This is a genomic window from Ruminococcus sp. 1001136sp1_2201st1_G3_2201SCRN_220225 (assembly GCF_040924365.1).
Lineage (GTDB): Bacteria > Bacillota > Clostridia > Lachnospirales > Lachnospiraceae > Blautia_A > Blautia_A faecis.
The window spans coordinates 1-57,671 of sequence record NZ_JBCOME010000024.1 but is presented as its reverse complement, the minus strand read 5'-3'; the positions used below and the strand labels follow the sequence as shown (position 1 = coordinate 57,671).

General features: G+C 43.4%; 49 protein-coding genes, 1 tRNA gene and 6 pseudogenes (1 of these 56 running past the window's edge). 10 read left to right on the top strand and 46 right to left on the bottom strand.

Annotated features, from left to right (window positions below; genetic code table 11):
- The 3 genes in view from AB5642_RS09585 to AB5642_RS09575 are tightly spaced (at most 22 nt apart) and all read left to right on the top strand, a layout consistent with a single transcriptional unit that may run on beyond the window.
- On the top strand, nt 1-620 hold the final stretch of the coding sequence (locus tag AB5642_RS09585; protein WP_173718218.1) for an endonuclease MutS2. 1,762 nt of this gene lie to the left of the window's left edge; 620 of the gene's 2,382 nt are visible here — the last part of the coding sequence; the start codon falls outside the window, past its left edge; it ends in the stop codon at nt 618-620.
- Nucleotides 621-642: 22 nt separating this feature from the next.
- Nucleotides 643-1,344, top strand: coding sequence for a response regulator transcription factor (locus tag AB5642_RS09580; RefSeq protein WP_118582333.1), 702 nt, complete (start codon nt 643-645; stop codon nt 1,342-1,344).
- On the top strand, nt 1,341-2,846 hold the full coding sequence (locus AB5642_RS09575) for a HAMP domain-containing sensor histidine kinase (RefSeq protein WP_173716890.1): 1,506 nt from the start codon (nt 1,341-1,343) through the stop codon (nt 2,844-2,846). Before AB5642_RS09580 ends, AB5642_RS09575 begins: the two co-directional genes overlap by 4 nt.
- 70 nt (nt 2,847-2,916) lie before the next feature.
- Here AB5642_RS09575 and AB5642_RS09570 read toward each other — a convergent pair whose 3' ends face one another.
- The 6 genes from AB5642_RS09570 to AB5642_RS09545 form a co-directional block, all read right to left on the bottom strand.
- Nucleotides 2,917-3,417: a tRNA (cytidine(34)-2'-O)-methyltransferase gene (locus AB5642_RS09570; protein WP_173716891.1), complete on the bottom strand. Its 501-nt coding sequence runs from the start codon at nt 3,415-3,417 to the stop codon at nt 2,917-2,919.
- Between the two features lie 43 nt (nt 3,418-3,460).
- The gene (locus tag AB5642_RS09565) at nt 3,461-4,048 is read right to left on the bottom strand and encodes an AIR synthase-related protein (protein WP_173716892.1); all 588 of its coding nucleotides are present in this window, start codon (nt 4,046-4,048) and stop codon (nt 3,461-3,463) included.
- Nucleotides 4,049-4,258: 210 nt separating this feature from the next.
- Nucleotides 4,259-5,998 carry a B12-binding domain-containing radical SAM protein gene (locus AB5642_RS09560; RefSeq protein ID WP_173718215.1) on the bottom strand — a complete coding sequence of 580 codons (1,740 nt, stop codon included), beginning with the start codon at nt 5,996-5,998 and terminating at the stop codon, nt 4,259-4,261.
- A 5-nt stretch (nt 5,999-6,003) separates the two neighbouring features.
- Nucleotides 6,004-6,306: a thioredoxin gene (gene trxA / locus AB5642_RS09555; RefSeq protein ID WP_118582321.1), complete on the bottom strand. Its 303-nt coding sequence runs from the start codon at nt 6,304-6,306 to the stop codon at nt 6,004-6,006.
- Nucleotides 6,307-6,361: 55 nt separating this feature from the next.
- The gene (locus AB5642_RS09550; protein WP_173718214.1) at nt 6,362-7,360 is read right to left on the bottom strand and encodes an NAD(P)/FAD-dependent oxidoreductase; all 999 of its coding nucleotides are present in this window, start codon (nt 7,358-7,360) and stop codon (nt 6,362-6,364) included.
- A 161-nt stretch (nt 7,361-7,521) separates the two neighbouring features.
- Nucleotides 7,522-9,378 (bottom strand): DUF6020 family protein, encoded by a 1,857-nt coding sequence (locus tag AB5642_RS09545; RefSeq protein WP_368371563.1) that lies wholly within the window; start codon nt 9,376-9,378, stop codon nt 7,522-7,524.
- A 175-nt stretch (nt 9,379-9,553) separates the two neighbouring features.
- Between AB5642_RS09545 and AB5642_RS09540 the strand changes: the two genes are divergently transcribed.
- Nucleotides 9,554-9,626 (top strand) — tRNA-Phe (locus AB5642_RS09540).
- A gap of 57 nt (nt 9,627-9,683) precedes the next feature.
- On the opposite strand, the gene AB5642_RS09535 is transcribed toward AB5642_RS09540, so the two are convergent.
- The 13 genes from AB5642_RS09535 to AB5642_RS09475 all read right to left on the bottom strand — a co-directional run bounded on the left by AB5642_RS09535 (nt 9,684) and on the right by AB5642_RS09475 (nt 24,235).
- Nucleotides 9,684-10,292, bottom strand: coding sequence for an HAD family phosphatase (locus AB5642_RS09535; RefSeq protein ID WP_195379426.1), 609 nt, complete (start codon nt 10,290-10,292; stop codon nt 9,684-9,686).
- Nucleotides 10,292-11,308 carry a UDP-glucose 4-epimerase GalE gene (galE, locus tag AB5642_RS09530; RefSeq protein ID WP_118582312.1) on the bottom strand — a complete coding sequence of 339 codons (1,017 nt, stop codon included), beginning with the start codon at nt 11,306-11,308 and terminating at the stop codon, nt 10,292-10,294. Before galE ends, AB5642_RS09535 begins: the two co-directional genes overlap by 1 nt.
- 202 nt (nt 11,309-11,510) lie before the next feature.
- Nucleotides 11,511-12,593 (bottom strand): phosphotransferase enzyme family protein, encoded by a 1,083-nt coding sequence (locus tag AB5642_RS09525; RefSeq protein ID WP_148461808.1) that lies wholly within the window; start codon nt 12,591-12,593, stop codon nt 11,511-11,513.
- Nucleotides 12,594-12,629: 36 nt separating this feature from the next.
- Nucleotides 12,630-13,559, bottom strand: coding sequence for a sugar phosphate nucleotidyltransferase (locus AB5642_RS09520; RefSeq protein WP_148461673.1), 930 nt, complete (start codon nt 13,557-13,559; stop codon nt 12,630-12,632).
- A gap of 147 nt (nt 13,560-13,706) precedes the next feature.
- Nucleotides 13,707-14,534 carry an acyltransferase domain-containing protein gene (locus tag AB5642_RS09515; RefSeq protein WP_118582306.1) on the bottom strand — a complete coding sequence of 276 codons (828 nt, stop codon included), beginning with the start codon at nt 14,532-14,534 and terminating at the stop codon, nt 13,707-13,709.
- Nucleotides 14,521-15,771 carry a Gfo/Idh/MocA family protein gene (locus AB5642_RS09510; RefSeq protein WP_118582303.1) on the bottom strand — a complete coding sequence of 417 codons (1,251 nt, stop codon included), beginning with the start codon at nt 15,769-15,771 and terminating at the stop codon, nt 14,521-14,523. The genes AB5642_RS09515 and AB5642_RS09510 overlap by 14 nt, the downstream gene beginning before the upstream one ends.
- 6 nt (nt 15,772-15,777) lie before the next feature.
- Nucleotides 15,778-17,088 (bottom strand): alpha-L-fucosidase, encoded by a 1,311-nt coding sequence (locus AB5642_RS09505; protein ID WP_173716896.1) that lies wholly within the window; start codon nt 17,086-17,088, stop codon nt 15,778-15,780.
- Nucleotides 17,089-17,170: 82 nt separating this feature from the next.
- Nucleotides 17,171-18,025: a carbohydrate ABC transporter permease gene (locus tag AB5642_RS09500; protein ID WP_148461675.1), complete on the bottom strand. Its 855-nt coding sequence runs from the start codon at nt 18,023-18,025 to the stop codon at nt 17,171-17,173.
- 19 nt (nt 18,026-18,044) lie between these two features.
- On the bottom strand, nt 18,045-18,980 hold the full coding sequence (locus AB5642_RS09495; RefSeq protein ID WP_227199100.1) for a carbohydrate ABC transporter permease: 936 nt from the start codon (nt 18,978-18,980) through the stop codon (nt 18,045-18,047).
- Nucleotides 18,981-19,063: 83 nt separating this feature from the next.
- Nucleotides 19,064-20,341: an ABC transporter substrate-binding protein gene (locus AB5642_RS09490; RefSeq protein WP_195391680.1), complete on the bottom strand. Its 1,278-nt coding sequence runs from the start codon at nt 20,339-20,341 to the stop codon at nt 19,064-19,066.
- A gap of 178 nt (nt 20,342-20,519) precedes the next feature.
- Nucleotides 20,520-21,779, bottom strand: coding sequence for an ABC transporter substrate-binding protein (locus AB5642_RS09485; RefSeq protein ID WP_195391681.1), 1,260 nt, complete (start codon nt 21,777-21,779; stop codon nt 20,520-20,522).
- On the bottom strand, nt 21,763-22,518 hold the full coding sequence (locus AB5642_RS09480) for a response regulator (RefSeq protein ID WP_195391682.1): 756 nt from the start codon (nt 22,516-22,518) through the stop codon (nt 21,763-21,765). The genes AB5642_RS09485 and AB5642_RS09480 overlap by 17 nt, the downstream gene beginning before the upstream one ends.
- Entirely contained in the window at nt 22,493-24,235 is a 1,743-nt protein-coding gene (locus tag AB5642_RS09475) for a sensor histidine kinase (RefSeq protein WP_195391683.1), read from the bottom strand. Before AB5642_RS09475 ends, AB5642_RS09480 begins: the two co-directional genes overlap by 26 nt.
- A gap of 258 nt (nt 24,236-24,493) precedes the next feature.
- On the opposite strand from AB5642_RS09475, the gene nagB reads away from it, so the two are divergent.
- Nucleotides 24,494-25,219, top strand: coding sequence for a glucosamine-6-phosphate deaminase (nagB, locus tag AB5642_RS09470; RefSeq protein ID WP_173718210.1), 726 nt, complete (start codon nt 24,494-24,496; stop codon nt 25,217-25,219).
- A gap of 35 nt (nt 25,220-25,254) precedes the next feature.
- Here the strand turns inward: nagB and AB5642_RS09465 are convergent.
- From AB5642_RS09465 to AB5642_RS09440, 6 genes and pseudogenes are all read right to left on the bottom strand, one after another.
- Nucleotides 25,255-25,305 (bottom strand): annotated as a pseudogene (locus AB5642_RS09465) (DUF6783 domain-containing protein); the annotation flags it as partial.
- A gap of 19 nt (nt 25,306-25,324) precedes the next feature.
- Nucleotides 25,325-26,659: an ATP-binding protein gene (locus AB5642_RS09460; protein ID WP_195391684.1), complete on the bottom strand. Its 1,335-nt coding sequence runs from the start codon at nt 26,657-26,659 to the stop codon at nt 25,325-25,327.
- Nucleotides 26,656-27,342, bottom strand: a complete 687-nt coding sequence (locus tag AB5642_RS09455; protein ID WP_187565460.1) for a response regulator transcription factor — start codon at nt 27,340-27,342, stop codon at nt 26,656-26,658. Before AB5642_RS09455 ends, AB5642_RS09460 begins: the two co-directional genes overlap by 4 nt.
- A gap of 297 nt (nt 27,343-27,639) precedes the next feature.
- Entirely contained in the window at nt 27,640-29,409 is a 1,770-nt protein-coding gene (locus tag AB5642_RS09450) for a Na/Pi cotransporter family protein (protein WP_195391685.1), read from the bottom strand.
- A 358-nt stretch (nt 29,410-29,767) separates the two neighbouring features.
- Nucleotides 29,768-30,268 (bottom strand): transcription elongation factor GreA, encoded by a 501-nt coding sequence (greA, locus tag AB5642_RS09445; protein ID WP_173718207.1) that lies wholly within the window; start codon nt 30,266-30,268, stop codon nt 29,768-29,770.
- A 131-nt stretch (nt 30,269-30,399) separates the two neighbouring features.
- Complete coding sequence (locus AB5642_RS09440; protein ID WP_195391693.1) at nt 30,400-33,279, bottom strand: translation factor GTPase family protein; 2,880 nt, start codon at nt 33,277-33,279, stop codon at nt 30,400-30,402.
- A gap of 526 nt (nt 33,280-33,805) precedes the next feature.
- Between AB5642_RS09440 and AB5642_RS09435 the strand changes: the two genes are divergently transcribed.
- Both AB5642_RS09435 and AB5642_RS09430 read left to right on the top strand, forming a co-directional pair.
- Nucleotides 33,806-35,026, top strand: a complete 1,221-nt coding sequence (locus AB5642_RS09435) for an iron-containing alcohol dehydrogenase (RefSeq protein WP_195391686.1) — start codon at nt 33,806-33,808, stop codon at nt 35,024-35,026.
- A 171-nt stretch (nt 35,027-35,197) separates the two neighbouring features.
- Nucleotides 35,198-36,577: an aldehyde dehydrogenase gene (locus AB5642_RS09430; protein ID WP_368371562.1), complete on the top strand. Its 1,380-nt coding sequence runs from the start codon at nt 35,198-35,200 to the stop codon at nt 36,575-36,577.
- Nucleotides 36,578-36,798: 221 nt separating this feature from the next.
- Here the strand turns inward: AB5642_RS09430 and AB5642_RS09425 are convergent, their stop codons facing one another.
- From AB5642_RS09425 to AB5642_RS09380, 10 genes and pseudogenes are all read right to left on the bottom strand, one after another.
- Complete coding sequence (locus AB5642_RS09425; RefSeq protein ID WP_195391688.1) at nt 36,799-37,098, bottom strand: hypothetical protein; 300 nt, start codon at nt 37,096-37,098, stop codon at nt 36,799-36,801.
- Nucleotides 37,099-37,382: 284 nt separating this feature from the next.
- Complete coding sequence (locus AB5642_RS09420; RefSeq protein ID WP_173718204.1) at nt 37,383-38,594, bottom strand: ATP-binding protein; 1,212 nt, start codon at nt 38,592-38,594, stop codon at nt 37,383-37,385.
- Nucleotides 38,595-39,370: 776 nt separating this feature from the next.
- Complete coding sequence (locus AB5642_RS09415) at nt 39,371-39,796, bottom strand: RNA polymerase sigma factor (protein ID WP_173719582.1); 426 nt, start codon at nt 39,794-39,796, stop codon at nt 39,371-39,373.
- Between the two features lie 303 nt (nt 39,797-40,099).
- Nucleotides 40,100-40,363: pseudogene (locus AB5642_RS09410) on the bottom strand (alanine racemase C-terminal domain-containing protein); the annotation flags it as partial.
- A 3-nt stretch (nt 40,364-40,366) separates the two neighbouring features.
- Nucleotides 40,367-40,486: pseudogene (locus AB5642_RS09405) on the bottom strand (D-alanine--(R)-lactate ligase); the annotation flags it as partial.
- A complete protein-coding gene (locus AB5642_RS09400; protein WP_173719589.1) occupies nt 40,483-41,280 on the bottom strand; it encodes a D-alanyl-D-alanine carboxypeptidase family protein in 798 nt (265 codons plus the stop codon). The pseudogene AB5642_RS09405 and the gene AB5642_RS09400, both read right to left, overlap by 4 nt.
- Nucleotides 41,281-41,433: 153 nt before the next feature.
- The gene (locus tag AB5642_RS09395; protein ID WP_237925538.1) at nt 41,434-41,706 is read right to left on the bottom strand and encodes a VanW family protein; all 273 of its coding nucleotides are present in this window, start codon (nt 41,704-41,706) and stop codon (nt 41,434-41,436) included.
- Nucleotides 41,707-41,799: 93 nt separating this feature from the next.
- On the bottom strand, nt 41,800-42,927 hold the full coding sequence (locus AB5642_RS09390) for a cell wall metabolism sensor histidine kinase WalK (protein WP_202017134.1): 1,128 nt from the start codon (nt 42,925-42,927) through the stop codon (nt 41,800-41,802).
- A complete protein-coding gene (vanR, locus tag AB5642_RS09385) occupies nt 42,917-43,636 on the bottom strand; it encodes a VanR-ABDEGLN family response regulator transcription factor (RefSeq protein WP_118582214.1) in 720 nt (239 codons plus the stop codon). Before vanR ends, AB5642_RS09390 begins: the two co-directional genes overlap by 11 nt.
- Nucleotides 43,637-44,016: 380 nt before the next feature.
- Nucleotides 44,017-44,847 (bottom strand): annotated as a pseudogene (locus AB5642_RS09380) (relaxase/mobilization nuclease domain-containing protein); the annotation flags it as partial.
- 120 nt (nt 44,848-44,967) lie between these two features.
- On the opposite strand from AB5642_RS09380, the pseudogene AB5642_RS09375 reads away from it, so the two are divergent.
- Nucleotides 44,968-46,118 (top strand): annotated as a pseudogene (locus tag AB5642_RS09375) (RNA-binding domain-containing protein).
- A 73-nt stretch (nt 46,119-46,191) separates the two neighbouring features.
- On the opposite strand, the pseudogene AB5642_RS09370 reads toward AB5642_RS09375, so the two are convergent.
- From AB5642_RS09370 to AB5642_RS09350, 5 genes and pseudogenes are all read right to left on the bottom strand, one after another.
- Nucleotides 46,192-46,326, bottom strand: a pseudogene (locus AB5642_RS09370) (CD1845 family protein); the annotation flags it as partial.
- A gap of 240 nt (nt 46,327-46,566) precedes the next feature.
- The gene (locus AB5642_RS09365; protein ID WP_173719585.1) at nt 46,567-49,065 is read right to left on the bottom strand and encodes an ABC transporter permease; all 2,499 of its coding nucleotides are present in this window, start codon (nt 49,063-49,065) and stop codon (nt 46,567-46,569) included.
- Complete coding sequence (locus tag AB5642_RS09360) at nt 49,058-49,759, bottom strand: ABC transporter ATP-binding protein (protein ID WP_173719586.1); 702 nt, start codon at nt 49,757-49,759, stop codon at nt 49,058-49,060. The genes AB5642_RS09365 and AB5642_RS09360 overlap by 8 nt, the downstream gene beginning before the upstream one ends.
- Nucleotides 49,760-49,866: 107 nt before the next feature.
- A complete protein-coding gene (locus AB5642_RS09355) occupies nt 49,867-50,796 on the bottom strand; it encodes a sensor histidine kinase KdpD (RefSeq protein WP_173719587.1) in 930 nt (309 codons plus the stop codon).
- On the bottom strand, nt 50,784-51,452 hold the full coding sequence (locus tag AB5642_RS09350; protein WP_173719588.1) for a response regulator transcription factor: 669 nt from the start codon (nt 51,450-51,452) through the stop codon (nt 50,784-50,786). The genes AB5642_RS09355 and AB5642_RS09350 overlap by 13 nt, the downstream gene beginning before the upstream one ends.
- Before the next feature lie 241 nt (nt 51,453-51,693).
- On the opposite strand from AB5642_RS09350, the gene AB5642_RS09345 reads away from it, so the two are divergent.
- The gene (locus AB5642_RS09345; RefSeq protein ID WP_195391694.1) at nt 51,694-51,984 is read left to right on the top strand and encodes a hypothetical protein; all 291 of its coding nucleotides are present in this window, start codon (nt 51,694-51,696) and stop codon (nt 51,982-51,984) included.
- A gap of 102 nt (nt 51,985-52,086) precedes the next feature.
- On the opposite strand, the gene AB5642_RS09340 is transcribed toward AB5642_RS09345, so the two are convergent.
- From AB5642_RS09340 to rplM, 4 genes are all read right to left on the bottom strand, one after another.
- A complete protein-coding gene (locus tag AB5642_RS09340) occupies nt 52,087-52,254 on the bottom strand; it encodes a DUF6783 domain-containing protein (RefSeq protein WP_368371561.1) in 168 nt (55 codons plus the stop codon).
- Between the two features lie 323 nt (nt 52,255-52,577).
- Nucleotides 52,578-52,841, bottom strand: a complete 264-nt coding sequence (locus tag AB5642_RS09335; RefSeq protein ID WP_173717171.1) for a recombinase family protein — start codon at nt 52,839-52,841, stop codon at nt 52,578-52,580.
- A gap of 304 nt (nt 52,842-53,145) precedes the next feature.
- Nucleotides 53,146-53,538, bottom strand: coding sequence for a 30S ribosomal protein S9 (rpsI, locus tag AB5642_RS09330; RefSeq protein WP_118580486.1), 393 nt, complete (start codon nt 53,536-53,538; stop codon nt 53,146-53,148).
- Between the two features lie 17 nt (nt 53,539-53,555).
- A complete protein-coding gene (gene rplM / locus AB5642_RS09325; protein ID WP_117853326.1) occupies nt 53,556-53,984 on the bottom strand; it encodes a 50S ribosomal protein L13 in 429 nt (142 codons plus the stop codon).
- A 652-nt stretch (nt 53,985-54,636) separates the two neighbouring features.
- Here rplM and AB5642_RS09320 point away from each other — a divergent pair.
- Entirely contained in the window at nt 54,637-55,806 is a 1,170-nt protein-coding gene (locus AB5642_RS09320) for a cation diffusion facilitator family transporter (protein WP_173719576.1), read from the top strand.
- A gap of 106 nt (nt 55,807-55,912) precedes the next feature.
- Here AB5642_RS09320 and AB5642_RS09315 read toward each other — a convergent pair whose 3' ends face one another.
- Together AB5642_RS09315 and AB5642_RS09310 are read right to left on the bottom strand one after the other, a co-directional pair.
- Nucleotides 55,913-56,974, bottom strand: coding sequence for a sugar ABC transporter substrate-binding protein (locus AB5642_RS09315; RefSeq protein ID WP_173719577.1), 1,062 nt, complete (start codon nt 56,972-56,974; stop codon nt 55,913-55,915).
- A partial coding sequence (locus tag AB5642_RS09310; RefSeq protein ID WP_368371560.1) for a helix-turn-helix domain-containing protein occupies nt 56,971-57,671 on the bottom strand: 701 nt, incomplete at its 5' end. The genes AB5642_RS09310 and AB5642_RS09315, both read right to left, overlap by 4 nt.

Genomic DNA, 57,671 nt, shown 5'->3' with positions numbered 1-57,671 from the left:
CCATGAAAATGTTCCACAAATTCCAGAAAGATCACGTGGACACTGCTGCCATTGAAAAAGAACGCCAGAATCTTAGAAACCGCATGAACAAAGCCGAAAAGGGCATGTCCATGAACACCACCGTAAAGAAACCGAAAAAAGAGCTGAAGCCTAAGGATCTTTCCCTTGGAGATACCGTTCAGGTACTGAGCATGAATCTGAAAGGAACTGTCAGCAGTCATCCCGATTCCAAAGGCTTTCTTTTTGTACAGATGGGTATCATCCGTTCCAAGGTTCATATTTCTGACCTGGAGCTTGTTGACGAACCAGTTATCAACACTCCTGGACTTTCCAGAACAGGAGCAGGCAAGATCCGCATGTCCAAGTCTACCAGTGTTTCCACTGAAATTAATCTTCTTGGAAAAACTGTAGATGAGGCTGTGGCAGAACTGGATAAATATCTGGATGACGCTTATCTGGCACACTTAAAGAGCGTGCGTATCGTACATGGTAAAGGTACCGGTGCCCTTCGAAAAGGAGTACACAATTATCTCCGCCGCCAGAAGCATGTGGCAGATTTCCACCTGGCTGAATTTGGCGAAGGAGATGCTGGTGTTACCATTGTAGAATTTAAGAAATAACTATATTTTATAAGGAGAAACTATGGTTGCTAAACAGAAAATCCTCATTGTCGATGATGACAACAATATTGCAGAGCTGATTTCTCTGTATCTTACCAAAGAATGTTTCGAAACAAAAATTGTAAACGATGGCGAGCTGGCTTTAAAAGAATTTCAGACTTTTCGCCCGAACCTGATTCTTCTGGATCTGATGCTTCCAGGTATTGACGGCTATCAGGTCTGCCGTGAGATCCGCCACACCTCAGACGTGCCGATCATTATGCTTTCCGCAAAAGGAGAAACCTTTGACAAGGTACTTGGCCTGGAGCTTGGCGCCGACGACTACATTATCAAGCCTTTTGATTCAAAAGAACTGGTTGCCCGTGTCCGTGCAGTTCTACGCCGTTTCCAGCCCAAACAGGCTGCAGTTGTAAGCGATGAGAAATGTGCCACTTATCCGGATCTTATTGTCAACCTTACCAACTATTCCGTTACTTATATGGGAAAACAGGTAGACATGCCGCCTAAGGAGCTGGAGCTTCTCTATTTCCTTGCTTCCTCACCCAATCAGGTATTCACCAGAGAGCAGCTACTGGACCACATCTGGGGCTACGAATATATTGGCGATACCAGAACTGTAGACGTTCACATTAAACGTCTGCGCGAAAAAATCAAAGATCATCCGAACTGGTCTATTTCTACAGTCTGGGGAATCGGATACAAGTTTGAGGTAAAAAGCGAATGAGAAAAACGGTTCACAGCAAACTGATCTGCAGTTATATTTTCATTGGAATTGTAGGCTTCCTTTTCGCTACAGCAGGTGGCTCTCATTTCGTGGAAACCTATCTGGAAGAAGAAGTTGGCGCAAGGCTGTATGACAGTGCTGTACGATTTGCTTCTGATGCTGTCACTGTACAGCAGGTTGCAGACAATGATAGCAAAGGACTGGAAAAGATTATGGATATTCTGGCTTCCGGAGAGGAAGCCGGGATACTGATCCTGGATAAAAATTTCCATGTGATCGTGCAGTCCTCAAATCTGGAATATAACGTCAGTTCTGCGAAATCCACTGCCGATTCTGAAGTTCAGACTTCAGAAACAGATAAAATCCCAGAGAATGAAGCATCCTCTGAAAAAGTCTCTGCTGCAAACACAATTTCCATACCCTATTCTGATTTGGACTTCTGGCTTAACACCCAATATCAGATCAGTAATTTTTATGGCTATTTTTCCAGTCCCCATCTTAATGTGATGATACCGGTGGAAAATTCCAGTGTAACAGAAGGCTATGTTACCTACCATTATGACATGCAGCAGCTTTATCAGAAACGAAGCGGTCTTCTTGGAATTCTTCAGATGGTTTTTTTTGCCGTGTATGCCTTGTGCGGACTGCTCCTTCTCTGCTATCAGAAATGGATCCATACTCCCATGCAGCAGATCATCAAGGGGGCTTCCGAATATGCCAACGGAGATCTGAGTTATCGCATTCCAGTGAAATCCGAGGACGAAATGGGCTACCTTGCCAAAACTCTGAACTACATGGCAGACAGGATCAACCAGAACGGAGAATACCAGCGCACCTTTATTGCCAATGTTTCCCACGATTTCCGCTCTCCTCTGACTTCCATCAAAGGATATGTGGAGGCAATTCTGGATGGCACCATCCCCCCGGAATTGCAGGACAAATATTTAAATATCATTTCCCATGAAGCTGACCGTCTGGAAAAACTGACGCGGAGCCTTCTGGTGCTGAATGATCTGGATGAGCGGAAACGGATGATGAATATCCGCAAATTTGATATTAATGATGTGATCAAAAATACTGCCAATACGTTTGAGGTAATCTGTTCCAAAAAGAATATTGACCTGGAACTGCTGCTTTCCGGAAGAGAGCTGTTCGTAGAGGCAGATATGGAACAGATCCAGCAGGTACTGTACAATTTATTGGACAATGCAATCAAATTCAGTAATGACAATTCCTCGATCAACATTGAAACATCCGTAAAAAATGATAAGGTTTTCGTTTCTGTGAAGGATCACGGAGTAGGAATCCCCAAGGACAGCCTGTCCAAGGTGTGGGACAGATTTTACAAGACAGATACCTCCCGCGGAAAAGACCGGAAAGGTACAGGACTTGGGCTTTCTATTGTGAAAGAGATCATCAAAGCTCATAATCAGAATATTAATGTGATCAGCACGGAAGGTGTTGGAACAGAATTCATTTTTACTTTAAAGAAAGCAAAATAAATTATTCAGCAATTCTTTTTATAAAAAACGAAGACCTGGAGCGTGTTTGAAAAAAGCTCCAGGTCTTTTACTATTTCCAGTCATACTTGCGCAGATGCCCCTCCAGTTTCAGATGGGCAAAGTCATGCTGACGAAAGGCTTCATAAAGAATAATGGCAACCGAATTACTCAGATTCAGAGATCTTGTTTCTCCCAGCATGGGAATCCTTACGCAGGTCTCCTGATTGTCACGGAGAATCTCCTCCGGGATTCCGGCACTCTCCTTGCCAAACATGATAAAGCAGTCGTCCTCATACTTCACATCCGCATAAGTCTGAGGTGCTTTCGTAGTCGCATAATAAATCTTCGCTCCAGGATTTCTCTCCAGAAAATCTTCATAATCCAGATAAGTAGTTACATCCAGATCTTTCCAGTAGTCCATTCCGGCACGTTTCAGTGCTTTCTCACTTAATGAAAATCCCAACGGCTCGATCAGATGGAGCCTGGTTCCTGTAGCCACACAGGTACGTCCTATATTTCCTGTGTTCGCCGGAATCTCCGGCTCATGAAGTACAATGTTTAATGTTCCCATAGTTTTTATACTCTCCTGTAATTACAGCAGTTTTATTTCGATTTTAAGGCAATATCTTATATATCTCGTCTTTAGCCGGCCGCTCCAGATACCTGCCATTCCCATTGTAGTAAAGCATTCTGTCATTTCCAGCATTCGTCTGTCCAATCACAGCAGCCATCATGCCCATTCTGCGAAGCTCCTGCACCAATGCTTCTCCTGCCGGAATACCGATCAGAACAGCCCCTTCCGAATTCAGCTTATAAGGATTAATGTCAAAGATTTCACAAATTTCAATTGTCTCCTGGCGTATGGGTACCTTGGAAAAATCCATTTCCAGTCCCACCTGGGAAGCCTCCGCCATCTTCCACAGAGCACTCAGAAAACCACCCTCGCCCATTGCATAAAAAGCGGTAGCGCCAGCCTCTTTTATATTTATCTCATCCGCAGTCCCGTAAAGGGTTCTCAGATTCTCTGCCTCCCGTAAAAAACCTTCTGAAAAATGCTCTCTTAAAATCTCATGTTTTTCCCTTGCAATCTGCGCTGTGCCGTAAAGAGCAATGGCTCCAGCCACCACCAGTTCGTTTCCAGGCGTAAGAAGCCCGCTGATTTCAGCCTGCAGTGCTTCCATAGCCGCTTTTCCAAGCCTCATTTTCTCTTTTCCCTACAGAAGAAGAGAGAGGACAGCAGGAACTACCATTGCCAGAACAAGAATAACAGCAATGATCGCAGTTACAAGTTTTCTTTTCTTTGGATCAAACATTCCCATAATTTTTAACCTCTCATAACCATCCGGCACTTTACAGACTACAAATATACGCCATGTCAATACGGCCAGCCGAACAGTTACACCCTTTCTTTATTATATCTGAATTTCCTTCACTGCCGCATTATGAAGCAGTGGATCCCGGTTTTCATAATCAAACAACAATATTTTCCCATCCCGGAACACCTCAATATGCGCTGTCTTGGGCACCTTTTCCTGGCGCCTGTACTCCCAGACTGCTTTCTCATAGGGCTTCTGGTCATACTCAAAGGATGGATGACTTTTCAGGTTTTCGCGGAGATACAGGTCGTAGATCATGCTGTCTGCCACCTTTTCCCAGGTCGCAGTTTCCATTCCTCTGCAATCTTCCGCAGCTTTTCCCGCGGAATTCTCCACCTCAGGATCCTGATTTCCAGATTTTACTGCGGATTGTTCTTCCAGTTCTTCCTTCACAAACTCCAGCAGAATCTCATATCTGCGCATTCTGGAATGGGAAATCTCTGAATAACCTTTTTTCTCATAAAACTGTCCCAGCTTCTCATACAATGTGAAAGCATCCTCAAACAAAGGCTCCACACAGGCGATGGTATTCTGAAACTGTCCACTATTATAGTACAGTTCCACCATACTTTCCACCATTTTCAGCTTCAAAATGTCTTCATATGGCAGCCACCTGGTTCCCAGTACCTCATATGGCTCCAGTTCTTTATGCACAATGCCATATTCCTCTGTCATCTCTTTCATATGAGAGCCCTTCAGAACCTTCAGAAATCCAAGCTGAAGCTGCTGGGGACGAAGTGCATAAACATCATTGAAGGACCGGTGAAAGCTGTCATAATCCTCATAAGGAAGACCAGCGATCAGATCCAGATGCTGGTGAATATTCTTAAAACTGTGGATGCGTTTTACAATCCCTGCCAGCTTCGGAAAATCCATAGTCCTGTGGATAGCACGAATAGTGTCCGGATTTGTGGACTGTACACCGATTTCCAGCTGGATCAGCCCCGGACGCATGGTGCTCATCAGTTCCAGTTCATTTTCCCTCAACAAATCTGCTGAAATCTCAAAGTGGAAATTGGTAATTCCATTATCATGATCTTTTATGTACTGCCAGATGGTCATTGCATGATCGTGCTTGCAATTAAAGGTTCTGTCCACAAATTTCACCTGTGGCACTTTGTGATCCAGGAAAAACTGAAGTTCTTTCTTTACCAGTTCCAGGTCGCGAAAACGCAGTTTCTTGTCCACAGATGACAGACAATAGCTGCATGAAAAAGGACAGCCCCGACTGCTCTCATAATAGATAATACGGTTTTCAAAATCCTTCAGATCTTCATAAGCAAAGGGTACCCTGCTTAAATCCATGATCTGCCGCCATCCGTTATTCTGAATTGTACCGTCTGGTTTACAGTACACAAGTCCGGTGGTTTCCTCCAGAGAAGGACTTCCATTCACATAGTGCTTCACCAGTTCCAGGAAGGTCTCCTCTCCTTCTCCAACCATTACACCATCAAATGCCGGGTTCTTTTTCAGAAATTCCTCTGCATCATACGATACCTCCGGGCCTCCCGCCCAGAAAGGAACATCCGGCAGGATCTTTCTCAGATCCTGCATCAGTTCCCGCACAAAAGTAATGTTCCAGATATAGCAGGATATGCAGATCACATCCGGGTGACATCTGTAAATATCCTTCAGAATGTCATCCTTCTGCTGATTGATGGTGTATTCCCGAAGTACAACATTGCTGTCATATTCTTTTGCGCAGGCTTTCAGGTTAAAGACAGCCAGATTGGAATGTATATATTTTGCATTACATGCTGCAAGTAATATCTTCATCGTTCTTACTCGTCCAGAAGTTTCTTTAACTCTTCTTTATCTGTAAGACCAACCAGACGGTGTGCTTCTGCTCCGTTCTTGAAAATGATCAGGGTAGGGATGCTCATAACCCGGAACTGCTGTGCAAGCTCCATGTTCTGGTCTACATCAAGCTTTCCTACTGCATAGCCTTCCTCTCCCAGTTCCTCCACGATTGGCCCCTGACGCATGCATGGTCCGCACCAGGTTGCCCAGAAATCAAGAAGAAACGGTTTCTCAGATTTTAATACTTCCTCTTCGAAATTCTGTGTTGTGATTACTTTTGCCATAATTGATCCATCCTTTCTATCGGTCTATTCTTCTCTCTGATTTCACGCCGCAATTCTACTTTTTTTGTCTGTTTCTCACATACTGGTTTGCACTGAGTCCTGCCTGAGCGCCATCGTAAACTGCCTTTGCCACCTGCAAAAGACCGCCGGTACAATCACCTGCTGCAAAAAGCCCCGGAATGGTGCTCTCCATCTTTTCGTTTACCTTGATGTTGCCTTTCTCAGTAAGTGCCGCGCCCATCTGTCTTGCCATCTCTGCACTTCCTGCAGTTCCAAGAGCTACAAAAACGCCGTCTGCCGGGACAAATGTCTCCGTGGAATCCCTTACCGGACTCTCCGGGTTATGGAGCTCTGAAGCTTCCATTTCAGCTTCCTTTCCTTCTGGCAAAAGCTGAAAGTTCTTCTCTCCGTCAGTATCTGATTTTGCATCCGTCTCAGACTGAGAGATCAGACGCAGTCCGGACACCTTCTCGTCTCCCTCTACAGACTGAATTTTCATTGTATTCACCGCAAAAGAAGATTTCCTGGAAAACTCCGGTTCTTTCCCATCTGTGTAAATGGTAACAGAACCAGCCATAGGTGCCAGTTCTTCTGCCTCATGAAGAGCAAAGTCGCTGTTTCCAAGCACTGCAACATCCTTTCCCCTGTAGAAAAATGCGTCGCACACAGCACAGTAGCTGACACCTCTTCCCTCAAGTTCCTTAATCCCCGGAATTGCAGGAGCCTTTCGTTTGCTTCCTGTGGCAAGAATCACGCTGATGGTGTCAAAATCACCTGCTGTTGTCTTTACTGTAAAAGTATCAAACCCGCCAATCCCCAGCACCTGTGCCTCCAGGATCCGCACGCCTAATGCTTTCGCCTGTGCAAGTCCTGTCTCAAATAATTCTTTCCCGGAAACAGGATGTTCCATACCATAATAATTCTCTATTTTTTCTGCTTTTTCCAAAGCACCAATGCCGTTATTGATCACCAGTGGATCCATATTTGCCCGGGCAGCATACAAAGCTGCGGAAATTCCTGCCGGTCCGGCACCGATAATGATTATTTTTTCCATATACTTCAGAATCACCTGCCTTTCTTATGATTCCAATCATTTCCACATATTGTTATTTACCATGTAACTGTTCCGTATCTTCACAGTTACCCCATTCCCTGAAGGGTACCTGCTAAATAGTTACCTGACAATATACTTTCTATAAAAGAAATTCAGACTTTTCATTTTTCGTCGGTTCTTTTATCGTCTATAGCCTTCTCTGCATAAGCCAGTCCCCAGAATATCACAGCTGGCATACACGCCATCAACGGAAACGCATAACGCAGAAGACCGTTTACCGGAGAAGCTATACAGATTGCCACATTCAGCGCCGGGGCAGCCAATACCAGGATTCCTTTCCATCGCTTCCTGTAGATCAGATATCCAAGGAGCAGAATCACGATCCATGTGTAGGTTCCCGCATTGCAGATCTGCGCAAGACCTGGAATCTGACTCCACAGATCGGCATAACGTTTCAGCTGATTCCTTGTCTCTGCGGAAAAGATCTGATGATAATCTGACTCTTCAATCAGCGGCTCATTTACTGTATAGAAGCGGTAGGAGCTCTGCGCGGTGCAATTATGAAATGGGTAATAATATCCATAGCTGTTATGAAGTGTGGCTTCTATATACACCCCCGGATGCCTCAGAAACATGCTGAACCAGGCATTAAAGTAGCGTTTCAGCTTCGCCATGGTAATATGTCCGCCGCGATAAGTTGCCTTTACCGGATCAGACAGTTCCGGATTATACAAATCCGCAATCTCATCATACTTCATCACCCCGTCAATTGCTTTAGCTTCTTCCTTTGTCACATCATCCGGATATTCCTTCAGATATCTGGCTGTCTGCTGCATTGGAATTGAGAAAAATACTCTGGATGGGAAATTACCAATGTATAGTCTCGGTGCCACTTCTTTCTGAAGCCCCATGTAGCCCACTGTCACAAGGATCACCATTCCAACTGCATACAGTCTGCGTTTTTTTCCAAGGAAAAAGAATAACAGGATAAATGCAGGAAGCACCATGTAAAGTCCATTATTTCTGGTAATGCACATGCCAAAGCCAACCAGAAACAGCACTGTCAGCTGCTGTCTTAAAGACTGACCGCTTTTTTCCCGAAGGGTGGGAATGCAACATTCCACATAGATTACCATGAAAAGGGAAAACAGAGCGCTGAAACTTCCATCCTTAATGATCGTCTGGGAATAAGCTCCAAATACAGGCACAAGACTGAAAAATGCAATACAGCAGATATTGAACCATCTTGGTGCTCCCCATGATTTCAGTTTATAACAAACAGTGGCATAACATACCGCATAAATCAGTGCCAGCACGCCAACCACCATGAAAATGCCCCAGTTATCACTGATCACATTTCCAATTGTCATCAAGGCTCCCATTATAAGGCTTAATTCCCATGGATGCTTGTTTGTAAATCTCTGATTTCCGGCAAACATATTCAGCTGCCGGAAGCCATCATAGGGAACACTTCCTGGCCAGAAGATCAGGATATAGGGAAGCCATCCTGCCAAAATCAGCAAAAATGCTACCAGAAGGTAGTGTTTTTCCATAAATTCCGGAAATTTCTTTATATTCCTGCTGTGCAGAAAAGGATGCTTCTCTCCATATGCATATAAAAGACTGATCACTATATCAAACAGAAAAAAGAATCCTGCCCATGTAAGCAATGCAATCAGAATCTGATTTCTCCCAGCTGTAAAGAAGGACCAGTTTCCCTGCACGGAAAAGGACATTCCGATCAGCATAAAAACAGAAAACATGGCGGCGATCAGATGCGTGATCCATTTACAGCTTCTGCAAAAATTCCTCCAGCATTTCATGTACAATGCAATGATCGCAATGAGAACCACCAGTTTGTCGATTCCGATTCCTGTCATCTCTTTCTTGCATAAAGAAAGAAATGTTTCTCCCGGATTATCTGCCGAACCAGCATACAAGCCCGTCATGGAAAGAGCAAACACTGTTAAAATGGCGGCAATAACCGGCAAAGTATATTTTTTTAATTTTTTTTCCACCAATAAATCCTCCCGATTTTTATCACACTGCCATTCTAACATTACTATATATGAAAAGCAAGGCGTGGTTTTTACAAGGTAAATTTTGGGAATTTACAGATTTTTTGAAATTTTTGTTGCGCCAGAGCAGTTTCTGTGCTATTATATGCACTGTAAGTTCAGAGAACTTATAAATGCCCAGATAGCTCAGTTGGTAGAGCAGAGGACTGAAAATCCTCGTGTCGCTGGTTCGATTCCGGCTCTGGGCATTTTTTTATTTTTCGGACACGCTCTGGAAAAAGCCGCCCCCGAAGGGGCGGCCTCATTTATTTTGTAAGCATTTCATCTAATGTTTCGTTCAGCATCTCTCTGGATGTCACCTGTATCGCCTGAATTCCTGCCTTCTTCGCTCCTTCCACATTATCCATGCGGTCATCGAAAAACAGACACTCTTCTGCTTTCAGGCTATATTTCTCCAGAAGGATTTCATAAATTTCCCTGTCTGGCTTCAGGGCGTGAACCTGATAGGAAACAACTCCCCCATCAAGCACATCCAGGAATTTCGCTCCCTTGGTGTGCACATGGAACAGTTCTTCTGAGTAGTTGGAAAGCAGGTAAATCTTATAACCATTTTCCTTTAGCGCTGCAACCTTGTCCCAGACCTCCGGACGCTTTACAGCCATCTGCTCTCCGTTTCGAAGGAACCAGCCCATCACATCCACATCGTCCGGGTACTTCAGTTCATACTGATGAATGGCTTCCTCAAGGCTCAGCCTTCCTCCGTCAAGTCCCTGTACCCAGATCTCATTGTCAAACATTTCCTCGCCAATTCTCTTCGCCTCAGCTTCAGAAAGGCCGTAGTCCCTGGTCAGCATCTCAAACCAGCGATACTCCACCAGTACATCTCCAACATCAAAAATTAAATTCCGAATCATTAGTCTTCATAACCATTCGGGTTATTACTCTGCCATCTCCAGGAATCCTCGCACATCTCACGGATGCCATTCTCAGCTGTCCAGCCAAGCTCTTTCGCTGCCTTGGAAGCATCGCAGTAGCAGGTAGCAATATCGCCTGCACGACGTGGTTTGATCGCATATGGGATCTTAACGCCTGTTGCAGCTTCGAAATTCTTCACAATATCAAGAACACTGTAGCCTTTTCCTGTGCCAAGGTTATAGATTGCAAGTCCAGGATTCTCCTCGATCTTTTTAAGCGCTTTTACATGACCTTTGGCAAGATCTACTACATGGATATAATCTCTCACGCCGGTTCCATCCGGAGTGTCATAGTCATTACCGAATACGCCAAGCTCTTTCAGCTTGCCAACAGCAACCTGTGTGATGTATGGCATAAGGTTGTTCGGGATACCATTTGGGTTTTCGCCGATGGTTCCGCTCTTGTGGGCACCGATCGGATTAAAATAACGAAGCAGCATTACGTTCCACTCCGGATCTGCTTTCTGGATGTCTGTAAGAACCTGCTCCAGCATGGATTTGGTCCAGCCATATGGGTTGGTACACTGTCCTTTCGGGCATTCTTCTGTGATCGGGATCTGTGCCGGATCTCCATATACAGTTGCAGAGGAAGAGAAAATAATATTCTTAACACCATGTTTTCTCATTACATCTACAAGAGTCAGGGTTCCTGCAATATTATTCTCATAATATTCCCAAGGCTTTACAACGGACTCTCCAACAGCCTTCAGTCCGGCAAAATGAATACAGGAGTCAATGTCTTCTTTGTCAAAAATCTGGTCAAGGGCTTCCCTGTCCAGGATATCTGCTTTATAAAATTTAACCGGCTTGCCTGTGATCTTGGAAACTCTGTCAAGGGCCTTCTCGCTGGAATTAGACAGATTATCCAGAACTACTACGTCATAACCGGAATTCTGAAGTTCTACAACTGTATGGCTTCCAATGTATCCTGCACCGCCTGTTACTAAAATTGCCATGATATTTTCCTCCTCGTTTGCTGCAAAGTTCCCACCATTCATCACAATCAATAAACAAATAACCTTCTGCTGTTTTCTCTTTTCACAGCACTCCACGGAATGTTATCCGCAAACAGCAACTGTGATGGTTTATGTCCATTCTTTGCAATCCTTATTAGTAACCTGGAAGGCATTTTTTATGCCTGCCAAGTTTAGAATACCACTATTTATATTTTTCTACAATAGCTTTCATCTCAGATAATTTCTGTTCCATATCCCACACCAACTTGAACTGGGTTCTTGCACGATCCAGATTCTGATTCTCTCGATGGATGCGGAAATAATGATCTCCCTCCAGATGGTCTGCCAGGAAACGCATTCCACACTCAAAGGTCATCAAGATTGCACCCATCGGAAGCATTTCCACCTCCAAATCTGTGAGGGCACCGCCGCAGCCTTCCAGAAATCCTTTTACATACACCTCAAACAGATGAAGGTCACAGGACACTTTGGAAATATCCTGCTCATCCTCTGCTGCCGTGCTTGCGCCAAAACGGATGGAATCACCAAAATCATTCAGAGAAAGTCCCGGCATTACCGTGTCCAGATCGATCACACAGATTCCCTTATGGGTAGCATTGTCGATCATGATATTATTCAGCTTTGTGTCATTGTGCGTTACACGAAGAGGCAGCTTACCTGCATCCTGTAAATCCACAAGTGTATGGGCCAGCTGCTCTCTTTCCAGGACAAACTGTATCTCCTTCTGAACATCAGCCGCCCGTCCGCATGCATCCTCTTCCACAGCCTTTTTAAAATTGGCAAATCGCTTCACTGTATTATGAAAATCCGGGATTGTCTCATGAAGAGTATCTGCCGGATAATCAGCAAGAAGGCGCTGGAAATTACCAAATGCAAGAGCACTCTGGTAAAAATCCTCGTCATTTTCCACCTGATCAAAGCAGGTTGCATCTTCTATAAACAGATACGCTCTCCAGTATTCTCCCTCTTTATCTACAAAATAAGGAGCTCCAGCACGGTCATTTACGATATTCAGGGTTTCGCGCTCTGCATCCCCGCCATTTTCCAGGATTTTCTTCTTCAGCCAGGAGGTGACACCACTGATATTCTCCATAAGACCAACAGGATCTTTGAAAATCTGCTTGTTCATTTTCTGGAGAATATAGCGCTTCTGTCCGGCTTCTGTGGAAAATACAGCACAGTAAGTCTCATTAATGTGGCCATTTCCAAATATGCCAACCTCTTCAAGTTTACCGCCAAAATCAAAGCTGTTGATTACTTCCATCAGTTCCTGATGGCTTACATCTTTTGTTTTTCCCACTTATTTTTCCTCCCAAAGCTTCTGAGGATAAAGACCGTCATCTTTCAGCTTCTGAATTGCAGCAACTACTACCGGCTTATCTTCTTTATAGGTAACTCCGTACCATTTGTCCATAGATTTCAGAACTTTGACAGTTGCTTTCTTCTCGCCAAGAAGCTCATCTACAACAAATGGAAGGAAATATTCGCATTTCAGAGGATTCTTTTCCACATTTTCTTTCAGGAATAATGGGAATCTGTCCTTCAGTTCTCTCAGAATGCTTGCAGAAAATCCCCACATATTCATAGACACCGTAGCATCCATAGGAAGCTCTGTCCATGTAGCACCATCATCCTCGGTATAAGCAGCACCGCCATCTCTCTTCTCAATATGGGTGCGCTCATTAATATCCTTCAGAAATCCCTCTTCGTCTGTCACACAAACACCACGAGCCACATGTCCATTATCTGTCAATGTGTTCTCAAGCTTGTAGCCTACCATCATGTACTGATAAATGCCGTCTTTATCCTGATTCTCTGTAAGGAAATCATATGCCATCTTAAATGCATGACGTCCATAATAATCATCCGCATTAATAACGGCAAAAGGTCCATCAATCACATTGATACAGCTCATGATTGCATGTCCGGTTCCCCATGGCTTCACACGTCCTTCCGGAACTGTAAAGCCTTCCGGAAGATTATGCAGATCCTGGAATACAAATTCTACCTGGATATGCTTACTCATACGATCTCCGATAGCAGCACGGAAATCAGCCTCATTCTCCTTCTTTATAATAAATACAATTTTTTCAAACCCTGCCTGAATAGCATCATAGATAGAAAAATCAATGATAATGTCCCCGTCCTTATCAATAGGATCGATCTGCTTCAGGCCACCATATCTGCTTCCCATACCTGCTGCCATTACTACCAATACCGGCTTTTTCATGTTATTGCTGCCTCCCATTTTTTATTTGTCAAAACGGATATTCCTGATCCGCTTTGTTGCTTATTCATAACGATACCAGGGACAAACAATTGCCCCTGGTTCGATGGTAACAGACAAATCTCTTCTTGTCAATTTCTATCAATTATTTCACAGGAAATACTCCGGTTTTAATATTCCCAGACCGCTCCCCAGCACTTTTCCTGACTTCAGATATTTCTTTGCAGCTCTCTGAAGAGATGTGTTCTCGGAATATACATTCAGGTTCCGCTGTACCTTTCCCCAAATACGCCATTCAGCCTCACGCTCATCCCAATCTGTTTCTACAATCTGAAATTGATTCTGAAACATAATGATATTGCTTTTCTCCGGCAAAATGTCTTTAAGCCCCGGATAGAGCAGCCAGGAATGACACAGATACGGCATCTCTTTTCCCCAGAAAGCCATTCCCTGAATAATGGATTCCCTCACACTCTCCAGTGTGAGCTTTTCGCCCTGTGGAATATGAATACTGATGATCGGATCTCCTTTTTTTACCATTCTTTCTCCTGCTGTAAAATTCCAGCGGGAATCCATGATTTCAAATTGCATTCTTCCAAGCCTGAAAATGGTAAGCTTCATATGGCGGAAAAACCAGTCGTATTCATCAATTCCATACTCTCCATATTCCAGAAAACAGTTTTCACACCAAAAGGTCAGATCGTAAAAAGTGTCCCTGAAAATTTCCCGGCTGATTCCCCGCTTTTCATAAGCATCATAGGTTTCGGCGCCCATGCGGCATAAATAATACAGAAACACAAGCCGATAATCCTTTTCCAAAAGAATTTTTTCATAAAACAAAGCTCTGTCTTTCTCATACAAAAGCTTATTTTCCTGATATTCTTCCTCCCCAATGCGTCCGGATTCCTGAAGCTCATTAAGCAGATGCACAGCCTCCGGCAGCATGTTGATTTCAGCTAAAAATTCATTTATTTTCATTGGCAAATCCTCTGAGATTTACAACCTGTCCCGTTATTCTTGCTTCCTCTGCTGCCAGTGCCATCAGATGACTCTCCACGGAAACAGCAGCGTCTGTTTTACCCTTTCTTCCTTCTCCTACCATACGGACAAAATCATGCATCATACTCATATCACTTCCGTTATGTCCGTTTGCAGGTGTGTGAAGCTCTATTGTCTCCAGATTCCCACTGACAAAATCTCTGATCTCAATAGTACCTGCATCCATATCGCCTTTGATCTCACCTTTTGTTCCCATAAGACGGATCCGTCTAGCACACTGGTCTGTAAAGGCTGTCATAAGGAAGGACGCTGTTACCTGATTTTCAAACTTTATGTCAACGGACTGGTGATCTACTACTGTATTATCACAGTGGAATACACATCTTCCGTAAGGTCCTTTTTTCAAAGCCTCCAATACATGCTCCGGATCTGTCTGATCGGTCACTGCACGTACCAGATAGCCATCTAAATTCTCCAGATAAAAGCGTGGTGCATAGAAAGCACATTCATCTCTATGTGGGCATCCATCCAGACAATAAGCAGGAGCTCCTTCCGGTGCATTTTCCTCTGTAAAATAAGACAGTTCGCCAAAGGAACTAAGGCTTTCGCATTTACTGTCTGCCAGCCACAGCATGATATCCATATCATGACAGCATTTCTGCAGGATCATAGGACTGGATTCCTCTGCATTTCTCCAGTTTCCTCTTACAAAGCTATGTGCCTGATGCCAGTAACCTACCTCTTCCATATGCTGGATAGTCATAAGTCTTCCTATTTTGCCTTCTTCCAGAAGTTCTTTTAATTTGGAAAAGAACGGAGAATACCGAAGTACGTGGCACACGGACAGAATACGGTCGTATTTCTTCGCCATCTCTCCCATTTCAATGATTTCTTTCTTGTCGGGAGACATGGGCTTTTCACAAAGTACATGATATCCCTTTTTCAGAGCCATGATCGTAGGCTCATAATGCATCCTGTCCATGGTGCAGATCATGGCACAATCTGCCAGCTTTTCTTTTCCAAGAAGCTCTTCATAGCTTTCGAAGCAAAGCTCTTCCGGAATATTGTGTCTTTTTGCAAAGCTCTCTCTGCGCTCTTTATCCGGCTCTGCAACTGCCACCACCTGAAATTCATCTGGATGGTCCAGTGCATACTGAGAATAAACATGACCTCCTCTAAGGCCTGCTCCAATTACAATACTCGTTACCTTTTTCATACTCTTTTACTCCTGTCGCAAACGTATTTTTAAAACCGTATCTTTTTCATCTGGCAATGGATAGGTAAATACCGGATCATCTCCGAAGGAAACAAAGGCCACATCCGGATACAGCACCGTATTCCATGCTTCCCCTCTGTTCACCTCACTGCCGTCTGCAAGATATGTAACAGATTCCAGCTTATCCGGGCCGATTCCATACAGCGGAAGTGCTCCAAGCGGTGTCTCATAAACATGAGCATAAATGATGTCACCTTTCTGGGTATATCTTCCCCAATCCGGCTTTTCCAATTTGGAAATTCCGCATCCGTAAATGCTCTCCCCATTTTTTTTCATCCATTTTCCAACTTCTGTGAGAATCTGAACACTCTCCTCCGGAATATTTCCACGGGCATCTGGTCCCACGTTCAGGATCATATTTCCACCCTTGCTGGCACATTCCACCAGCTTTCTTACAAGCATCTGAGGGGTCTTATACTGATGGTCGAAATTGCAATATCCCCAATGATTATTCATAGTGGCACAAAGTTCCCATGGAATGGGTTCTCCCTTGTCATCACATACTCCTTTTGGAGGAATGATCTGCTCCGGACTTGCAAAATCACCGCTGTAAATCAGTGGTTTCTCTGTTGTAATGCTGCCATGGTTATCCCCCGCACCTTCCAGACGGTTGTCAATGATCACATCCGGCTGATACTTTCGAACCATTTTGATCAGCTCTGTGGCTTTCCATTTTTCTCCGGTCATATCGTCATAGGAAAAATCGAACCATAGAAGATCCAGCTTGCCATACCCTGTTACAAGTTCCTTTATCTGGCCATGCATATACGCAAGATATCTGTCAAAATCAATTTTTTCATCTTTATATGCCGGATTGTTTCGCATAGGATGCTGCCTGTCTCCATATTTAGGAAAATCCGGATGATGCCAGTCGATAATGGAAAAATAAAGACCAACCTTTAATCCTTCCTCTCGGCATGCATCTACAAATTCTCTTACCAGGTCTCTGCCTGCTTTTGTGTTTGTTGACTTGTAGTCTGTCAGTTTAGAGTCAAACAGACAAAATCCGTCATGGTGCTTTGCTGTAAGTACCACGTACTTCATGCCTGCTTTTTTTGCCAGACAAACCCATTTCTTCGGATCATAATCCACAGGATCAAACTGATCAAAATACTTACTGTATTCCTCAATTGTCATTTCTTTCTGTGACATCATCCATTCACCGCATGCTGGAATGGAGTATAATCCCCAATGAATAAACATACCGAATCTGTCTTCCATAAACCATTTGGTGCGCTGTCTTATTTCCTCATTCATGTTTCTATTCTCCTGTCTTCTTCATTATATCAGAAAATTTTGTATATTCAGCATTTTTATCAAAAAACTTTCATTTCACCTGTCAACCTTTCACGGCTCCGCCAGACAGTGCCTCAATAAAGAATCTGCTGAAAATACAGTACAGAAGCACAGGCGGAAGAATGATAATCACCATAGCGGAAAAAAGTCCGTTATAATTGGTGTTAAAGGCTGTTGTGAAAGTAGACAAAAGCGCCGGTACTGTCAGCTTTTCCCTTGTGATCAGCACAAGAGAGGCCCAGTAATACTCATTCCAATTATTCAAAAACGCAAGCACAGCTGCTGTCATAATTCCCGGACGTGCAATTGGAAAAATTACTTTCATCCAGGTCTGTACATACCCACATCCGTCAATTCTCGCCGCCTCTTCCAGCTCTCTTGGGATATTGTCGTAATAGTTTTTGATCACAAAAAAACTCACTGCAATTCCACTGCAGGAATAAATCAGGATCAGCGCAGATCTTGTATCATATAAATGCAGGCGGTTTACCAGATTATATACCGGATAAGTAAGGGCTGTGGCTGGGATAAACATGGTGGAATACAAAAGTACATTTACCAGTGCTTTTCCTTTGAATTCCATTCGCGCTACCACATATGCAGACATGGAAATCATCACCACACTGATCACCACGGAAACACCTGCGACAAAAAGACTGTTTCCAAAATATCTCATCACATGTAAATCTTTAAATGTGGAAATATAACCATCCAGACAAATGGATTCCGGAAGCTGAAAGCCAGGTCTCGCCATAGGATCTTTTTTCAGGCTGGATAAAACCAGCCAGCCAATGGGAAGCAACGACACGATCAGCGCCCACGCAAGACAAATGTAAGTCACGATCCTGGTTCCCGCCGGCATACTATTTACACCTTTCAGGGTATTTGTTTTTTTCATATTCATCCTCTTTTCCTTCTTATTCTTTCTCTTTCCTGAAAGAAATGCTGTATACAAAATTAATCACCAGAATGATCACCATCCCAGCCAGGATCTGGATCATTGCCACTGCATTGGCTCGTCCAAACTGGGTTCTCGGACTGGTAATGGCAAGCTCGCGGATAATGTAACTGATACTGTAGGTTCCTGCAGCTCCTTTTGTCAGGAAATAAACCTCGTTATAAAGAAGGAAGCCGGAGGTTGCAGCAAGAACGGATACTGTTTTTAAAGTTCCTTTGATCATAGGGATTGTAATATACCAGTCCTGTCTCAGACCGCTTGCCCCATCCAGCATAGCTGCTTCTCTTACCTCTTCCGGCACTGCCATAATATTCCCCAAAATCATTAAAGTTGTAGTTCCTGTAAAGAAAATATAGGCACAGGTCATGGCCACAAAAGCCGGTCCTTTCAGAAGTAGGATATTATCCCTGAATTCTTTGTTGAAAAGACGAATGATCGGGTTGATAATTCCATAAGAAGGGTTGTACAATTGTAAAAATACAATGCCCATAGCGGCAGTTGAGATCATATTCGGAATAATATAGACATTTCGTACAAATTTAATACCTTTTACCTTTCTGGACAGGGCCAGAGCGATCAAAGCAGCAATGGGAATCTGTACCACTGTTCCAAGAATGGCCCAGGTGGTTGAATTTTTCAGTGCTTCCCAGAAAAATGGATACTTGTTAAAAATATAATCATAATTATCCCACAAATTGCTCCAGCCGAAAAACTCCGGACTAGTAATATTGGTATAATCCCATTTGCAGAAAGAAGTGATAAACACCGTAATAATGGGATACAGATAAAATACGCAAAATGCGATCAGGGTAGGCGCAAGAAACGCTATAATAAATCCTTTTCTCCGCGTACCCAGCTTATTCTTTCTTTTTTTCGCAGCATTCTGATTTTCCAAATTCATACCTCCAAAAAGGGAAGAGATTTCTCCCCTCCCTCTTCTATTTCATTCATAGTTTCTGTTCATCACAGCTGTGTGCTTTAAGCAACCAACGCGATCAGCTCTGTCTGAAGTGCTGCAAATCTTGCATCAATATCTGTTCCTGATACCGCACACTCCATCAATGCATTGATGATAGCTTTGTCCACGTCAGATCCCCAGGTATAGTTCATGTCAATCACTACAGTATCAGCTTCATTTACCTGAGAACAAGCCTGTGCAAGCTTTCTTGTAGCTGCATCATCACTCTCTTCTGCAAGTGCGTTCAAATCAACTGTTGTGTTACATGGATTTGCCTGTACGCCAGTGAAGATTTTTTCTTGAACCTCAGCACTTGTCATATATTTGATAAACTCAAGTGCCAGCTCTGTTTTCTCATCACTCATGTTATTTGCCACAGCAAGTCCGCCGCCTGCAGAAGCGATTGCAATATTTCCAGGGAATAAAGCAGGCTCAATGGCATCTGTTAAAGACGCATCAATTCCACTTGCATTCCATACACCATTGAAAAGAACACCAGCCTTACCATTTGTATTAAATTCTGCCATAAGATTTCCGTTATCATCTGTAGTATGCTCAGAACCATTTGCCTGATCCAGGTTTGCAGCAGTCTTAAATGCAGCTGCAAATTCCTCTGAATTGATGGTGTCCTCTGTCAGCTCAGATTCCAGCATTTTCTTGCCTGCATCTGTGGAAGCCATAACCGTGTTTACAATATAGCTGGAGCCCTGTCCTGCAATGTATCCGTACACATCCTCGTCCAAAGCACGGATTTTTTCCATTGCTTCTCCAAAAGAATCCCAGTCTGCAAACGCCTCCTCTGTAATTCCGGCTTTTTCAAAAATATCGGAATTATACCATAAGCCACGGCTCTCAATCTGATCATGCACTGCATAAATATGACCATCCATATCATGCTGTGTATAGTTAAGACCAACTGCATCCTGCAGACCATTTTCATCGATATACGGTTTCAGATCGTATACCAGATCCTGGGAAAGTGCTGCCTGCGGAACTCCGCCACCGCCTACATCTACCAGATCCGGGAAGGAACCGCCAGCAACCTGTGCACTTACAATGTCATCTCTGTTTTCTACAGCGATTGGTTTGAATGTAACTGATCCATCAGCATGTTCCTTTGCGAACTCATCATAGATATCCCTCATAACCTGAGCTGCAGCCCACTCGCTCTCATCCTGGTAATATCCATGGTAAAATTCCAGAACATCATCATCTGCATAAGCAGTCGTTCCAAATCCAACCAGTGCAGTAGTCCCCATTGCTGCTGCCAGTAAAACACTTACCATTTTTTTCTTCATTACAAAAATCCTCCTTCATAAATTATACGTCTTTGCTTTAACTGTCCTTATTTTACCCTTGTTTTTAGTATTTTTGAATGAATCCCATTTGCAATTTACAGGTATTTATTGACATTTTCACAATAAAAATAAGGAAAATATTTACCTGACGGCAATATTTTCCTTATCTTTATTTTCCCTATTTATCTATTTTCATTTCACCCAGCTGCCGGGTAAAAGCTTCCGGTGAAATTTTACCGGTAAGCTCTCTGAAAATGTTTTCTGTAAAATAGGCTTTCTGTTCATAAGTCCACAGATTATCCGGAACTTCAATTTTATCCTCTGCACTTAGAACCAGAGAAGCAGCCTGAAACAGCCGCGGCATTTCCTTCTCGTAAGAATCCAGAACTACCTGCTTATTCGCCGGAATCTGCTCTGTTTCCTCCAAAATCCGCGTCTGCACCTTCTTGCTTAGCATATATTTCAGGAACCGGATGGAAGCCTCCTCTTTCTGTTCGTTTCCACTTTTTCCAAGCACATAACCAAAACAGGCAGATTCGCAAGACAGATTTTTCCCGGATGTAGTTGGAAGCAGTGCATACTTGGCATTAATGTTTTCGGAAATCAAGGAAGCGCCCCATACGCCATTCACATATATGGCAAGCTTTCCTTCATTGAACAATCTGGTCTCATCCAAATAACTGTATTCTGCATTTTCGGAGGTGGAATATACATAAATTTCCTGCAGCCGTTTCAACACCTCTGAAATTGTACCGATATCGTTTCTGTCCTTTTCTGTACCTTCTTCCAGAAGCATATGGTCCATAAAATAAAGATAGCCCTCCGGAGATGTCTGAAGCGAAGCAATTTCATTATTCTCACGCTCCGACCATTTCCAGATCTTGTAGCACATACCGCGAAAAGCATCCCAGGTCCTGGGAATTTCCCTTACGCCAGCTGCATGCAGAATATCTTCATTATACCAATAACCACCACTTAAGGACAAAACATCTGACACTGTAAACAGCTCCCCTTCTTCTGTGGTCCAATAGTTCAGATTGGTCTGGGAAATATTGGAGGCAAACTCTTCATCTTTTTTCACATAGGGCATAATATCCAGCGCCATATCATTTTCTACAATAAAATCATAGGTTGTATTCTGTCCCATACCGCTGAAGGTAATCACATCCGGCATATCTCCCACCATGATCATGTCCTCCACCTTACGCAGCATTTCCTTTCTTCCTGGCATGGAGATCAGCTGCACCTCAATGTCCGGATTCTCCTTCTGAAATCCATCGTAAATATCCCGCATAGCCACATGGTCTTCACCGGTTCCACCCCATGCATGAATCATCGTGATGGTTACAGGCTCTTTTTCTTCTTTTCCGCAGCCTCCAAGGAGCAGGCTTCCAGCTATTCCGATGCGAAAGAAAAGGGCTCTAATTTTTCTCTTCATTTTGTTCTCTTTTCCTGAATTCTTTCGGTGATACCCCAGTTATCTTTTTAAACATTTTAGAGAAATAACCGGCATCCTCCACTCCTACCGCTTCTGAAATCTCATAGGTCTTCATCTCTGTACTCTGCAAATATTCTTTCGCCTTTTCCACCCTTTTTATTAGAATCTCATCAAACAGATTCACACCTGTTTTATTCTTATAATAACGGCTGAGATAGCTGCGGTTCACATGCAGAGTATCTGCAATATCATCCAGCGTGATCTTTTTGCGAAAATTTTCTTCCAGATACTGTTCGATCTGGTCAAGCAATGATTCCGGTTCTTCTGCCTTCGTATGCTCCTGGATTTCAAGCTCTTTTTTCAGTCTGGACAGCTTTCCGATTGCTTTTTCCACTGCCTGGGGAAGTTCGTCTATAATGGAAATCTTAAGCACATACTCACATACACTGTATTTAATGGCACGTTTGGCATACTCAAAATCCGAATATGCGGTAAGGATGATCACCTGGGTTTCCGGGCAGGTTTCGTATATATATTTACATACTTCTAACCCGTCAGCACCAGGCATCTGTATATCTGTGATCACAATGTCCGGCATTTCTTCCCCGATTTCTTCCAACAGCTCCTGTCCATCACTGACTACTTTCTCCAGAGAGCAGTTCATTTTTCCCCAGTTTATCAGCTTCTGCAAAGCCTCTCTGATGTATCCTTCATCATCGGCTGCTATCACTTTCCACATAATTTCCACCTCTTTCAATTGGAACTGCAATTTCTATTTCCGTTCCCTTTCCCGGTTCGCTCCAGACCTGGAACTTGTAATGATCCCCATACAGGATCCGGAGCATTTTCTTTGTATTTTCCCATCCCACATGGGTATGGGGAATGTTTTCTTTATTTTCCTCTGCCTTCATCTGATTCTGACCAACGCCTACTCCATCATCTTTTACCCAGATATAAAGCATTTCCCTTTCATATAAAAGGACCTGCAGATTTCCTTTTTCCCGCTTTGGTTCCAGACCGTGTGAAACTGCATTTTCCACCAAAGGCTCAATAAGAAGACGAGGAATCAGATCTTCGCCGATTTTTTCATCCTCAAGCTTCACCTCATACGACAGTTTGGCCTGATAACGGCTCTTCTGCAGATATAAATAGAACTGAACGATTTCCAGTTCCTCTTTTACCTTTATCTTAATCTCTTTTTCCCGGAATATCTTGCCCTGCATCAGTCTGGAAAAAGCATTCAGCCCATCGTAAACTTCTTCATTTCCTGCCATTTTCGCTTTCAGACTCAGCATGGCCAGAATATTAAACTGGAAATGGGGATTTATCTGGGACTGGAGATATTTTACCTGGGATCTGGCTGCCACAATTTCTTTTTCATAAACCTGGGTGATCAGATATTCGATTCTGTCTGCCATCTCATTAAACACGATCCCCATGTCATGAAACTCCAGAATAGAAGAATCTTCCATTCTGACATTCAGATCCGGTTTTCCAAAGGCCTGTATGCTTTGGATCATCCTGGTGACCGGTTTTGTAAAGCGGTAGCTGATAGCATATGAAACCAGAAATGCAATTCCCAGTACCACAACAAAACCCACAAGAACAATAAAAAGAGTGGGCTTCAAAATAGAAAAAATATTCCCATATCCCACTGTGATCACCGTGCGTACTCCAAATCCGCAGGGATTTCCATAGCCGATCACTTTCGCACCCTCCAGGTCTTTTGTTCCACTCCATGAATTCTCAGAGGTCTGCAGCTTTTTCACCAGCTCCGGGGCGCCTTCTGAGACAAGCAACTGATCATTTTTGTCCAGGACTGCCCATCCTCCATTATGATACAGCTGTACCGTTTCCAGAACTTTCGCTACTGCACTCTGGCTGATCTGCACGATTCCGGTTCCTTTTTCTGCCATATTCTCATCATAAATACGAAAAAAAATATTCAATTCATCTTCATCGGACAAACAGGCATACTGGTCACTGGTGCCTTTGAACTCCTGCTGTAGTTTTTCGTATTTTCGCTTCTGTTCTCTCCCTGCTGCCAGGGTAGTTGCATAATAGTGCTCATAAATACATTCATTTCCATTATTAAACAAATAAATTCCAGTGACAAAAGGCAGCTGACGTTCTACCATATTCCGCTCTGAAAAAAGTTCCATGCTGTAGGAAAGCTGTGGTTCTATTTCCTCCAGGTCGTATTCTTCCTTCTGAAAAAATTCATCCAGTACCGTATTATGACGTATGGCGATCACGCTATCCTCAATAAACTGCATATGCGCCTCATACTGCTGACTGGTATAGCGAAGTACATATTCAATATCTTCCTGTGTTTTCTGGAAAAAGAAAGAAAAAAAGACATAGAAAACAGCTGCGCATACAGACAGCAGGGTGCATACAGAGGTCACTATCATCAGAAGAGTAAGTTCCCTTTTCAGGGTGTACGTTTTTTTCATTTTATTTATCCCCAGGGTAAATTTCTATGTTATAAATTCATTATAGGAAAAGCTTTCGAAACTTGCAATCAGTTTTCACCAAAAAAAGCAAAAAAAAGCAGAAATATTTATGGCATTTCGCCCAAATATAGGGTATACTGATATTGTCTTAGGAACAAGGGCAGGGTTTTTATATGACAGCATTCTGATAATGCCGTCATTTTTTTGCACCTTGTTAAAGTGATCATACTCACTTATTGACAAAGAAGGAGAGGTAAAATGAAAGTAATTAAAGTTAAGAATTATGAAGAGCTGAGCCGTACTGCAGCTACCATTATCGCCGGTGTTATTTTGTCCAAACCGGATTGTATCCTTGGTCTTGCTACCGGTTCTTCCCCGGTAGGTACCTACGATCAGCTGGCTGCTATGTATGAAGAGGGAATACTGGATTTTTCCCATGTAAAGTCTGTGAACCTGGACGAATATGTCGGACTGGACGGATCCAATGACCAGAGCTACCGTTACTTCATGAACAAGAACCTGTTCAGCAGAGTCAATATAGATATTAAGAATACCTATGTTCCGGACGGAACCAATCCGGATACAGAGGCCTGCTGCGAAGCTTACAATACGCTGCTTAAGAATATGGGAGCTGCAGACCTTCAGCTTCTTGGAATAGGACCTAATGGCCACATCGGATTTAATGAACCAGACGACCATTTCCAGGCTGGCACACACTGTGTAGATCTTACAGAGGCTACCATCCAGGCGAATAAGCGTTTTTTTGCAAGCGAGGAGGATGTGCCACGCAAGGCTATTTCTATGGGAACCGGCAATATTATGAGCGCAAAGACCATTCTTCTTGTAGCTAACGGCAAGAATAAAGCTAAGGCTCTCGCTGCTGCGATCAAAGGACCTGTTACCCCACAGTGCCCGGCTTCCATCCTTCAGTTCCATCCCAATGCAATTATTGTGGCAGATGAGGATGCACTGAGCGAACTGTAATTTTTTTATTTATGCTTATATAAAAAGGAGCTGCCTCAGTATGTTCCAAAAAGGCTTTCTGCAAGCTGTACGTCACAATTTGCAGAAAGCCTTTTTCAACACGCTCTAAAAAAGCAGCTCCATTTTTGTACCTTTTCCAAGATCGCTGTCCACATTGATCTGTGCATGATGTAAGGTTGCCCCATGCTTTACAATGGACAGTCCAAGACCAGTTCCTCCGGTCTGCCGCGAATGGCTTTTGTCCACCCGGTAAAATCTCTCAAATATTCTTTTCTGTTCAGATTTTGGAATTCCGATTCCATCATCCTCAACCCGGTAAAAAGGACGATCCCCTTTTCTGCCTACATAAATATGAATGTGTCCTCCCGGATTGGTGTAACGAACAGCATTGTCCGCAATATTGTACAGCATTTCATATAAAACATGCCGTACTCCCTGAATGTTGATTGGAATACCACAATAATCCAACGAAATATTTTTCTTTTCCGCATGATCCCGGAGATTGTTTACCACATCCTTTGCCAGCTCATCAAGCTCTACACTTTCCATGGAGACCACTGCATCCTGCTGTTCATCCAGACGCGACAACTGGATAATATCTGCCACCAGATTTCCCAGACGATTGGCCTCCTTATAAATTCGTCCTGAAAAATCGGCAATATTCTCCGGTCTCACCATTCCATTCATCATCAGCTCCGCATAACCGGAAATGGACATCAGAGGTGTCTTTAACTCATGGGAAACATTTGCAGAGAATTCCCTTCTCACAGCCTCTGTCTTCTTCAACTCCTCCAGCTGGCTTGCAATTTGCTTATTCTGCTGATCCACCCGCATCAGCAAAGGGCGGAGTTCTTCGTAGCACACATTCGAAAGAGGATGCTCCAGATCCAGATTGTTCACCGGCTCAATCAGATTCTTTGTCTGTTTTTGTACCAGCACGATCTCTACCAGAATGATTAACAGCATCAAAAGTCCCAGCCAGATAAAACTGCTAAGCAACGTATGGAACACACTGTCTGTTGTTTTTGCCAGGCGGAGAATTCTGCCATCATTCAGCTTTACTGCATAATAAAAGGTCTGGTGCGACAGGGTTTCCGAATAACGAACGATTTCTCCCTGTCCATTTTTCATAGCCTGGACAAATTCCGGACGGCTGCTGTGGTTTGGAAGCTTTGAAGCCTCTGCCTCATTATCATAGAGCACATTTCCCTCTGAATCGGTGAGCGTAATACGAGTATCTGTGGTTTTTCCCACATTTCCGCTTAAATATGCTTCTCCAACTTCTTCTATCCCCACTTTTACATATTCTGCTTCATCCCGTACACCCTTTTTCATGGTACTATTATACTTATCATACATCACAAAGCTGGCAGCTATAAAGGTAAGGATAACCGTGAGAATGATCATCACACTGGTATGACTTAGGATTTTCTTTTTCATCCCTGAGTGCCTCCTTTATCTGCCATTCTGTAACCTACGCCGCGGACAGTTTCGATCAGTCTTCCAGTATCCCCAAGCTTCTGCCGCAGGGTCCGCACATGTACATCCACAGTTCTGGTTTCCCCGTCAAAATCATAGCCCCATATATGGCACAAAATCTGGTCACGGGTCATAACGATTCCTCTGTTTTCCATAAGATACAGAAGAAGTTCAAATTCCTTGCGGGTAAGCTCCACAGGCTGATCATCACAGTATACCTGATGACGGCCCGGGAAAATACGAAGTTCCTCACAGCTAAACTCTCTGTCATCTCCGTGACGGCTGCTGCGCCTGAGCACAGCCTTCACCCTGGCTATAAATTCCATCATTCCAAAGGGCTTGGTAATATAATCGTCTGCACCGGCTTCCAGGGCACGGACCTTATCAAATTCTGCTTCCTTGGCAGTTACCATAATGATTGGAATATCTCTTGTTCCAGAGGATTTCTTCAGTTTTTCCAGAATGGAATATCCGTCCTCTCCAGGAAGCATAATATCAAGAAGAATCAGCTCTGGTTCCTCTTCTGCGAGGGCTTTCCACAATTCCTGGGAGTCTTCTAAACCCCTTGCATGAAATCCGGTCGTCTCTAATGTATATACTAAAAGATCACGGATGTTGTTATCATCTTCAACACAAAAAATCATTTTTTAGTATTCTCCTCCCATGTCTTACCTATTTTTTACATTACCTGTAAATCATCATTATTTCTTAGTATACGTACTTTTTTCCCCTTATACAAGTGCACAACTGTAAAGTCACGGTAAAAAGCAGGAAAACAGGTTACCGTTCACGACCTGACCAGTAACACGCTTCGCGATGCACAGAAATCATGCATTTGCATGTTTTCGCGCCGCAAAAATTATATTACCAGTCGCTGCCTCCGGAAATGATTCTCACAGGAATTTTTCCAGAGCAGCAACTGGCAACATCTACTCTCCCGGTTACGGAAGCATATAGTTCACACGGGCAACCTCCAGTTCGTGATGGAAATGTTCTCCCGGTGCATTTTTTACAGTGTCAAGGTGACTGTGGGTATCATAAAGATCCTCATGTACCTGAGTCACACAGACTCCGATATTGGAACAATGATCTGCGATTCTCTCCAGGCTGGTTGTAATGTCAGAAAGCACAAATCCCATCTCTATTGTACATTCTCCGGCACGAAGACGATTTACATGGCGTCTTTTCAGCTCACGGCTGAGCTCATCGATCACTTCTTCCAAAGGCTCAATTTCTTCGGCTGCTCTCATGTCCTGGTTTGCAAAAACGCTATACGCTTTTTCCACAATATCCGACACGGCTTTTTCCATAATGTGAAGTTCCTGCACTGCCTTGTCTGAAAAGCGGGCATTTTTTTCTGAAATTTCCTTTGCAGATTTCATAATGCTAAGTGCGTGGTCGGAAATACGCTCAAAATCTCCGATACAGTGAAGCATAATGGACAAGCTGTGGCTGTCTTCCAGAGAAAGATCTTTCTGATTCAACTTGAGCAGATAGGTTCCCAGTTCGTCCTCATAGCGGTCAACCTTTGCTTCAATCTTTTCCACACGGAAAGCTGTCTCCTCCTGGAAATCATCCAGCAAACCAAAAGAAAGGTTCAAAGCGGTTTTGGACTGCTCTGCCATTTTCCTGGCAGCTGTTTTGCTCTGCTCAATAGCAATACCAGGATTACTAAGAAAACGGGATTCCAGGATCATAAACTCCTGATCTTCTGCGGAAATAACTTTCTCCTCTTTTGTATCACGGACAGTTGCACATGCCATTTTTACAAGCATATCTCCAAATGGAAGAAGTACAAGTGTTGCAATGATGTTAAAGGCACTGTGGATCACTGCGATGCCGGCAGGACCTGCCACTTCTTCAATGAAAGAGAAATGTAAAAATCCATTCAGCACATAGAATACAACCATAAATGTAACAGTTCCTACAATATTGAAGTACAGATGAACGATTGCTGCGCGTTTTGCATTCTTAGTAGCACCGATTGAAGAAAGCATTGCTGTAATACAGGTTCCAATATTCTGTCCCATGATAATCGGAAGCGCTGCTCCGTAACGGACTGCACCAGTTACACAAAGCGCCTGGAGAATACCAACAGAAGCTGATGAAGACTGAATAACAGCAGTCAGAAGTGCACCGGCCAGCACACCTAAAACAGGGTTGGAGAACTTCAGAAGGATGTTTGTAAATTCCGGTACCTCTGCCAGAGGTTTTACGGCACCGCTCATGGTATTCATACCGAACATCAGCACTGCGAAACCAACCAGAATGTTTCCAATATCTTTCTTCTTTTCATCATGAAGGAAGACAATAAAAACAACTCCGATCAATGCCAGAATCGGTGAAAATGAGTTTAGGTTCAAAAGTCTTACAAAGAAATTGGAGCTTTCAATTCCTGCCAGGCTGAGAATCCATGCGGTAACAGTAGTACCGATATTTGCGCCCATAATAAAGCCAACAGCCTGGGACAGATGCATGATTCCCGAGTTTACGAAGCCGACTACCATAACTGTGGTTGCCGATGAAGACTGAATGATTGCAGTAACTGCTGCACCAACCAAAACTGCTTTCACACGGTTAGATGAAAGGTTTTCCAGAATCTTTTCCAGTTTACCGCCGGAAAGCTTTTCCAGACCGTCTCCCATTACCTGCATTCCATAAAGGAACATCGCCAGTCCGCCGACTAATGTCAGAATGCTAAAAAAATCCATTACGTTTCCTCTCCTTTTTTTATCCTTTTAAAAGTTTATTGGGTTCTTAATTTCTTTTGTTTACAAAACCAATATAAGTGGGCTATGTAAAGTTTCGGGTGAGAAGAATGTTAAATATATGTAAAATACTTTACAATCTTGGATTTTCTTATACAGGAAAAATGTAAAGCCAGGCTGTTGAAAATGTAAAATATTTGTTTGATAGTTGATTTTACTGTATTTTCCAAATTTTACATTCAAAAAATCCCACAGGAAACATGAAGAATAATTTTACAATTATCACTGCATATCTCATGCGGGATTTTTATATAATACGTGTAATGATTCCGTATCTTCACTGTTACACGCTCTAATACTTTTAAAATCCTCGGATTTCCTCTTCCTCTGAATGGGTTTTATCGATGGAGCGGATTTCCAGAAAATAACTGTAATTGTCATTTACCTTTACTTCCACTCTGTCGCCAATCTTATGTCCTTTCAGTGCCATGCCAATCGGAGAGTCAATACTGATTCTGTTCTCCATGGAATTTCCCCTGATGGAAGTAACAAGCTTATATTTCTCAATCTCGTCATCTTCCTCAAAATAAACTTCTACAATGTCATCCATTCCAACCTCGTCACTGCTGGATTTATCAGAAACGATAGTTGCTGTTTTTAACATATTCTCCAGATAGCGGATACGACTCTCATTCTGGTTCTTATGACGCTTGGCAGCGTAGTATTCAAAATTCTCACTTAAATCGCCCTGGGCACGTGCTTCCTTTACTGCCTCAATTGCTTCTTTGCGGACAACTAGCTTACGGTGCTCAATCTCCTGTTCAATTTTCTCTACGTCTTTTTTGGTGAGCTTCTCTCTCATTTTTATACATCTCCTTTATAGCTGCAACACCACTTTGCACACCACCTTAACAGATGGCAAAGAGTTTGTCAAATTGCCAATGGAAAACATTAATTCCAATAATGCTATTGTTCACTCCATGAACAGAAACCCTATAATTTCTTTTTCCCCAGTCGGACTTCTTCCATCAGCTTCGCAGTCTCAGCATCTGCATGATCAAAGAGATAGGTATGACTGGACTGGCGGTGCTGATGCCATTCCTGGCGGAGCTGCTTTCTAGTCTCTTCGATTTCTTCTTTCAGACCTCTTGCGGAAATACGACTGGCGCCCTGCCCCATAATGATAATCTGTTCCAGTCCGTCTGAAGTAGCAACCGTTACCTGATGCTGTCTGCCGATTTTGTGAACTGTTTTTTCAATATATTGATCGGCAGTCTCCGCTTCTTTTGTATAAACCACATGAATATTGTGATAAGTAAGCACTTCCTCCTGGTGTCCCTCCACCTTGTAGGCATCAAATACAAGAATCAAAGTACATTTCTTATATCCCTGATAATTACTTAAAATATCCATCAGCTTCGTCTGTGCTGCACGGACATCCGCATCTGCCAGTTCTTTCAGCTCCGGCCAGGCAAAAATAATGTTATAACCATCCACAAGAAGGTATTCTTCCTGGTCTTTTTTTGCAGAAGAACTGCTGCCAGAATAAGATAGGGCACTTACCACTTTTTTATAAGAAGACACGCGGTCTCTTTTCACCGGACCAAAGGTACGCTCAAAAATGGCCTGAAGTTCTTTGTCATCCTCATAGCTTCCACGGTAGGCAGATTCCGGCGGCTGGTAACCACTTCCCGCACGGCTTCCACTTCCAGATGTATTTCTGGCAGTTCCTGTACTGCCAGCTCCACTGCATGCTGAATTTCTGGCACTTTGAGCAGTATCGTCTCCACTTGCAGGATTTCCAGAACCTGACGCAGCATCCTCCCAGTCTTCCTCGCTGAGATCATCCTCAAACTCTGCCATAATCCCAGTATCCAGGTGCATATACTCTTCCACTTCATACCATGGCACCACAAATCCGGCTCCATGGGCACAAAATACAGACCCGGTAGGATTATCTAGATCCCGCTCAGAATCGTAGCCGATCTGTTCCACGATCTCATCTTGATTTTTACAAGGCTCATATCCTTTTAAACTGCAGAACAGTCTTCCCATTCCCCTTGTATAAGAAACTACTTCTTTCTGGTAATCGCGCATAGTCGAAACAGGCGCTTTTCCCTTCAAAATAGCGGTATTTTCCTCTGTCTCCATAGGAAGAAGAGTTCCCTGCATTTTCTGGATATCATTCATTGCACGGCCAACAACCTCCACCGGCACTTCCAGCCGAAATTCATAGTAAGGCTCCAGCAGAACATTCTGTGCTTTCTTAAGCCCCTGACGGATAGCCCGATAAGTAGCCTGACGGAAATCTCCGCCTTCCGTGTGTTTCTGGTGGGCCCGTCCGGTAAGCAGAGTAATCTGCATATCTGTGATCGGTGCACCAGTCAGCACTCCTCTGTGTTCCTTTTCTTCCAGATGGGTGAGGATCAGTCTCTGCCAGTTCCGGTCCAGCACATCCTCACTGCAGGCGGTAAAAAACTGCATTCCGCTTCCTTGCTCCCCTGGTTCCAGAAGAAGGTGAACTTCCGCATAATGGCGCAAAGGCTCAAAATGTCCCACACCTTCCACAGGTGCCGCAATGGTCTCTTTATATACAATATTTCCCGTTCCAAAATCCACAGCCACATGGAACCGCTCCCAGATCAGCCTTTTCAGGATCTCGATCTGCACGTCTCCCATGAGCATGGCGTGGATTTCTCCCAGCTGCTCGTCCCATACAATATGAAGCTGAGGATCTTCCTCTTCCAGTTCTCTCAGCTTCTTCAGCATCTGGTGCACATCGCAGCCTTCCGACAAAATAATCTGATAGTTCAGTACCGGCTCCAGTACTGGCATATTGGAATTCTCCGTCACGCCAAGTCCCTGTCCTGGAAAAGTATGGGAAAGACCTGTCACTGCGCACACGGTTCCCGCGGGCACTTCTTTCACCAATTCAAATCTGGCGCCGGAGTAAATCCGGATCTGGTCTGCCTTTTCCTCCCATACTTCCTCTCCTGCAGCCACATTTCCCTTGCTGGTAATAAGAAGTTCTTTTACTTTCAGTGTCCCGCCTGTAATCTTCATATAGGAAAGACGGTTTCCCTGATCGTCTCTGGCGATCTTATAAACCTTCGCACCAAAAGCCTCAGGATATACCGGACATCTGGTGTACCTGTCCAGTCCGTGGATCAGCTTCTCTACTCCTTCCATTTTCAAGGCAGAGCCAAAATAGCATGGAAAAACCTTTCGATCTGCGATCAGACCGGTAATCTCTCTCCTGGATACTTCTCCTGTTTCCAGATATTTTTCCAGCAGTTCCTCGTCACACATGGCAAGGCTCTCCAGAAATTCTTCAGAAAATTTATTTTCCATCAAATTCTGCTGTTCTTTTTCACCAGCCAGCACTTCCGGATTCAAGTCTCCATCAGGATTTCCTTTCTCTGAAAAATCCATGCAGTTCTCATTCAGCCTTTTTTTCAATTCAGTCAAAAGAGCATCGTGATCCGTTCCATCTTGATCCATTTTGTTCACAAAAATAAATGTGGGAATCTGGTATCGCTCAAGCAATTTCCATAAAGTCACCGTATGTCCCTGCACACCATCTGCACCGTTAATCAAAAGCACTGCATAGTCCAGAACCTGCAAGGTACGTTCCATCTCTGCAGAAAAATCCACATGTCCAGGCGTATCCAGAATGGTAACTCTTGTTTCCGGGAATTCCAGCACTGCCTGTTTGGAAAAAATCGTGATTCCCCGCTCACGCTCAAGGGGTGAAGTATCCAGATATGCATCCTTGTGATCCACTCTTCCAAGCTTTCGTATCTTTCCGCTTAAATATAAAAGTGCTTCTGACAATGTAGTTTTTCCTGCATCTACATGAGCCAGCAGCCCCATACAAATATTTTTCTTTATTTTCTCTGACTGTTCACCCACGAAAACGCCTCCTGTTGTAAAAATCTCTTGTTTTAGTATATCACAACAGAAGGCGCCAGTCGAGACACAGGTGTTTATTTCATTATTTTCAATAAATCACCAGGTTACTGTTCACTCCGTTCACAGTAACGCGCTTCGCGATGCACAGAAATCATGCAAAGCATGATTTCGCGCCGCAATTCTCGGGTTTTCTGTGAACTTTGTTCACAAAAAACACCTCGCGGAACGTTACCAGTGAACAATAAATCACCAGAGCGTATTTTTTCTATGAAAGTTGAAATTTATTTTATAATAAAATTGTTTTATCTTTACAATATTTGATAACATGATATAATTCATACGTGATAAAAAAAGTACAATAAAGTAAGTATTCCACAAAGCATGTAGCTGTGAAAGTACTAAATAATTACCAAATAGAGCGTGTCTGAAGCAGGCTCTATTACATTGTAGCAACAGAAACCATTTAACAGAAAGTGAGAACTTCCATATGAATCCCTTAAAAAAAATATACTGTCGGATTTTTCAGAACGTATTCAAATTTGCCCTTCCATTCCTGCCATACCGAAATCCTGAGATCATCAGCAGTCTGAAAGCCGTTCCCGACGTGCTGAAAAAGAAAAAATGTAAAAATGTGCTGATTATTACAGATGCAGGAATCCATAAGCTTGGTCTTACAGACTGCCTTGAAAAAGTGTTGACAGACAGCAACATTCCCTATATCCTTTATGACAAAACAGTAGCAAATCCTACCACTGTGAATGTGGCTGAGGCACTTGAACTTTATCATAAAAATAACTGTCAGGCCATTATAGGCTTCGGCGGAGGCTCCAGTATGGACTGCGCCAAGGCAGTAGGTGCCAGAGTCGCCAAACCTCATCAGTCTCTTGCAAAGATGAAAGGAATCCTGAAAGTGCACAAAAAGCTTCCACTTCTTATCGCCGTTCCAACCACTGCAGGAACCGGAAGCGAAACTACACTGGCAGCGGTAATTGTGGACGCCGAAACCCGGCATAAATATGCCATCAATGACTTCCCGCTGATTCCCCGATACGCTGTGCTTGATCCCAAGGTCACATTAAGCCTTCCACCATTCATCACCGCTACTACAGGTATGGACGCACTCACCCACGCAGTGGAAGCTTATATTGGTAATTCCACTACACCAGGCACCCGTAAAAATGCCCGGGATGCAGTGCAGCTGATTTTCGAAAATCTGGACACTGCTTACACCGACGGAAGCAATAAAGAAGCGCGCCGGAATATGCTCCGCGCCTCTTATTTCGCTGGCTGCGCTTTTACAAAATCCTATGTAGGCTATGTACATGCAGTTGCCCATTCTCTGGGAGGACAATACAATGTTCCACATGGACTTGCCAACGCTGTACTTCTTCCTTATGTTCTGGAAGCTTACGGAAAAACAATTTATAAGAAGCTGGCAGCCCTTGCTGTTGCTGCCGGGGTTGCCTCCAAAGAAACACCGGAAGAAGAAGCCGCATTAAACTTTATCCAGGCGGTCAAAGACATGAAGGCCCGCTTCGGAATCGGCGATACCATCCCGGAAATCCAGGAAGAAGACATTCCGAAGCTGTCACACTATGCGGACAAAGAGGCGAATCCGCTGTATCCGGTACCGGTACTGATGGATGCACAGGAGCTGGAGAAATTTTATTATATGCTGATACCGGCTAAAGAAAACACAGTGCAATAAAAAACTAAAGCGTGTTTGAAAAATACCATATTGTCACCTTTATAACATTACATTCGGTAATCTCAATTTAAATAAGATAGTTTTGAATTACCCCCTTTATAGCCTTTTACATTATGTAAACTATATTTCAAAACATCAAATACATTATAAATAATCAGAAAGGACTTTCCCATGACCCAGGAAGCAATCCAGGAAATCATCCGCAAGCAGCGGAACTATTTTTATACAGGCGCTACCTTAAACATTGACTTTCGCATCACTGCCTTAAAAAAGCTGCAAACCTCCATCCAGTCCCACCAGGAGCAGATCAATGCTGCCTTGAAGTCAGACCTGGGAAAAAGCAGCTTCGAGAGCTACATGTGCGAATCCGGTCTCGTTCTCAGCGAAATTACCTATATGCTAAAGCACATCCGATCCCTTTCCAGAGAAAAAACCGTGCACACCCCACTTGCCCAGTTCCATTCCAGAAGTTACAGGAAGCCGTCCCCATACGGTGTCACCCTGATCATGAGCCCGTGGAACTATCCCTTCCTGCTTACCTTTGATCCGCTGGTAGACGCCATCGCCACCGGAAACACTGCAGTATTAAAACCCAGCGCCTACTCTCCTGCCACCAGCAATATCATCTGCGAGATCGTCCGTGAATGTTTTCCGGAAGAGTATGTGACCGTTGTTATGGGTGGACGCCAGGAAAACTCCTGCCTTCTCCAAGAGCACTTTGACTACATCTTTTTCACCGGCAGCCAGGCTGTTGGAAAAGAGGTCATGCGCCATGCCAGCGAGCACCTCACTCCAGTCACCCTGGAGCTTGGTGGAAAAAGCCCATGCATTGTAGATAAATCTGCAAATATCAAGCTTGCCGCCAAACGTATTGTATTCGGCAAATATCTGAACTGCGGACAGACTTGCGTAGCACCTGACTACATTTACTGTCACCGAGAAGTGAAGGATACGCTTCTGAAACAGATCCAGAAACAGATCCGTAAGCAGTTTGGCAAATCCCCTCTGGATAACAAAAATTACGGAAAGATCATCAACGAAAAGCATTTCAACCGCATTCAGAACCTGATTGATCCTGCGAAAGTCATCTGCGGCGGAAATGCCCGTCCCGAAACTTTACAGATTGAACCTACAGTCATGGATCAGGTAACCTTCGAAGATGCCGTAATGCAGGAAGAAATCTTCGGACCGGTAATGCCTGTCCTTACTTTTGATTCCATAGAAGAAGTAATCCGAAAGGTAAATTCCATGGCTCATCCTCTGGCTCTTTACATTTTTGCCCAGGAAAAAGCCATCTGCGAAAAAGTCACCTCTGAGTGTGGCTTCGGCGGTGGCTGTATCAACGATGTGATCATTCACCTCGCCACCAGCGAAATGCCATTCGGCGGCTTCGGTGAAAGCGGTATGGGAAGCTATCACGGCCAGAAAGGCTTCGAGACCTTTTCCCATTACAAGAGCATCGTAGACAAAAAAACCTGGATCGACCTGCCGATGAGGTATCAGCCTTATAGACGGATTTATGATAAGCTGATCCATATTTTCTTGAAATAAAGTGTTACTATTACTTTGGCTCGTTGCTCGCGTAAATAAAAAATAAAGAAGTCGAAACTATGTGTTATAATTTCAATAGCTGCACCGAATTATTTAATGCGATTTGCAAAATGTTTAACATTGGTTGTTAATTAATATGACAAAAGAGCCGCATTTTTACTATGAAAGTTCCAAGTCCAAAGTTGACATGTCCCTTTCGTAAAAATGCGGCTCAATAACAATTATTCTACTCCCTTAATCCTTTCCACAATACTTCCATTCCAACCTGTGAGATCACTGTCCATAAAATTGGATACAATGGTTCTTGCAGCCTGGCTGTCCAGCATGGTCACAACACAAAGGTACACAGACAAACTGGCAGCCAGAGACAACAGTACCATAAAAGTCCTCTTCTTATCTTTTGTGAACTGTTCCCTGGAAAGTCTTGTGAGCAAATTTCCCTCTCCTGCTTTTCTTGTTTTTGATGCGTTATGAGAAGGACGATAGCCAAATGCCTCGATAGGCGAAACAGCAGCTGCCATTTTGCAGGTTTCCGGTTGGCAAGAAAGATGGTAATTCCAACCAGCAAAATGGTTACCACCAGTACCACCGGGTGAAAACAAACCTCTCCATTCTCAGTATTCGTATTTTCAGTCACTATTATAACAGTTAAAAATGTCTCGGCCAATATTTGCTTCTTTTTTTGTAGAATTTCTGCAAAAATTTCAGTTAAATTTTATAATCGCAGTTTCTTCTGGCCTATTTTTTCCTCTCTACATACCTTATTTTCAGTATGTAAAAGGGCGGCTCACCGCCGCCCTCATCGTTAATATTCTGTGCTCAATAGAAAATCTGCAATGTGCATACTCTTAATGCCCTGGTAATTGCCTCCGGCAAATTCATCGGCTCTTAAAACATACTTCGGATAGTTATCCCGGATTTCCAGCAGCCGTTCATATTCGCGCTTTTCTGTTTTTTCGGATTTAATCTCCTGTGTGACCTGCACATATAACCGGTCATTCTGCTTCTGCGCCACAAAATCGACCTCACCATCCGGCGTTTTTCCAATCGTCACGGTATATCCTCGTCTGCAAAGTTCCAGATACACCACATTTTCCAGACTGGAAGCGACGCTGTCTGGTGTGTAGCCCAGCACGCTGTAACGCAAAGCGGTATCGGCAAGATAAAACTTCTCCTGCGTTTTCAGAATCTCCTTTCCGCGCAGGTCGTATCGAGAACAGCGATAAAGGAGATATGCTTTCTCCAGCTTTTCCAGATAGCTGTACACCGTTTCATTGTCGATAGAACGATGCTCTGATTTCAGATAATCAGAAATTGATTTTGCTGAGAATGAATTTCCCACATTCGCAAATGTGTACCGAACCACCCGTTCCAGCTGGTCGATCTTGCGAATCTGGTTTCTCTTTACGATATCCGAGAAAATCGTGGAATTATAGATATCCCGGACAATCGTATAAACCTCATCCTGTGAATACTCTCGCAGATGCGTTGCAGGGAAGCCGCCCAAGCGGATATAGTCTGCCAGTTCAGCATGGATATCCTTTACCTGTGTATACTGCTTTTTGAATTCCAGATATTCCTGAAAAGAAAGCGTATAGATACGGAAGGAAACATATCGTCCGGTCAGGTAAGTCGCTATTTCCGAAGACATCATTCTGGAATTGGAGCCTGTCACATAAAGGTCAACATCATAATCCGTTGCCAGGGAGTTTACCACTTTCTCCCAGCCTTCAATTTCCTGAACCTCATCCAGAAAGAGATACGTTCTCCCCGTTGGATTTAGCTTTTCTTTGACAGCCTTGAACATATCCTTCGCTGTCATATCCTCATAATCCATGGAATCGAAGCGCATGCTGACAATCCTCTCAGACGGAACACCATGCTCCTGTTGCAGCTTCTCCATAATCATTTTAAGGACTGTGGATTTTCCGCAGCGGCGAACTCCCGTCAACACTTTTACAAAAGGTGTGTCGGTGTAGGCCATAATTTTATCGACGTAGAGCGGTCTGTCTATCATAGGAACCACCTCCATGGTTCCATAATACCGCAAGCGCATAAAAAAATCAATAGGTTTTGCGATTATAAACCGCAACTTTTATTGATTTTCATTGACTTTTTCGGATTGTGTCGAATTCTGTTTCCTTTCAGTTTCAGAATACCGTAGTTTAACCAAAAAGTCCAGAAAGCAGCAGCACCAGAGTCGTGCCGATCAGTACCACGCCGCCGCCAGCATACGGGCAGCGTCAAAGGACGCATGGCGAATAACAATCCGACAGTAGGTATCATGGGCATAACGGATATGTTCTTGATAGGCTTCCTGTTCGGTCATGGAAAATCCCCCTTTCTTCGATTATGGGAAAGGGCTGTCGGGAAATAGACAGCCCCATGGTATCTGACTTTGAAAAATTTACTCGCCACATTTGCCACGCATCCCTGACGATAGGGACATTCCTGGTCTCCGCTGGCGCGGCTGTCATAACTCCGCAGCGTCGTTTTACTCGTGCGCCGCAGGGTTCCCCCAAAAAAATCTTTGGCGGGCCGTGAGGAAGTATCTTTAAGCCCCCATGCAGTCACTGCGCCCCGAAGTGCCACCTCCGGGCTTTAGGCTTGCGTTGATCGCTCAGGACAGCCCGTTCATCACCTCCTTGGCTTGTCCTTCTTGGTGGCGCGCCTGATTCGCTCGTACATGGGCTATGTACCAAAAATGCCGTCTATTCAGTTGTCAATGTACCAATGAAGGTGATAAGTTGTCCTTCTAATGGTAGTGAAGAAAACGGCGACATTTTGGCCATGTTAATTAAGGTTTTTGAAATTTTTTCCCAGGCATTTCAAACCGCGCTTTATGCTCTTATATACCCAGCTGAGATCAACATCTTCTGCCTGGGCAATTTCTTTGACGGTCATGCCTAAGTAGAACCGGGCATAAATCCACTTGGCCTGCTTGTCCGGCAGCTCCATCACCGCAGCGTAGAGCTGATCGCGGAGCTGCTTGTCCTCCAGGATTTCTTCCGGGGTCGGCGGGTGCTGCACAATGGCCTTCTCAATGCCATTGTCGCAGTCCAGGGAGTAGTGCGCTTTGTAGTTATACATCTGGCGTAGGTAGCGTGCTTCCGCTCGTTTGTCGGCCAGGAACACCGCCTGCACTTCATCGGTTACTTCCAAATAAGTGTCTTTTTTGTAAATATCGGGATACAGCTCCCGAAGATTGATTTTCTGCATTATGTACCTCCATTTCGGTTCACAGGTCCAGTTGACAGGTGAGCCGAAATGGGGCGGAACAAGTTAGGGTATTAGCAAAGATTTTTTTGATCAAAAGGCCATATTGCCCTGTCTAAATACCGCTATCATGGCGACTACCTCTACTGGCCGCCGCTCTGTATATCACACTCCTTCAAAAAACAAAACGACAGCTTTGGTTGTTGTTCAAAGCCGTCGAGTGTTTAATTTGACATGGGAAAACGATTGCTGCACGACGGCTTTTTTTCTTTTGCCGTCGTGCGGCAGATAATTACATTCTATAAGTTAAACTATCATTCTGTTTAAGCGGCTACCTAAGCGACTTAACAGTTCGTTGGTAATTGTCCCACTTGCTTCTGCAAGGTCATAGGCCGTGATTTCATACTGGCCTGATTTTCCTATGAAGACAGCAATATCACCGCTTTTCACATCTGGTAAATCCGTAATATCGACTATCTTTTGATCCATACAGATGCGTCCAATTATTGGTGCTTCGTAGCCGTTTATCAATACTTTTCCATGATTACACGACAGAGCGCAAGGAATGCCGACCATTACCGCTTCATACTTGCTGCTGTCCATATTCTGAAGCACAGCGGCTGCGGACTGGAGGGACACGCTATACTCCGGGGAACAGCCGCCAAACAAAACAGCGATTTTCAATCTTTTCATTGCTCTGCCTGCCTTTCTGCCAAATATTCCTCCAAGCACAGCCCTTTTTCATACATCTCTGTGGCGGCCTCAACGCCAACATACCGATAATGCCATACTTCCTCGGCAACGCCCGTGATGTCGGTTTTATCTCCAGGGTAACGGAAGATAAAACCGTATTTGTAGCTGTTTTCTTGCAGCCAGAAATAAAGATCATAGATGGCTCCGTTGATGTCCACGGCTAAACCAATTTGATGTTCACTGTATCCGGGAACAGATACCCATTGCTTTGCCAGTTCCTCCGCTTCGCTCTGGGAATTTCCCTCTTTGCGGTATCCAGCCACTTTGTCGTCATAGAGCTGCTGCTGCTTTTTCTGCGTGCGGTAACCGGATACGACCATAGGTAGTTGATCCAAATTTCCTTCCTTTGCTGCTTCCAACATCTCCATGAGAGGATCATAGATGCGTTCATCTACTTTCTCACCGCCGGGCACCTCTACCAGTTTTGGCTCGTAGTTTTCGGGGATCGCGTTTTCATAGTTTACCAACACCAAGTTCCAGTCGGTGTCATCATTTGCTGTCTGCGTGTTTTGGGGTGAGCTTTCATCCAAAAGGCCAACTTGCACATCATCAGGCCCCTGCGTTGTGGTGTCGTTTACTTGGGAATTTTCAGGCGATTCTTTATCTCCAAACAATGTGAACGCATATACACAAACAGCCACGACCAGAATGACTGTGGCAATACTTCCCCAAGGAAAGCGCCTCCGCCGCTGCTTTTGCCTCCGGCGATGACCTTCATTGGGAACAGGCAGCATTTTTTCTTCCATCATATAAAGCCTCCTTTCTGAAGGGAACAAAAGCGCCCCTGTCAGCATTTATTGTACTGAACAGCGGCGCTTGAAACTTTAATATGAAGTTGTTTATTTCCTAAGAAAATCCTAATGTAAAGGGGAGATTTTACTTATGTTCTATCCAGCGGCGGTCCGCAGCTTTGCATCGGACAACACTTTCCCTCTCATATGATATTTGTCAACAGAAATCTGGATTTGAAATGTGTAGGCGGTGTTGTTTTTGACATTCAAATCCAGCCGGCCTTCCGCCACCGCCGCGTCAATTCCTTGGGGAATGCCGGGCGTATTGCGGTGAAGGTCGATTCCATGTGTATGCTGTTCTGTAACAGTCAGCGGAGTATGCTTCCCATCATTTTGCTCCTTTCGGTGATTTGTTTCATAAAAGAGCAAATCCATGCTCCTGTCAGTATCATTCTACTGGACAAGAGCATGGATTGTTTTAATAAGAAGTTGATTGACTCCTAAGAAAATGCAAAGTAATTGCTAATTTGACAACGGCAAAGAGACTGTAAATGTAACCACATGATTTTTGCTGGATGCGCTGATTGCCCCGCCATGCAGCGTGACGATCTCCTTTGCTATGGCTAATCCAAGCCCTGTGCCGCCTGTATCAGAGGAACGAGACTGATCTACCCGGTAGAATTTATTGAAAAGAGACGCCAATGCCTCATTTGGAATATCTTCGCCGCTGTTCTGAAACCGAATGATGACTTCATGTTCCAATTTTTCTGCGGAGATCACAATCTCGGTATGTGGGAAGCTATACGATGCGGCATTTTTCAGAATGTTGTTAAATACCCGTGCCAGCTTTTCCGGATCGGCTTCGATGGTCAAGTTCTCGTCAAGATGCAGGGTAACGGTGTTTCCCCTGGGAGCCAAAACAGGAGACAATTCATCCGATAGTTGGACCAGCATATAATAAAGGTCGATGTTTTCCTTGGACAAGGTGATTTTCTGAGATTTATATTTTGTGATCTCAAAGAATTCATTTACCATCGTCTCCAGTCGGTAGGCTTTTTCCAACACGATATGAACCCGCGCAGCCCTCTGCTCAGGGGGCATATTCGGATCTTCCTCCAACAGATTGAGGTATCCAATTACAGATGTGAGTGGGGTCCGAATATCATGGGCCAGGTACATAACCAATTCGTCTTTCCGCTGTTCAGCCAAAGCGGTTTCCATTTTTCGTTCTGCTAAAGTTTGTTTTACAGAGTTTAGCTTCCGCTCAAATGGCAGCATTTCCGATGACAACTGGATTTGCTTTTCATCGTCTGCCAGCAATGACTCTATCCCTTGATTGACCTCTCTGAAATAGCCGGTAACCCATCGGAAAATTCGTACCATGAGGACTGTAAATATTAGAAGAACGGCCACAGCAAAAAAAATTTCTTTATTACCTCGAAAATGGTCACTGTAATAATAAAATGCTGCTTCATGCTTCATGTCGAATACGGTTTCCAGAATCCATACAATCAGATCGCCAATTCGCTGTTTCCAGATGAAAAGATACAGCCCCACCACCACAACGATAGAGGTAATGACATTCATGCAAACTCGTCGAATGAGTTTGGATTGAAAAGCAAAGTATTCGTCTTTTTTATCAACTTTCAATTTTATATCCTACCCCCCATATCGTCTTAATGAATCTGGGCTTGTCCATACTATCTCCCATTTTCTCCCGCAGGTGGCGTATATGAACGGTGATGGTGTTGTTGGATTTGCTGTAATACTCGTCCTGCCAGATTTTGTGAAACAAATCTTCTGAACTGACTACATTCCCGGTATTTTCCAGAAGAATACGCAGGATTGAAAACTCCGTAGGCGTCAGCACCAAGGGCGTTTCCCCCAAAAAGCAAGTATGTGCCTTGATATTCATTGTCAAGGAACCGCAAACAAGATTATCTTCTGATGCGGCAGACGAGGTTTCACCGGTATCAGAATGAGCAGGATTGTACTTTTGATACCGGCGAAGCTGAGACTTTACCCGTGCAATCATCTCCAGAGGGCGAAACGGCTTTGTAATGTAATCATCCGCTCCAAGAGTAAGGCCGGTAATTTTATCAGTCTCAGCATCTTTGGCTGTCAGCATGATGATGGGGTAGGTATGATGTTCCCTGATTTTCTTGCATAGAGTGAATCCATCTATGTCAGGAAGCATAATATCCAAAATTGCAAGATCAATGGGGGTTGTTTCAATGCAGTTAAGGGCTTCTTGAGCCGTATAAAATTTGAATACAGTGTAGTTTTCGTTTTTCAAATAGACTTCTATTAAATCCGCAATTTCTGTTTCGTCATCGACTACTAATATTTTATTAGACATGAAGTCACTCTCCCTTCAAAGAGTATATATTATTATATTATCAAAGCCGAACACAGCACATCCTTATTATTTCATGAGAAAACATTAAGATTTTCCTAATTTCTCACAGATTGCAATATCTTGGGGCTGAATTTTGGCAAGTTAAGAACCCCCTTGATATATTAGTCGTATCTGTTCATCTCTAAGCTATATTATATTTCGTTCTTATTTATTAAGCAATGATTCGCCTATTAAATCAGGTCCACAACCAGAACAATCATACTTGTTTACCAATATAATAAGGTCATTCCACAGCCGGATACTATATCCGTTCTTCAAAAGGGCTTGTCCGCAGTCGATTACGATATCGCCTTTCGGGTCAGTGACCACGTAGGAACTGTGACCTTCGGCGGCTCTGTCTGTGTGACTGTTTTCTTTCGTAGGGTATGGGCTTTCTTCCCTGAGAGAACTGACTGCAAATCCTCCAATCCATATCCTTCGCCCAGACTGTCCATGCGGGCGGCTTTCTCCCAACCAGAGAGCTTCAGTCGATACGATTTTCCGCGCTTTGAGACTTCACAACCATACTCTTGCAACAGCTTCAGCAGTTCTTCAAAGTCAGCAGGACTTTGTGATAATGCGTTGTCAATCACCACACGAAGCAGCTCTCGGTGAGAGGGCTTTGCCTGATCGCCCAGCCATTTGTTATAGCTCTTTCCGTGAGGTTTCGGATTCTCTACAATTGACAGTCCATTCTCAATACAGATGGTGTCACTTAGCCGACGAACCGCCTTGGTGCTGTCCCAAAAGTTTCGGAACTTCCGGTCATATTCTAAGCTGACCGATGACCAGATAATGTGATTATGAATGTGCGACTTGTCTATGTGAGTGCAGACTACAAAGGCATGATTGCCTTTAGTAAAACGCTTTGCAAATTCTACGCCCAGCCGGTTTGCTTCTTCCGGGGTAATCTCACCGGGGCGGAAGGACTGGCGCACATGATAGGCAATCACATCATCCGCGCCACGCACTCGTCCGGTAGCGGCAATGTACTGCCGCTTTGCCAGAAGGAACTCCGCATCCGCAGTCCGGCTGTCACACGCATAGCCGGTAATGAGCCTGCCGTTATCTGTTTTCTTTGGATTGGCCACATAGTCGATGATGTCACTGATCGCCCGACTCTCTGTGCGGCCTTTGCCGACATGAAGTGGCATGATTCTTGTAGTTGCCATAAAAAGCCCTCCTCTCAAAATATTTTCTCTGAACTCTTTGTGCCTATCGTTGAAATAAACTCTCCTTATGGGTATAATATTAATATAAAGAAACTACCAATACCTCAAAGGAGGGATTTTATGATAGAACAGCTAATTGCAGAAGCAACCGAATGTGATTTCAAAGTTGCACTTGAAATAAAGAAACCCAAAAGCTGGTTAAAAAGTGTCAGTGCCTTTTCTAATGGAATCGGCGGAACTCTTTTTTTCGGAATCTCTGATGACAGGAAACCTATTGGCTTGTCCGATGTTCAAAAGGATGCTGAAGCGATCAGTCGCTTAATCAAAGAACGTATCACACCATTACCTCAGTTTATCTTAAAACCATTACAGGAAGATGGTAAAAATCTATTAGCTCTGGAGGTTTCTCCCGGCCGCAGCACCCCATATTATTACAAGGCAGACGGCGTGATGGAGGCATATATCCGTGTTGGAAATGAAAGCGTAATTGCCCCTGATTACATTGTGAATGAATTGATCTTAAAGGGAACCAATCAGTCCTTTGATACCCTAACAACAGACGCGGCAAAAAGGATTACAGCTTTACACTTCTGGAAGCAACCTATCTGGAACGGACCGGTCTCCGCTTTGAGCCATCCGATTATGTTTCCTTTGGTTTGACTGATAAAAATGGACTCCTGACCAATGCCGGAAAACTCATGACCGATCAGCACACGGTTTATAACTCCCGTATGTTCTGTACCCGGTGGAATGGCTTGGAAAAAGGCTCTATCTTTGATGATGCGCTGGACGATAAAGAATACGATATTTACAGTATTCGTTCGATGCGACGAAACCCTGTGATTGCTGACCTGTTCCACCGCATGAAGTACATGGAACGCCGTGGAAGTGGTCTGCGCAAAATCGTTAGTGAGACTGAAAAACTACCAGGATATTCAGAAATATATAAACCTGAATTTTTCTCGACAGCAACAGATTTCAGGGTCATCTTGAAAAATGTAAACTACATCATGTGCGGTGCTTCCGTACATGATGCCGCACATGATACAGCACATGATACATCTGTGATCAGCAAGCAAAACTTGCTATTGGAATTTTGTGCAGACCCTAAAAGTCGAGATGAAATGCAAGCATATATTAATGTTTCCAGTCGTTCTCACTTCAGCAAATATTACCTCAAGCCTTTATTATCTTCTGGTAAACTTGAAATGATGTTTCCATACAAACCCAAAAGCAAAAACCAGAAATACTCTACCGTTCATACCAAGTAAAATAAGAAGCAGGGCATTGGGTCTCATCTCCCATTGTCCTGCTTCTTTTCATTCCAAATTATATTCACATCATTTACCCATACACCCAATCCTGGATCGCAAATTTCAAGCTCTGTACCTTGCCCAGCAGCCAGATCGCAGCCAGCGGCAGCCCCATCGGGCTAATCAAAAATGCCATAACCAGCAAAACTGCACCATTCTGTGGGGCTTTCTCCTTATTCTCATGTAAAAGAAAAGCGTCTGCTATTTCACAGACGCCTAATTTCTTAATATGGACAGCGGATCGGAATGCACCGGTCAATCTTCAATGGCTATTATTTGCCCCCAATCAGGAAGTAGGCTGTCCCGTCTACTTTTACTTCGCTTACGCAGGCATCTCTCCTATATATATTATGGTGACTACGGTTTTTAGTCAATCATTTTTTATATCTATATCTAAAATCCAAAATCACTCAACTCCTTTAATCCTCTCAACAACAGTTCCATTCTTTTCCAAAACACTCCAGGTAAGCACCGGAACCATAGTACAAACCAGCAAACTGATTCCCACTGCAAATAAAAGTGGAAGTAATGGCACTGAAAACGCAATCCCACGATAATTCATTGATTCATAAAGAAGATACGTTGCTCCCATTCCTACTGTTAGCGTAACAAGCCATGCGCCGCCTGCATAGAGAACCCCTTCCCTGACTAGCATTCCAAGAAGCTGCTTCGGGGTCATCCCGATACTCTCCATAACCGAAAGCTCCGTCATCCGGCTCTGCACATTTACTACAAAGGTGTTCATGTAGTTCATGATTCCGATAAAAGCCAGAATCAACACAATCCCGATTCCCACTTGCGGCATATTGCCCTGTGCTTTTTCAATCTCATCTGCATCTTCGATTTTGGATTCCCAGGAAAAGTCTTTTGCATTGCCATTTTCTTCTAATAACGCCATGATTTCTTGCTCTGTATCTCTATCATATTCTTTGTGATATTTTATGCTGGTCTTTAATATAATTGGATTATTGGCAAATGTTTTCACTACCTGATCACTGGCTATAATCGTCGGTGGGTATCCAAGGAGTGCCGTATAATAATTCTCGTCCGTAACTCCTTCTATGATAAAAGTTTTTGTCGTTTGTTGATCTTCATACAAAGCACATGTCACATTTTTTCCTATTACGTCAGCATCTGCGAAATCCAAACCATTTCGATAAACAATACATGCTTTTCCCGAAAGGAAGTCCTCTTTATTGATCGGATGCTCAAGACTGTTATTTAAATAATCAAATTCCTGTTCATCAATTCCGATCAGAGAGGATCCAAAATTCTCAGGATGATTCTGATACTCGTCCTTGTCCTTACTATATGGAGTACTCATCCACTTTGCATAAAATTCTTTCATCCACATCTCAGCAAAATCCGGTTCCCATGGAACTGTAATCTCGGCAAATGTCATAGAATGTACTTCAGAGACTCCGGCATTTTCTTTGATTGACTTCACGAAAGCTTCATCCAGAATATCTCTTCTGTCTTCTGATTTTTCTTTGCATGCCGTATCATTTTTAATAACCATATCCGTATCCATATAATTTGACACTATGGTTCTTGCTGCCTGACTGTCCAGCATGGTCACAATACAAAGGTACACAGACAGACTGACTGCCAAGGACAACAATACCACCGCAGTTCTTTTCTTATCCTTTGTAAACTGCTCCATGGAAAGTCTTGCTATTACTTTCCCCTTTCCTGCTCTTCTTACTTTTACGGTTTTGTGGGTCGGACAATAACCAAGCGCTTCTATTGGAGAGATATCTGCTGCCATTTTTGCTGGTTTTCGGCTGGCCAGAAAAATAGTAACTCCAACCAGTAAGATGGTTGCCAGCAGAACTGCCGGATGAAAACGAACCATATCTGCTCCTACATAACCACTTTTGATTCCAAGTGATTTTACTACAACAGGAATCAGGAAAAAGGATACCACCCCACCTGACAGACATCCAAGTACTGTCCCTGCAGATCCGATAAGAAGCATCTGTTCCTTCATCATCCTTTTTATCTGCTTTTCCGTCATTCCAACCATCTGAAGCAGACCATAATAACGAACTTTTCCAGCTACGGAAAGATACATAATATTATAAATAAGCAGATATGCACACAAACAGGTAACTGTAATCAAGCCAATAAGGCCTGCCAATATCTGAACCGATGCGCCAAGATCTTCCATGAAGAAAAGATTCTGTTGCTTTCCAAGGTTCATACTTTCGATAAAAGCATTCTGCTCTGTTTTTGTCATTATTTTTTGCTTAAAATCCATAAAGTAACGACCGGAAGCTGCCTCAGAAAGCTTCCACCCCGATTGATCATAGAATTCTTTCGAGACATAAAACTGCTTCTTGGGTCCATATCCGTCCCAGATCCCACTGATTCGAAAAGTCCCTGTAAAGATTCCCTCATTTGTTCCATAAGACATAGCAAGGGTATCGCCTACATCAAGATCTTCGTAACCACATTCTTTTAAAGCGGATTGTGTTACCATTATCTCATCCAAAGCTGTCGGATATCTTCCTTCCAGCTTTTCTCTGACCGGCTCCATCATCTGTGTCCAATATCCATCATCTGCCCAGATCAGTCCCACATTCGGTGTGGAATCCTGATCTGTTTTTTCTACCCATCCACAGACTCCCACTGTACCTGTCAGAACGATATCCGGGTTGTTCTCACACATTTGCCTCTGTTCATCCGTCACTCCATACATGATTGCATCAAATTCTGCTCCTGACATACGGATGTTCTGAATTTTCTGAAGTCTAAAATAAGAATCTCCAACTGTGAATATTGTGAATACCAAAAAGGAAGAAAGAAGAACCGCAAGGAGCAAAGTAATGGTCTTTCTCCTGTTTACTTTTAAAGCGTTCCATGCCATCCTTTTGATCACTTTCTGATTCGGATTCTTAAGCATAGGAATCACTTCCCTTCCCGGTATCTCCTACAATCTTTCCGTCCTCAATATGTACGATACGATCTGCAAGCTGTGCAATGTCTCTGTCATGCGTGATAAGAATCAAGGTCTGGCTGAACTGTTTTGCTGCCATTTTCAAAAGTCCAAGTACATCATGGCTGGTAACCGAATCCAGATTTCCCGTCGGTTCATCTGCCAAAATAATGGCAGGCTTCGACGCAAGCGCCCTGGCAATCGCAGCCCTCTGCTGCTGTCCACCAGATAATGTCCCAGGAAGAGCTTCCCTCTTCTCTGACAGCCCTAAAAGTTCGAGTATCCCATCCACATACTCCACATCAACCTTTCTTCCATCCAGTTCCACCGGAAGAATGACATTCTCATATACATTAAGATCCGGGACAAGATTATAATTCTGAAAAATAAACCCGATCTTTCTTCTGCGGAATATGGCAAGCTGTTCTTTTTTCAGCCCCAAAAGACACTTACCCTCTATCAACACTTCCCCTTCTGTTGGCACATCCAGTCCACCCAGCATATGCAAAAGTGTACTTTTTCCGGATCCGCTTTTTCCGATAATAGCAACGAATTCCTGATCTTTCACACGAAAATCTACACCATCCAATGCCTTTACCGTATTTTCACCCATTTGATAGTATTTTTTTAAGCTTCTTGTCTCTACAATGTATTCTTTCATTGGTTTGCCTTCCTTCTTTTGATATTCTATAGAATATCTCCTAAAAATCACAAACCTGTCTCAATTTTTAATTATCACAATATTGTGACAATCCCCGATCGGTTATGTTACGATTCATTCACCTGTAAATACAAGCGAAAACACGCTCCTTTTCCCACTTCAGACTGTACTTCTATGTAGCCCTTCTGAAGTTCCATGATTGTTCTTGCAAGATATAATCCGATCCCAACCCCTGGTTTATCATGCACCTCCGGCTCACGGTAAAATCTTGTAAAAATCTCTGCCTGCCTCTCCGGGGCAATCCCTTTTCCAGTATCAGAAATGCTGATCTTTAAAAATAATTCCTGTCTTTCTGTCTGAATATGGATCTTTCCACCTGGTTCGGTATACTTGAGTGCATTATCCAGAATATTATAAATTGCTTCCTCCGTCCATTTGCTGTCATGACGAATCATCATATTTTCTTCGCAGTTCACATATAGATCAATCCCCTTCGACGCCGCCTCCGGAACCACACCGGCAACTGCGTGGCGGATTGTTTCGTATAGATTTTTGTCTTCCTTATGTATTTGCATAATTCCCGTTTCAAGCCTTGACATTTTTACCATGCTCTGCATTAAAAAATCAATTTTTTCCATCTGCCCTTTGATTTTTCCCAAAAACTCCTGACCGCTTTGCGAAAACTCCTCGTCCTCAAGAAGTTCCAGGTATAGTTTAATATTGGCAATGGGCGTCCTTGTCTGATGGGATATATCAGAAATCAATCCCTTTACTCTTTCTTTCTCACGAAAACCATCTTCTTCTTTTTTCTGAAATACGTGCCCGGCTTTCGCTAATTGTGTTCCTGTTCTTCCCCAGAGGCTATCCTCCAATTCTTCTTCCATATTCCATTCTTTTCCTGTTACGATAACATCTAAAGCATCTTCCACCTTTTCAGCAAACAACTTCGCATCTTTTTTTATCTGGTAGTTTTTCCATAACAATACCATTACTGCTGCAAATAAAATTATCATCATGATACACATCAGCCAATCCATTGATATCCCATCCCATATACATTTGAAATATACCTGTGATTCTTATCTTCAATCTTTCCCCTCAGACGATTCACATTTACTGCCAGTGTGTGCTTGTCCACAAACTGTCCTCCACTGTCCCACAACCGCTCCAATAACAGATCATAAGTCAGAAGCTGTCCTCGGTTCATAAGAAATTGACGAAGCAGACGGCACTCTGTCGGTGTGACGGGGCATTCCTGACCTTTTACCGTCACTCGTGCATGATCCAAATCTATATATAAATACTCATCTGCAAAAATCAGACGATTGACCGAAGCAGTTCTTTTTAAAATGACTTCTATTTTTCTAAGTAAAATCTTCATTGAAAATGGTTTAGTAACGTAATCTTCTGCCCCGGATTCATATCCTGTCAGAGCATCCTCCTCCATATCCCTGGCTGTCAGGTAAATGACCGGAACTTCTTTTTGCTTTTTTACCCACTGGCAAAAAGAGAAGCCCTCGCCATCTGGAAGATTCACATCCAGAAGGACCATATCTATCTGATTCTCAAAAAAAATCTGCTTCCCTTTCTCCATAAAAGTCACACCGTAAACTCCATATCCTGACTTTTTCAAAGAATAACAGATCGCCTGATTCAAATCAGAATCATCTTCTACAACTAATATATTCTGCATATCCTAATTCCTCCGATACAGATTCTCACAAAGAAATCTCTGCATAGCAATGATACCTTTCAGTATTGTACCACAAACTTTTCCTGGATATGAAAAACAAAGAAAGAATCTCAATTTTGTGATTATTCAGTGCACAAAAAAAAATATTTTATAAGTCTTTTCATATAATGAACACCTGACGGGAAACACTTCCTTTATCGAAACTACAAAGACAGTTATTACACCACAATCATGGAACAAATTGGAATTAAGTGGTCGCCACACTACAATTTCCATGATGAAAAAACACAGCATTGATGAAACTACCATCAAAAAGATTGTTGGACATTCTGGAGCTGTGACGCTTACAGAACGTGTCTACACTCATCTTGATATCCTGGTTCTGATCGATGCCATAAACAAAATTGTGGGAGAAAGAGAGAATGGAAAGGAAAAAAATAAACAGAAAAAAGCAGATACTGATAATGCAATAATTATTACTCATATCTGCTTTTCTTATCTTTATCTATTCACTTTAAATCTGGCCACATAGATGCTGTGAGTTTTGATGCATACGTGCTGCCCCATTCTGAAAAAGTCTTTTTTATTTTCTAAGGATGATTCCGCACCTTATTCGCCCCCCGGCATGTTTATATTATACCCCCACCCTAGAGCGTGTTTGAAAAAGGCTTTCTGCAAGATGTGCGTCACAATTTGTGGGAGATTTTGTCCGGATGAAGGCGCCGTAGCGGGCTACGGCAACTGAATTCGGGCAAAATATACCGCAAAGCGGGGCGTGCAGATTGCGGGAATGATTTTTCAAACAGGCTCTAGTATATGTTTCAAGTCCAGTCTTTCCGTACGCATTGTTCTATGATATAATACTTACGTTGTCCAACCGATACCCGACAACGGGAGGAGGTGAACCGCATGGATATTATAATCTCGTTTCTTGTCTCCTGTACGGCAAGCATAATTGCCTACTATGTTTGCAAATGGCTAGATGACGGCAAGTAGGACAACTCTAACCTAGTGGTTTCTTATCCACTATAATAAATAAGAAGAAAGCCCAAGAAGCTGCAACTTCGAGGGCTTTCACTCTTTTGTCCGCATGGACTTATAATCTCTTTGCCTATTGGCATTATATCATATGCATTTTTTGTTTGCAATATACTCAATATATTTTTTTAATGTGTTTCTACTTATATTATATTTATTCATTAAATCTATTTGTTTTATGCTACGATCTGTAAGAAACTTTTTAATATCTTTTTCTAATTCTGGCGACATTTTGTCAAGTTGCCCCTGTTTACGTCCAGACTTCTTGGTACTAGCTGCAATTCCATCTTTTATACCTTTCACTGTGATTTCTCTTTCCTGTTCTGCCCGATCAAGTTCAACAAGAATCAACAGTTCTCAAAGGGTGTCCCACTACGGGTACCCTTTTTCTTTTTGTCCTCTGTCCCGATCTGATTTTAGCCCCCTAAATCTTCACGGTTGCCCCACAGAAAACTCTAATATGAGATTGTCCGCATTTTATCAGTATTTTCCAAATCTGTCAAGCGAATTTGTATGCTACGTGTGTGCTACACGTATGTGCTACGCTTCAAAATTGACCACTTTTTTAGAAAATTTTCAGAATCCAAAACATAAGAAAAACCCCGGAAAATCAAGGTTTTCCGAGGTTTTAATAGTTTTCTGCATTCGATTGAAATTATCGCTTGCTGAACTGTGGAGCGCGACGAGCTGCTTTGAGACCGTATTTCTTACGCTCTTTCATACGAGGATCACGAGTAAGGAATCCAGCTGCTTTAAGAACTGGTCTGTACTCTTTGTCTGCCTCAAGGAGTGCTCTGGAGATACCATGTCTGATAGCACCAGCCTGTCCTGTGTATCCGCCACCATGTACGTTTACAAGTACGTCAAATTTTCCTTCTGTTTCGGTAGCAGCCAGTGGCTGACGAACGATAACTTTAAGTGTGTCTAATCCAAAATACTCATCAATGTCTCTTTTATTGATAGTGATTTTACCAGTACCTGGGGTAAGGTAAACTCTTGCTACTGATTTTTTTCTTCTTCCTGTTCCGTAGAATTTTGCGCTAGCCAATGTTTTCTACCTCCTAATTAAAATGTTAAAACTTCCGGTTTCTGAGCCGCATGTTTGTGTTCAGGTCCGGCATAAACGAAAAGTTTTGTGTACATTTCTCTTCCTAATGGTCCTTTTGGAAGCATACCTTTAACTGCCAGCTCAACAACTTTCTCAGGTTTCTTAGCCATCATCTCTTTTAATGTAGTCTCTTTCATTCCACCTACATAATCAGAGTGATTGTAGTAGATCTTCTGATCCATTTTCTTTCCTGTAACTTTGATCTTGTCAGCGTTAACAACGATTACATAATCACCTGTGTCAACGTGTGGTGTAAACTGAGGTTTGTTCTTTCCTCTTAAAACGCTTGCTACGCCAGAAGCCAGACGGCCAAGGGTGCAGCCTTCAGCGTCAACTACATACCATTTTCTCTCGATTTTATCTGGATTAGCCATATAAGTCTGCATGGTTTTACCTCCTGTTATTTATCAACGATTGTTTGTATAAATGCGAATTCTCGCATATGTTAGTAATATGGAAACGATGGTGCAATTACTGCGGAAATGTCCGAAACCGCTGATAAATACCGTCGCCGGGGCTATTGGCTAAAGTATCTCGCACTACGTCACATTGAGTTATTATATTATAAGCCTCCGTTTCTGTCAACCACTTTTTCCCCATATTTCCATCTTTTTTTCAAAAAGTTTTCCACATTCTTCCTGGATTGCTGATCAGTTTTTCCACAAAGCCAGCTTGCTGTCTCCACCCTATACACGCCTATCCACAACAGGTAGCTTTTGGAACAACGATTTATAAAGTTACTGTTCACTCCGTTCACAGTAACTTTATACACACTTTAATCAGACATTTTATAAATTTTCTCTGGTATTTTTCTCCGCAATGTGCTACATTAGAAAGAATGTATCCACCGGATACACAGTAACTATTTTATTTTTTCAGATAACTATTCAGCAAATACTATTCCGCGAGGCATTTTCACTATGAAAGCCCCAGGAGACAACTGTGAAAGTGCCGCAGGAGGATTCGCCTTTCTGTGCATCACAAAGCGCGTAACTGTAAGAGAACTGAACAGTTACTTTTATTTGAGGTGAAGTTTTCATGATAACATTTTTATCCCGTTTTTTCATCAAAGATTACAAAGACTACAGCTCCCCCCAGGTTCGCCAGTCTTATGGCATGCTCTGCGGAGCTGTGGGAATTGCCTTGAACATTTTTCTTTTTATAGGAAAATGGCTTGCCGGAATCCTAAGCGGCTCTATTGCCATCACGGCGGATGCCTTCAACAACTTATCGGATGCAGGCTCCTCTGTGATCACTCTGGTGGGCTTCAAGCTCTCCGGACAAAAACCGGATACAGAGCATCCCTTTGGACATGGACGCATGGAATATATCTCCGGACTTCTTGTCTCAGTTGCGATTCTGATCATGGGCTTCGAGCTGATCCGCTCCTCCATTGACAAGATCCGCACCCCGGAGCCCATTGAATGCAGCCCAGTTATTATTGCTGTCCTTATTGCATCTATTCTGGTAAAAATATATATGTACTACTATAACCGCACTATCGGTCACAAAATCGACAGTACTGCCATGCAGGCTACAGCTGGAGACAGTTTAAGTGACACAGTTTCCACCAGTCTGGTTCTTCTGGCAACTATCATCAGTCAGCTTACCGGATTGGTGCTGGACGGATGGTTCGGTGTCCTGGTGGGCATTTTTATCTTCTATACCGGAACCACTACAATGAAGGATACCATTGATCCCCTTCTCGGACAAGCCCCGGAGAAAAATTTAGTAGAGGAAATCGAAGAGATCGTTCTTGCCCATCCCCTTGTCCACGGCATGCATGACCTGATTGTCCATGACTACGGTCCAGGCAGACTAATTCTTTCCCTCCACGCTGAGGTTCCCGCCCACGGAGATCTGCTGATTATCCACGATGAGATTGACAACATTGAGCATGAGCTTCAGGACAAACTGAATTGTTCTGCCACCATCCACATTGATCCCATTGTCACAGACAACAAGGAGGTCAATGAAATACGCAGCCAGATTGAAGAAATCACTCGCAATCTGGACCGTCGTCTTTCCATTCACGATTTTCGCATAGTAGAAGGTCCTACCCACACAAACCTGATCTTCGACATAGCGGTTCCTTTCGAATGCAAACTCACCAACGTGGAGATCACAAATCTCCTCAAAGAACGCATCCGCAATATGGATGATGGCAACTATTGTGCCGTGATTCAAATCGACAGAGTATATTCATAAAAAATTCTTTTCCCCATACAAAAAGACTGGTTCTTCATGCAGCTGCATGAAAAATCAGTCTTTTTGTTATTTCGTCCGCACTGCGTCCGCTTTGAAGCACCTTTCCTTATCGAATATTCAAATAAACATCCTCTCTCGTATGAAATCCCCCGTCAATGATCACCTTATCCATATTTTCCGCCGTCACCGCTATTGGATCGATTTTATAATAAGGAATGTCATATGTCCCATCATTGAAGGTTTCTACTGCCTTGTATTCCCCTTCTCCGGAAGTAATATCCTCTCCTTTGCCAAGCGCCACTGCGAACTCGGCCGCCGTATTCGCTTCCTGTTCAATAGGCTTATAGACGGTCATTTCCTGTGTACCTTCCACAATCCTCTGACAAGCTGCCAGATCCGCATCCTGGGCCACCACAGCAACCTTCCCTGCCAGCCGGTTCTCCGACAATACCTTCACTGCCTGACTTGCCAGATCATCATTTCCGCACATCACTCCTACAATATCTTTTGTAACTTCCAAACCCTGAGTCACATAATTTCCGGCCAGCTCTGCCATCCAGTTATCGCAATATCCCGTATAAACCACATTCAGATTACTGCCTTCAATGGCTTTATTGAACCCCCTCACAACTTCATCCACATTTCTGTCTGTAGGAGATCCATTGATGGCAAAAATATTTCCTCCCTCCGGACAAGCCTGGATCAGCGCCTCTCCCATAAGGGTTCCAACCTTTTCATTATCAATGGTAATATACAGATCTGCATTAACATTTTCCACAATGCGGTCATAGCAGATTATATAAATCCCCATTTCCCGGGCTTCCTTCAGCACATCATACAGCGCATTTCCATCAATAGGGATCACCACGATCACATCCATCTTTTTCTTAATAAAATACTCTATCTGGGAAATCTGCTCTTCCACAACACCTCCGGCTACCTGCACATTCACTTCTGCCCCAAGGCTCTGGACCGTAGAAACAAACATATCCCGGTCCCGCAGCCATCTCTCAATTACAAAAGAGTCAAAGCTAAGCCCGATCTGCAGCTTATCTTCCTCTTTTGCTTCTTCCTTCTGCGGCTCCTGAGGCCTACTTCCGCAACCTGCTGCCAATGCAGCTGCCAGGAGCAAAGCCAACGACAAGATCAGCCAACGACACTTTCTCATTTTCCATACCTCGCTTTATACTCACTTGGAGTCATATCCATCTGCTTCTTAAAAATCCTGCTGAAATAATTTGGATCCGAATAGCCGCTCTGGATTCCCGCTTCCTTTACGCTCACATTTGCATCCACCAGAAGCTCTTTGGCTTTATCGATCCGGACTCTGGTCAGATACTCAATAAAATTCTCTCCTGTCTCCTCCTTAAAAATCTTGCTGAAATAATAAGGACTGATATTTACCTGGCTGGACACATCATCCAGAGAAATATCCCTGCTGTAATTTTCCTGAATATAAAGCATGGCCTTCTTTACCGCGGAATTAGACTGATCTTCCTTCTGATCCCGGATTGCCCGGCATACATTTACCATCTTTTCCTGGAACCATTTACGAAGATCCTCATAGGTAGAAAGCGACATGGCAGTATCCAAATAGTCCCTGCGGTAACTAAATCCATAATTGATCGCGCCGCTGTCAAAAGCAATCTTCTCTCCCCAGATAATAAACTCCAGTATTTTCAGGCGGATATTATTCATATCCTGTGAATAATGCTCCACCATCCAGTCACAGAAGAAGTTCACCTCCTGGAGCATCCCCTCCTCATTTCCCTCCTCAAGGCAGCGGAACATTCGCTTCTCATCATTGCCTGGAAAAGCCTCGTCATAGACGCCATTCTGGGAAAGATCCTCTATATGTATTACCC

Bases quoted from the DNA above. Each gene is read 5' to 3' on its own strand.
- AB5642_RS09365 (WP_173719585.1), bottom strand. From the start codon at position 49,065: ATGCTTAAGAATCCGAATCAGAAAGTGATCAAAAGGATGGCATGGAAC.
- AB5642_RS09580 (WP_118582333.1), top strand. From the start codon at position 643: ATGGTTGCTAAACAGAAAATCCTCATTGTCGATGATGACAACAATATT.
- AB5642_RS09400 (WP_173719589.1), bottom strand. From the start codon at position 41,280: ATGCTGCCTGTTCCCAATGAAGGTCATCGCCGGAGGCAAAAGCAGCGG.
- rplM (WP_117853326.1), bottom strand. From the start codon at position 53,984: ATGCAGACTTATATGGCTAATCCAGATAAAATCGAGAGAAAATGGTAT.
- AB5642_RS09565 (WP_173716892.1), bottom strand. From the start codon at position 4,048: ATGAGGCTTGGAAAAGCGGCTATGGAAGCACTGCAGGCTGAAATCAGC.
- AB5642_RS09500 (WP_148461675.1), bottom strand. From the start codon at position 18,025: ATGAAAAAAACAAATACCCTGAAAGGTGTAAATAGTATGCCGGCGGGA.
- vanR (WP_118582214.1), bottom strand. From the start codon at position 43,636: ATGTCTAATAAAATATTAGTAGTCGATGACGAAACAGAAATTGCGGAT.
- AB5642_RS09505 (WP_173716896.1), bottom strand. From the start codon at position 17,088: ATGAATGAGGAAATAAGACAGCGCACCAAATGGTTTATGGAAGACAGA.
- AB5642_RS09480 (WP_195391682.1), bottom strand. From the start codon at position 22,518: ATGTGGAAAGTGATAGCAGCCGATGATGAAGGATACATCAGAGAGGCT.
- AB5642_RS09415 (WP_173719582.1), bottom strand. From the start codon at position 39,796: ATGCAGAAAATCAATCTTCGGGAGCTGTATCCCGATATTTACAAAAAA.
- AB5642_RS09510 (WP_118582303.1), bottom strand. From the start codon at position 15,771: ATGAAAAAGGTAACGAGTATTGTAATTGGAGCAGGCCTTAGAGGAGGT.
- AB5642_RS09520 (WP_148461673.1), bottom strand. From the start codon at position 13,559: ATGAAAAAGCCGGTATTGGTAGTAATGGCAGCAGGTATGGGAAGCAGA.
- AB5642_RS09515 (WP_118582306.1), bottom strand. From the start codon at position 14,534: ATGAAAATAAATGAATTTTTAGCTGAAATCAACATGCTGCCGGAGGCT.
- AB5642_RS09440 (WP_195391693.1), bottom strand. From the start codon at position 33,279: ATGGGGCTGCTGGCTCATGTAGATGCAGGAAAAACTACATTGTCAGAA.
- galE (WP_118582312.1), bottom strand. From the start codon at position 11,308: ATGGCAATTTTAGTAACAGGCGGTGCAGGATACATTGGAAGCCATACA.
- AB5642_RS09425 (WP_195391688.1), bottom strand. From the start codon at position 37,098: ATGGCAGCTGCTGTTTCGCCTATCGAGGCATTTGGCTATCGTCCTTCT.
- AB5642_RS09490 (WP_195391680.1), bottom strand. From the start codon at position 20,341: ATGAAGAAAAAAATGGTAAGTGTTTTACTGGCAGCAGCAATGGGGACT.
- AB5642_RS09525 (WP_148461808.1), bottom strand. From the start codon at position 12,593: ATGGAAGTAATCAACAGCTTTGATTTTGGCGGTAAACTTGAAGAGGTT.
- AB5642_RS09430 (WP_368371562.1), top strand. From the start codon at position 35,198: ATGACCCAGGAAGCAATCCAGGAAATCATCCGCAAGCAGCGGAACTAT.
- AB5642_RS09550 (WP_173718214.1), bottom strand. From the start codon at position 7,360: ATGGAAAAAATAATCATTATCGGTGCCGGACCGGCAGGAATTTCCGCA.
- AB5642_RS09535 (WP_195379426.1), bottom strand. From the start codon at position 10,292: ATGATTCGGAATTTAATTTTTGATGTTGGAGATGTACTGGTGGAGTAT.
- AB5642_RS09485 (WP_195391681.1), bottom strand. From the start codon at position 21,779: ATGAAGAGAAAAATTAGAGCCCTTTTCTTTCGCATCGGAATAGCTGGA.
- AB5642_RS09320 (WP_173719576.1), top strand. From the start codon at position 54,637: ATGATAACATTTTTATCCCGTTTTTTCATCAAAGATTACAAAGACTAC.
- AB5642_RS09570 (WP_173716891.1), bottom strand. From the start codon at position 3,417: ATGGGAACATTAAACATTGTACTTCATGAGCCGGAGATTCCGGCGAAC.
- AB5642_RS09350 (WP_173719588.1), bottom strand. From the start codon at position 51,452: ATGCAGAATATATTAGTTGTAGAAGATGATTCTGATTTGAATCAGGCG.
- greA (WP_173718207.1), bottom strand. From the start codon at position 30,268: ATGAGAGAGAAGCTCACCAAAAAAGACGTAGAGAAAATTGAACAGGAG.
- AB5642_RS09560 (WP_173718215.1), bottom strand. From the start codon at position 5,998: ATGAAGATATTACTTGCAGCATGTAATGCAAAATATATACATTCCAAT.
- AB5642_RS09435 (WP_195391686.1), top strand. From the start codon at position 33,806: ATGAATCCCTTAAAAAAAATATACTGTCGGATTTTTCAGAACGTATTC.
- AB5642_RS09575 (WP_173716890.1), top strand. From the start codon at position 1,341: ATGAGAAAAACGGTTCACAGCAAACTGATCTGCAGTTATATTTTCATT.
- AB5642_RS09420 (WP_173718204.1), bottom strand. From the start codon at position 38,594: ATGATAGACAGACCGCTCTACGTCGATAAAATTATGGCCTACACCGAC.
- AB5642_RS09455 (WP_187565460.1), bottom strand. From the start codon at position 27,342: ATGATTTTTTGTGTTGAAGATGATAACAACATCCGTGATCTTTTAGTA.
- trxA (WP_118582321.1), bottom strand. From the start codon at position 6,306: ATGGCAAAAGTAATCACAACACAGAATTTCGAAGAGGAAGTATTAAAA.
- AB5642_RS09355 (WP_173719587.1), bottom strand. From the start codon at position 50,796: ATGGATTGGCTGATGTGTATCATGATGATAATTTTATTTGCAGCAGTA.
- AB5642_RS09475 (WP_195391683.1), bottom strand. From the start codon at position 24,235: ATGAAAAAAACGTACACCCTGAAAAGGGAACTTACTCTTCTGATGATA.
- AB5642_RS09460 (WP_195391684.1), bottom strand. From the start codon at position 26,659: ATGAAAAAGAAAATCCTAAGTCATACCAGTGTGATGATCATTCTCACG.
- nagB (WP_173718210.1), top strand. From the start codon at position 24,494: ATGAAAGTAATTAAAGTTAAGAATTATGAAGAGCTGAGCCGTACTGCA.
- AB5642_RS09450 (WP_195391685.1), bottom strand. From the start codon at position 29,409: ATGGATTTTTTTAGCATTCTGACATTAGTCGGCGGACTGGCGATGTTC.
- AB5642_RS09360 (WP_173719586.1), bottom strand. From the start codon at position 49,759: ATGAAAGAATACATTGTAGAGACAAGAAGCTTAAAAAAATACTATCAA.
- AB5642_RS09315 (WP_173719577.1), bottom strand. From the start codon at position 56,974: ATGAGAAAGTGTCGTTGGCTGATCTTGTCGTTGGCTTTGCTCCTGGCA.